The sequence below is a fragment of the Phormidesmis priestleyi BC1401 genome (assembly GCF_001650195.1).
GTDB classification, from domain to species: Bacteria; Cyanobacteriota; Cyanobacteriia; order Leptolyngbyales; family Leptolyngbyaceae; genus Phormidesmis_A; species Phormidesmis_A priestleyi_B.
Genome location: NZ_LXYR01000037.1, coordinates 1 through 51,716, shown reverse-complemented (window position 1 = coordinate 51,716; position 51,716 = coordinate 1). Strand labels below are relative to the sequence as shown.

The 51,716-nt window shown below is 50.4% G+C and carries 47 protein-coding genes and 2 pseudogenes; 20 read left to right on the top strand and 29 right to left on the bottom strand.

Annotated features, from left to right (window positions below):
- Positions 1-385 precede the first annotated feature (385 nt).
- Both A8707_RS30280 and A8707_RS30275 read right to left on the bottom strand, forming a co-directional pair.
- Positions 386-712: pseudogene (locus A8707_RS30280) on the bottom strand (ArsA-related P-loop ATPase); the annotation flags it as partial.
- A 41-nt stretch (positions 713-753) separates the two neighbouring features.
- Positions 754-1,008, bottom strand: coding sequence for an ArsA-related P-loop ATPase (locus tag A8707_RS30275; protein WP_269452740.1), 255 nt, complete (start codon positions 1,006-1,008; stop codon positions 754-756).
- A 291-nt stretch (positions 1,009-1,299) separates the two neighbouring features.
- Here A8707_RS30275 and A8707_RS17900 point away from each other — a divergent pair, with 291 nt between their 5' ends.
- Positions 1,300-1,962 (top strand): DUF2301 domain-containing membrane protein, encoded by a 663-nt coding sequence (locus tag A8707_RS17900; protein ID WP_068818567.1) that lies wholly within the window; start codon positions 1,300-1,302, stop codon positions 1,960-1,962.
- A 160-nt stretch (positions 1,963-2,122) separates the two neighbouring features.
- On the opposite strand, the gene A8707_RS17895 is transcribed toward A8707_RS17900, so the two are convergent.
- The 7 genes from A8707_RS17895 to A8707_RS17865 all read right to left on the bottom strand — a co-directional run bounded on the left by A8707_RS17895 (position 2,123) and on the right by A8707_RS17865 (position 9,282).
- On the bottom strand, positions 2,123-2,599 hold the full coding sequence (locus tag A8707_RS17895) for an ATP-binding protein (protein WP_068818566.1): 477 nt from the start codon (positions 2,597-2,599) through the stop codon (positions 2,123-2,125).
- Positions 2,600-2,601: 2 nt separating this feature from the next.
- On the bottom strand, positions 2,602-4,308 hold the full coding sequence (locus A8707_RS17890) for a SpoIIE family protein phosphatase (protein ID WP_068818565.1): 1,707 nt from the start codon (positions 4,306-4,308) through the stop codon (positions 2,602-2,604).
- 164 nt (positions 4,309-4,472) lie between these two features.
- Positions 4,473-4,688: a hypothetical protein gene (locus tag A8707_RS17885; RefSeq protein WP_068818564.1), complete on the bottom strand. Its 216-nt coding sequence runs from the start codon at positions 4,686-4,688 to the stop codon at positions 4,473-4,475.
- Between the two features lie 73 nt (positions 4,689-4,761).
- Positions 4,762-5,559 carry a PIN domain-containing protein gene (locus A8707_RS17880; RefSeq protein ID WP_068818563.1) on the bottom strand — a complete coding sequence of 266 codons (798 nt, stop codon included), beginning with the start codon at positions 5,557-5,559 and terminating at the stop codon, positions 4,762-4,764.
- Between the two features lie 139 nt (positions 5,560-5,698).
- Positions 5,699-7,189, bottom strand: coding sequence for a site-2 protease family protein (locus A8707_RS17875; RefSeq protein WP_068818562.1), 1,491 nt, complete (start codon positions 7,187-7,189; stop codon positions 5,699-5,701).
- A 270-nt stretch (positions 7,190-7,459) separates the two neighbouring features.
- Positions 7,460-8,920 (bottom strand): tetratricopeptide repeat protein, encoded by a 1,461-nt coding sequence (locus A8707_RS17870; RefSeq protein ID WP_068818561.1) that lies wholly within the window; start codon positions 8,918-8,920, stop codon positions 7,460-7,462.
- A gap of 113 nt (positions 8,921-9,033) precedes the next feature.
- The gene (locus A8707_RS17865) at positions 9,034-9,282 is read right to left on the bottom strand and encodes a Ycf34 family protein (protein WP_068818560.1); all 249 of its coding nucleotides are present in this window, start codon (positions 9,280-9,282) and stop codon (positions 9,034-9,036) included.
- Between the two features lie 133 nt (positions 9,283-9,415).
- Between A8707_RS17865 and A8707_RS17860 the strand changes: the two genes are divergently transcribed.
- The 3 genes from A8707_RS17860 (at position 9,416) to A8707_RS17850 (ending at position 11,287) form a co-directional block, all read left to right on the top strand.
- Positions 9,416-9,616, top strand: a complete 201-nt coding sequence (locus tag A8707_RS17860; RefSeq protein ID WP_068818559.1) for a hypothetical protein — start codon at positions 9,416-9,418, stop codon at positions 9,614-9,616.
- On the top strand, positions 9,613-10,938 hold the full coding sequence (locus A8707_RS17855; RefSeq protein WP_068818558.1) for a tRNA nucleotidyltransferase/poly(A) polymerase family protein: 1,326 nt from the start codon (positions 9,613-9,615) through the stop codon (positions 10,936-10,938). Before A8707_RS17860 ends, A8707_RS17855 begins: the two co-directional genes overlap by 4 nt.
- Before the next feature lie 157 nt (positions 10,939-11,095).
- Entirely contained in the window at positions 11,096-11,287 is a 192-nt protein-coding gene (locus A8707_RS17850) for a hypothetical protein (RefSeq protein ID WP_068818557.1), read from the top strand.
- Positions 11,288-11,420: 133 nt separating this feature from the next.
- On the opposite strand, the gene A8707_RS17845 is transcribed toward A8707_RS17850, so the two are convergent.
- Positions 11,421-12,491, bottom strand: a complete 1,071-nt coding sequence (locus tag A8707_RS17845) for an NAD(P)/FAD-dependent oxidoreductase (protein ID WP_068818556.1) — start codon at positions 12,489-12,491, stop codon at positions 11,421-11,423.
- A gap of 107 nt (positions 12,492-12,598) precedes the next feature.
- Here A8707_RS17845 and A8707_RS17840 point away from each other — a divergent pair, with 107 nt between their 5' ends.
- Entirely contained in the window at positions 12,599-13,441 is an 843-nt protein-coding gene (locus tag A8707_RS17840) for a YaaW family protein (protein ID WP_068818555.1), read from the top strand.
- On the top strand, positions 13,438-14,745 hold the full coding sequence (locus A8707_RS17835) for an O-antigen ligase family protein (protein ID WP_068818554.1): 1,308 nt from the start codon (positions 13,438-13,440) through the stop codon (positions 14,743-14,745). The genes A8707_RS17840 and A8707_RS17835 overlap by 4 nt, the downstream gene beginning before the upstream one ends.
- Here A8707_RS17835 and A8707_RS17830 read toward each other — a convergent pair.
- The 4 genes from A8707_RS17830 to A8707_RS29810 all read right to left on the bottom strand — a co-directional run bounded on the left by A8707_RS17830 (position 14,723) and on the right by A8707_RS29810 (position 18,051).
- Entirely contained in the window at positions 14,723-15,622 is a 900-nt protein-coding gene (locus tag A8707_RS17830) for a S66 peptidase family protein (protein ID WP_068818553.1), read from the bottom strand. The genes A8707_RS17835 and A8707_RS17830 overlap by 23 nt on opposite strands.
- Before the next feature lie 3 nt (positions 15,623-15,625).
- Positions 15,626-16,708 carry a glycosyltransferase family 4 protein gene (locus A8707_RS17825; protein ID WP_068818552.1) on the bottom strand — a complete coding sequence of 361 codons (1,083 nt, stop codon included), beginning with the start codon at positions 16,706-16,708 and terminating at the stop codon, positions 15,626-15,628.
- 166 nt (positions 16,709-16,874) lie between these two features.
- Positions 16,875-17,783 carry a HEAT repeat domain-containing protein gene (locus tag A8707_RS17820; protein WP_068818551.1) on the bottom strand — a complete coding sequence of 303 codons (909 nt, stop codon included), beginning with the start codon at positions 17,781-17,783 and terminating at the stop codon, positions 16,875-16,877.
- Between the two features lie 97 nt (positions 17,784-17,880).
- Positions 17,881-18,051 carry a hypothetical protein gene (locus tag A8707_RS29810; protein WP_231948131.1) on the bottom strand — a complete coding sequence of 57 codons (171 nt, stop codon included), beginning with the start codon at positions 18,049-18,051 and terminating at the stop codon, positions 17,881-17,883.
- Positions 18,052-18,613: 562 nt separating this feature from the next.
- Between A8707_RS29810 and A8707_RS17810 the strand changes: the two genes are divergently transcribed.
- The 4 genes from A8707_RS17810 to A8707_RS17800 all read left to right on the top strand — a co-directional run bounded on the left by A8707_RS17810 (position 18,614) and on the right by A8707_RS17800 (position 24,434).
- On the top strand, positions 18,614-18,919 hold the full coding sequence (locus A8707_RS17810) for a PIN domain-containing protein (RefSeq protein WP_082906416.1): 306 nt from the start codon (positions 18,614-18,616) through the stop codon (positions 18,917-18,919).
- A 104-nt stretch (positions 18,920-19,023) separates the two neighbouring features.
- Entirely contained in the window at positions 19,024-19,203 is a 180-nt protein-coding gene (locus A8707_RS17805; RefSeq protein WP_231948130.1) for a type II toxin-antitoxin system HicB family antitoxin, read from the top strand.
- Positions 19,196-19,357, top strand: a complete 162-nt coding sequence (locus tag A8707_RS26980) for a type II toxin-antitoxin system HicA family toxin (protein ID WP_074382524.1) — start codon at positions 19,196-19,198, stop codon at positions 19,355-19,357. Before A8707_RS17805 ends, A8707_RS26980 begins: the two co-directional genes overlap by 8 nt.
- Positions 19,358-19,430: 73 nt before the next feature.
- Complete coding sequence (locus A8707_RS17800) at positions 19,431-24,434, top strand: translocation/assembly module TamB domain-containing protein (protein ID WP_068818549.1); 5,004 nt, start codon at positions 19,431-19,433, stop codon at positions 24,432-24,434.
- A gap of 9 nt (positions 24,435-24,443) precedes the next feature.
- On the opposite strand, the gene trxA is transcribed toward A8707_RS17800, so the two are convergent.
- On the bottom strand, positions 24,444-24,761 hold the full coding sequence (gene trxA / locus A8707_RS17795; protein ID WP_068818548.1) for a thioredoxin: 318 nt from the start codon (positions 24,759-24,761) through the stop codon (positions 24,444-24,446).
- A 153-nt stretch (positions 24,762-24,914) separates the two neighbouring features.
- Here trxA and A8707_RS30270 point away from each other — a divergent pair, with 153 nt between their 5' ends.
- Positions 24,915-25,040 carry a hypothetical protein gene (locus A8707_RS30270; protein WP_269452739.1) on the top strand — a complete coding sequence of 42 codons (126 nt, stop codon included), beginning with the start codon at positions 24,915-24,917 and terminating at the stop codon, positions 25,038-25,040.
- Here the strand turns inward: A8707_RS30270 and hslO are convergent.
- On the bottom strand, positions 25,009-25,908 hold the full coding sequence (hslO, locus tag A8707_RS17790; protein ID WP_068818547.1) for an Hsp33 family molecular chaperone HslO: 900 nt from the start codon (positions 25,906-25,908) through the stop codon (positions 25,009-25,011). The two genes, A8707_RS30270 and hslO, sit on opposite strands and share 32 nt — an antisense overlap.
- Positions 25,909-26,055: 147 nt before the next feature.
- On the opposite strand from hslO, the gene secD reads away from it, so the two are divergent.
- The 3 genes from secD to A8707_RS17775 are packed head-to-tail and all read left to right on the top strand — an operon-like array spanning position 26,056 to position 28,815.
- Positions 26,056-27,462: a protein translocase subunit SecD gene (gene secD / locus A8707_RS17785; RefSeq protein WP_068818546.1), complete on the top strand. Its 1,407-nt coding sequence runs from the start codon at positions 26,056-26,058 to the stop codon at positions 27,460-27,462.
- Positions 27,459-28,412 carry a protein translocase subunit SecF gene (gene secF / locus A8707_RS17780; protein ID WP_068818545.1) on the top strand — a complete coding sequence of 318 codons (954 nt, stop codon included), beginning with the start codon at positions 27,459-27,461 and terminating at the stop codon, positions 28,410-28,412. The genes secD and secF overlap by 4 nt, the downstream gene beginning before the upstream one ends.
- Before the next feature lie 4 nt (positions 28,413-28,416).
- On the top strand, positions 28,417-28,815 hold the full coding sequence (locus A8707_RS17775) for a hypothetical protein (RefSeq protein WP_068818544.1): 399 nt from the start codon (positions 28,417-28,419) through the stop codon (positions 28,813-28,815).
- A 163-nt stretch (positions 28,816-28,978) separates the two neighbouring features.
- Here A8707_RS17775 and crtD read toward each other — a convergent pair whose 3' ends face one another.
- Entirely contained in the window at positions 28,979-30,523 is a 1,545-nt protein-coding gene (gene crtD, locus A8707_RS17770) for a C-3',4' desaturase CrtD (RefSeq protein WP_068818543.1), read from the bottom strand.
- A gap of 91 nt (positions 30,524-30,614) precedes the next feature.
- Here crtD and A8707_RS17765 point away from each other — a divergent pair, with 91 nt between their 5' ends.
- Positions 30,615-31,940 (top strand): M16 family metallopeptidase, encoded by a 1,326-nt coding sequence (locus A8707_RS17765; protein WP_331711728.1) that lies wholly within the window; start codon positions 30,615-30,617, stop codon positions 31,938-31,940.
- Positions 31,941-32,016: 76 nt separating this feature from the next.
- Here A8707_RS17765 and A8707_RS29190 read toward each other — a convergent pair.
- A pseudogene (locus tag A8707_RS29190) lies at positions 32,017-32,418 on the bottom strand (nuclease-related domain-containing protein); the annotation flags it as partial.
- 39 nt (positions 32,419-32,457) lie between these two features.
- Entirely contained in the window at positions 32,458-32,766 is a 309-nt protein-coding gene (locus tag A8707_RS29185; protein ID WP_197484854.1) for a hypothetical protein, read from the bottom strand.
- Positions 32,767-32,946: 180 nt separating this feature from the next.
- Here A8707_RS29185 and A8707_RS29805 point away from each other — a divergent pair, with 180 nt between their 5' ends.
- Entirely contained in the window at positions 32,947-33,855 is a 909-nt protein-coding gene (locus A8707_RS29805; RefSeq protein ID WP_068818542.1) for a DUF4351 domain-containing protein, read from the top strand.
- 7 nt (positions 33,856-33,862) lie between these two features.
- A complete protein-coding gene (locus A8707_RS17750) occupies positions 33,863-34,726 on the top strand; it encodes a fructosamine kinase family protein (protein WP_068818541.1) in 864 nt (287 codons plus the stop codon).
- Between the two features lie 56 nt (positions 34,727-34,782).
- Here A8707_RS17750 and A8707_RS17745 read toward each other — a convergent pair whose 3' ends face one another.
- Complete coding sequence (locus A8707_RS17745) at positions 34,783-35,607, bottom strand: hypothetical protein (protein ID WP_068818540.1); 825 nt, start codon at positions 35,605-35,607, stop codon at positions 34,783-34,785.
- A 445-nt stretch (positions 35,608-36,052) separates the two neighbouring features.
- On the opposite strand from A8707_RS17745, the gene ctpB reads away from it, so the two are divergent.
- Positions 36,053-37,375 carry a carboxyl-terminal processing protease CtpB gene (gene ctpB, locus A8707_RS17740; protein ID WP_068818539.1) on the top strand — a complete coding sequence of 441 codons (1,323 nt, stop codon included), beginning with the start codon at positions 36,053-36,055 and terminating at the stop codon, positions 37,373-37,375.
- Between the two features lie 64 nt (positions 37,376-37,439).
- Here ctpB and A8707_RS17735 read toward each other — a convergent pair whose 3' ends face one another.
- Positions 37,440-38,117, bottom strand: a complete 678-nt coding sequence (locus A8707_RS17735) for a class I SAM-dependent methyltransferase (RefSeq protein WP_231948129.1) — start codon at positions 38,115-38,117, stop codon at positions 37,440-37,442.
- Between the two features lie 5 nt (positions 38,118-38,122).
- Positions 38,123-38,299, bottom strand: a complete 177-nt coding sequence (locus A8707_RS29175; protein ID WP_197484852.1) for a hypothetical protein — start codon at positions 38,297-38,299, stop codon at positions 38,123-38,125.
- 315 nt (positions 38,300-38,614) lie between these two features.
- Between A8707_RS29175 and A8707_RS17730 the strand changes: the two genes are divergently transcribed.
- On the top strand, positions 38,615-41,155 hold the full coding sequence (locus A8707_RS17730; protein ID WP_068818537.1) for a mannose-1-phosphate guanyltransferase: 2,541 nt from the start codon (positions 38,615-38,617) through the stop codon (positions 41,153-41,155).
- Between the two features lie 45 nt (positions 41,156-41,200).
- Here the strand turns inward: A8707_RS17730 and A8707_RS17725 are convergent, their stop codons facing one another.
- Positions 41,201-42,445, bottom strand: coding sequence for a vanadium-dependent haloperoxidase (locus A8707_RS17725; RefSeq protein WP_068818571.1), 1,245 nt, complete (start codon positions 42,443-42,445; stop codon positions 41,201-41,203).
- A 389-nt stretch (positions 42,446-42,834) separates the two neighbouring features.
- Here A8707_RS17725 and A8707_RS17720 point away from each other — a divergent pair, with 389 nt between their 5' ends.
- Positions 42,835-43,317: a single-stranded DNA-binding protein gene (locus A8707_RS17720; protein WP_068818536.1), complete on the top strand. Its 483-nt coding sequence runs from the start codon at positions 42,835-42,837 to the stop codon at positions 43,315-43,317.
- 123 nt (positions 43,318-43,440) lie between these two features.
- On the opposite strand, the gene htpG is transcribed toward A8707_RS17720, so the two are convergent.
- From htpG to A8707_RS17690, 6 genes are all read right to left on the bottom strand, one after another.
- Positions 43,441-45,453, bottom strand: a complete 2,013-nt coding sequence (htpG, locus tag A8707_RS17715) for a molecular chaperone HtpG (RefSeq protein WP_197484850.1) — start codon at positions 45,451-45,453, stop codon at positions 43,441-43,443.
- Positions 45,454-45,596: 143 nt separating this feature from the next.
- A complete protein-coding gene (locus A8707_RS17710; RefSeq protein WP_068818535.1) occupies positions 45,597-47,411 on the bottom strand; it encodes a M3 family oligoendopeptidase in 1,815 nt (604 codons plus the stop codon).
- 23 nt (positions 47,412-47,434) lie between these two features.
- Positions 47,435-47,980: an NADPH-dependent FMN reductase gene (locus tag A8707_RS17705; RefSeq protein ID WP_068818534.1), complete on the bottom strand. Its 546-nt coding sequence runs from the start codon at positions 47,978-47,980 to the stop codon at positions 47,435-47,437.
- 251 nt (positions 47,981-48,231) lie between these two features.
- Complete coding sequence (locus tag A8707_RS17700) at positions 48,232-48,633, bottom strand: acyl-CoA thioesterase (protein WP_068818533.1); 402 nt, start codon at positions 48,631-48,633, stop codon at positions 48,232-48,234.
- Positions 48,630-49,922: an ATP-binding protein gene (locus tag A8707_RS17695; RefSeq protein WP_068818532.1), complete on the bottom strand. Its 1,293-nt coding sequence runs from the start codon at positions 49,920-49,922 to the stop codon at positions 48,630-48,632. The genes A8707_RS17700 and A8707_RS17695 overlap by 4 nt, the downstream gene beginning before the upstream one ends.
- Entirely contained in the window at positions 49,923-51,392 is a 1,470-nt protein-coding gene (locus tag A8707_RS17690; protein WP_068818531.1) for a site-2 protease family protein, read from the bottom strand.
- Positions 51,393-51,716 lie beyond the last annotated feature (324 nt).

The following is a 51,716-nucleotide window of genomic DNA, read 5'->3' as shown; positions in this document are numbered from 1 at the left end:
GGTGGTCATAAAGTTATAATGGCTTGAAATAGATAGGATACAGGGCGGTTTTCCGTCCCATGTCTAAACATTAGCAGAAAACTTAAGTTTTGTAAAGGATTCTCACAAGCTTTTTAGAAGAGTTTCCTTATGTTTCTTAAAACACGACGCGATCGCGACTCTTCACAGACGGCTATCTCCAGCAAACAGCAGACGAGCAGCACCTGCAATCTGCTCTGATAGGGGAGATGAGCGGGGCAATATAGGTAGGGAGACAATCGCTCGATCTGGGAAAAGACTTGCTGAAATTAAGCCCTCCGGTTCGCACCGACTGTTACGAGATAGCGCCGACGATTTCTAATGGGGTCAGAGAGTTATAAAGTCACTCAATCCGATCAAGATTGGCTCAGCGAGGTAAATCGGTTGAGGGGCTATTAAGGACGATTTGAGGTGAGGGGTCTGAGTCATTAAGCGATCGAGGGTTGCCTTTCCGACAGGCTCCGAGGGTTGCTGAAATGAGTGCTGGCTTCAACTCGACTAAATCAATAAATTTGGCAATGAGATGCTGTTCGGCGTATTGATTAAGATTGTTAGTCGTCGGCAAGACTTGATTGATAACCAATTCTCCAAAGGGAATTCGGAGCGTTTTTAGAGCATCTGTAAATCGTTTGGTTTCTAGAAGACTCATCCACTTAGCGATCGTGACCACTAAGCAAGCGGTTTGAGATTCATCTTGAAGTAGCTGCCGTCAGGCTGCGAGATCGAGTTTCATCTCTAGCAAAAAGCGATTAGCTTCATCTGGTATGGTGTCCTGTGAAATTCCGAGAAATTCCGACTAATAACCTGGTGCTTTTCTTGAAAGAGTTCCAGTGCTGCTAAGAATCGATCTAGAAAATCCATCAAGCCAAAAAGATTCAGCGTGTGACCACTCGGAGCCATATCTACGACGATGCGATCGACGACTTTTTCGCGCAGCAATCGCTGGATCTCTAAAACACCCATTAACTCATCAAGACCCAGCCATCTCAAATTCCAGATGTAGAGACAAATCGTCTTGAACGATTGAACTAAACCCTGTGATGCTCCGCCTATTATTTGCCCCCTTCACCGGACTTGCCTGGATCGCCGAACAAATTCAGGAATGAGCAGACATCGAACGCTTGCTGGCATTGCAGTTAACGTTCGATATGGGCAATGTTCCTGAAGAAGAATTTGAGATTTAGGAAGAGGAATGGTTGGTGGCGGTTCAGACTCTCGAAGACGAAGCGCAGCAAGCAGAAGAGCAGTAGGATAGAAGCAACTGTGAATCACTTCTGCCCCATGACTCAACTACAAATGCCCGATCGAGCGATTTATCAGGGACAGTTTGGAGAATTTACGATTGACTCGGACGATCGTCGAGGAGTTGTCGTCTATCGAGCTGGATTGCTGGTAGCCGCTTTGAGTTTTGCGATCGCAACTGGGCTGGTTCTCTGGCAGGGCAGCGACCCGATCGTTCTCAATGGGCTGACTCTGCTTTATCTGGTTTTTTGGGTAGGCTTGGGCGTGAGTTTGTTCACAATTCACATTTATTTGAAGCCATTGCATCAAGCGCTTCAGGCATTTTGGGCGATCGGCGGCATCATGTCGATCGTGTTTGCCCTCAAAAGTTCCGAGCCGCTCGCGGTCTACGTCTATAATCATCCGCTCACTATTTTGGGAGTCGGCTTTGGCTTTGCTGCTTTGACCGGAATCTTCTTTAAAGAGGCATTTTGCTTTAACCGTTTAGAAACAAAATTACTCACACCTCTCATTCCTGTTCTGCTTTTGGGACATTTAACAGGTCTGCTATCGGCTCAGTGGGAACAGGCTTTGCTAGGAATCTGGGCAGTTTTGTTTGTGGTATTTGCAGTCCGTAAAGTGATTCAACCAATCCCGCCCGATATTGGCGATAAGAGCGTGTTTGAATATCTCAAAAAAGAGCGGCAGGGTTCAGAGAATTAAGGATTGGATAATAACAATCACGGCTTTGAAGAGAACGATCGCTAATTATCACCGCCAACCAAAGCGGGAATTCTCGACGATTATCAATGACAAGGTAGGTTCCCGCAGTCTTCTCGTGGTCGTGCGGCGGTTAAGTTCCCGCGTTGGTGAGGCAGAACGGTCACACAGAGGGGCGGAGTTTACCATCTCCAGGGTTCCCTGGGCTTTCATGGAGGTTTAAAGCACGTCCTAAATTCGCTTCTAGCTTTAGACAATTACGACCATCGACTTGCAGGCGGTATTCCACTCTATCCATCAGCCGATTCAAAATCAGCCAGCCATAGCCGCTTTCCTGCTTGTCTTGTGGACAAGGAGCCAAGTAGGTCGAAAGGTCATAGCCCTCCCCATAGTCCCAGATTTCTAATACCAGATCCCGGTCTTTTACCTCTAAGCGAATCAGCACCGGGAGATTGGGACGATCGCGGTGAGCATGTCGCACGACGTTTGAGTATGCTTCTACTAACGACAAGCGCAGCCGAGCAGACTGCCGTGACCAGTCTACTTGGTCACCTAGCTCGATTGTTAAACTGCCGAGCAACCAGTTTTCGGCAATGCTCAAAAACTCTAACGTGCTGGGAATGTGAAGTTCAGTTCTCATATTTAAAGAACCTCCAGGGACAAAATCGTCTGGTCATCTTCCTGAACAGCATTGTGTGATTGAATCTTGGCTAAAAGGTGATTTAGATCTAAGCATTCTCGTTCTTGGAGAAGCAATTGCCAAAGTCCTGACTGTTGAAGCATTGAATTAACCTCTCCTGGGTTTGGTGTAGGGGTTTGACTCAAATCTTGAGAAGGAATCGTCGCTTCTGTGATGCCATCGCTGGTAAGCAGCAGCACTTCTCCCGAATGGAGGGTGAGGTCTCCGGCGATCGCGTTCCAGTTAGGCAAGATTCCTAAAGGTACGCCGCGCACCTTGAGATAGATTGGCTCCACCGCCGCTTGTTCTGCGGGAGTGGTTCCTATCTGTTTTGCCCAAACCAGCGGGTAAATGTGTCCTGCATTGGCATAAATCAATTGCTTAGTAAGCGGTGAATAGCGCGCCAAAATCATGGTGATAAAGCAGTTTGTGCTCACCAGATCTTGAGAGAGGATGCTGTTTAGGTTCTGCATCACCACGTTTGGCTCAGGAGGAGTTTCTTGAGAAAGCTCTCGCCGCAGCACTGAGATAGCACTTGCCATAAAGAGCGCTGCCGGAACGCCCTTTCCTGACACGTCGCCGACCGCTAGCCAGACATCGCCCTGAGGATGTTGATAGACTTCAAAAAAGTCTCCGCCGACCTCTCGTGCTGGGTGACAGCACGCCTGAACTTTAACGGTGTCAAGTTTAGGCAACGACTGCCGCAGTAAGTTGCTTTGAATCTGACGAGCAACCGCCAACTCAGCCCGAATTTGTTTGGCTTGTGTTTGAGTGCATTGATAAAGTTTTGCTTGAGAAATCGCCAGAGCCGCTTGTTCGGCAACCCCTTCTAGCAGTTGAATGTCTTCTTCTGACCAGGGGCTGCGAGACGAGTCAGCGCCCGTCTGCTGATCTCCGCCTCTATAAAATGAGAGAATCGCCAGCAACTCTTGCTGATAAGCCAACGGCACCACAAGTCGTATGGCAGCGTCTTTGCCTGATTGACTAACCTGCGTTTTGCGAGTGTGCAGCACTGCTTGCACGATTGGATCTTGACGATCGCGATCGCCATTCATCGCCACACAGTCGGGTGAACAGTAGAGCGAAGATTGCGCCACAATGCTGCCTCCCTCAACTGGGTGGAGCACACAGCAACTCGCATCAAAGGTTTGTCCGAGTGTTTCGACGATCGTCTGCAGCATACTGCGATAGTCAAGAGACTCGCGAATGGCGGTGGTGACCGCGTTAAACAGCGACTCTCGACGGAGAGCACGCTGCAAATCGGCAGTTCTTTGTTTTAGAATGGTATAGGTTTCTGCCGCTTGCTCAACAACGACTTGAAGCTGAGCAGGCTTCCACGGTTTAGTGATGTATTTGAACACCTTGCCATCGTTGATGGCATCGACGAGATCTTCGACATCGGTGTAGCCAGTCAACACAATCCGAATGGTATCGGGAAAGCGATCGACGGTTTTGCTCAAAAATTCGGTGCCCAGCATTTCGGGCATTCGCTGATCGGAGATGATGATTGCCATCTCGCCCTGCTGATCGAGAATTTTGAGAGCCGCGATCGCGCTCGTTGCTTGAACTACCTCAAAACCACGTCGAAACGTCCGATAGAGCAAATCTAAGTTATCTAGCTCATCGTCTACGACCATCAACTTGAGCTTAGGTTTTGTTTCTTGTCCCATGCAATCCTTCACTCCTTTGCAGAGTTCTCGGCACTTCACAACTAGCACAAGGTGCCCCTGACTGCCGTGAAACTAACGGATTTGAAGGGACTTGAAATCGATCGTGACTGCTGCTTGCACAGCTACTTTAGAACAGGGGGCTTAGGACGTGTTTCAAACCTCTCTCACTGCGATTCTGCCTCACTAGCAGGGTAGCTGAGACGATCGAAGGGTTTAACGTGAGTTCGCACCAATTTCTCAAACTGCCGCACTCGCTGGAAAGAAAGGCGATTAGCCGCGACTTCAGACTTAGTGCCTTCGATCGAAACTCTAGTGACCAACGATAAGGCACTGATTAGGACGATCGCGGCAAGTAGTTTAGCGGAACGATTGGGAGACATTGCAAATAAATCGTGATGACTGAAGTGGATGCAGTCTCAGACGGTTTAGATCAGAATGCAAGTTCCAGGATGGCTAATTTTGCGAAGGAATCTCAGGAAGAGACGGCAGATTTCTGGCTCGCAGAAACTGATTGAAGCTTCTGGGTTGGACGACATACCAGGCAATGCTGAGCGCGATTGTCAGCGCCACGAGAGCAGAGATCCCAGAGGTGATTTGATGCAATAGACTTGGGCGATCGTAGAGCGGCTGAACTGCCCGCAACCTTGGCTGAGGCTGTTTGACAGGTTGAGAAGGCGTTCGAGTAGGTGCGAGAGCATCGGTCTGAACTCGACGCGGAGTGATGACTCCGCTGACGGTGACGGTGGTTGACCGCATGGCTTGCAGGTGTTGGGCAACGATCGGAGGTCTCCGACCGCTCCGACTCCAGATCAACACCGCTGATACAGGCACTCCAGATAGATTTGCTACCCCCAAACTCTGAATTCGATTTAGCAAGGATTGGTCGTTAGAAATCAACACAACGAGCCGTCCTGGGCTATTGCGGGCAAACCCATAAGCGCATTCTGCGACCGCTTGCATAAGTCGAGCGCGTTTGCTGATGTTCTGCCCGTCACTGGGCTGAAGTAAGGGATGCACGGCTCCCGCCCCGGTGAGTTGCCAATCACTATCAGCAAAAAAGCGGCAAAACTCTTTCGCCGTTTGCTCATGACTGCGCTCAACTCCAACGTTCCTTAACGCCTGAATTTCTTCATAAACCGACTGGGGGACATAACCTTTGCCCAGACGGGTAAACTCTTGCCACTCGCGGGGCTTACCCACCAGCAGCGCACTCAGGTCCAGGAGAAGCAGAATCGGGGGGAGGTCTGACATAGTTTCAGGAAGATGAAAGGGAAGACAAGAGAGAACTCCCTTGACAATTATGATTCTGAATCCTTTATTTCTGACTAACCTTCGCAAATGGTTAACAAAATCCAGCAAAAATACGATAGACCTTATGTGGGTGGTATGCCTATCCACCAATCCCTAACCGCCCCGCCAGACTGGGAGTTAGCGGCAGCAAGATCGTTACCATTAGAAATAGAGCAAGCAATCCTAAAGCGGCTCGTGTGTCATCGGGTTCTGACAACTCGTTAAGGCTGGGTCGCTCTAAGTTGCGCTGCAAGACTAAAATCACGATCGCCCAATAGAGAGCCAGCGGGTTAACTAGAGACGCGATCGCTAAGACCACGATCGTGGCAGCAGTCGTTCGTCCAGCCGTTTTGCGTCCATAGATCGCCTGCACGATTCTGCCTCCGTCGAGTTGCCCCGCAGGCATAAGATTGATGGCGGTGAGAACCAGCCCAACCCAGCCCAAGATGGTGAGGGGGTGAATGTCTACGATCGCTTGCTGAAGAGACGTTCCTAAAATCACTCGCGCCACGGTTCCGACGAGAATTGACCCCTCAAAAAATTGAGTTGGCAGCTTAAATAAGCTGCCTTCGTGGGAGAGCAGCAACCCTGTAATCAGCATGGCTAACGACACGATGCCACCCGCCGCCGGACCTGCAAATGCAATATCAAACAGCGCCGATCGACTGGGCAACAGTGAATCAAAGCGAGTGATGGCACCAAACGAGCCAATCTGCCAGGTTGGAATGAAGTAAGGAAAGCTTAACCGGACGTTGTGACGACGCGCCAGCAGCCAGTGACCCAGTTCATGAACGCCTAAAATCGTGAGAATTCCTAGCCCGATCGGAAGCACTTCTCGATAGCGTTCTGGTGAGTTATAAAAGTCAAATTCTAATAAAAGTCCGGCAGTCTCTAGGCAAGTGGCGATCGTCGCAATCAACAATACTCCTGCCAAAAGTTTCTGTGTCAGCGTCGCAGGCTTGGGATCGTTAGTGCTCGGCAAAACCACCACTACGGGTCTGTTTTCCTGACTTTCGACTAAGAAGAGGCGATAGCGATCGTCGAGCCGTTCTTTTAAGCTGACAGATAACCGCTCAAAGGTTGGCTCTACCTCGCCGCGTAGGTTGCCTTTAAAAATTGCGCCTTCCTGATAGGGAATGGTTTCGGTGGCGAAAAATGTGTCAATGCCAAAAATTCCCTGAATTGCCTTGAGATCTTCAGCGGGAATCGGGAGAACGTCAGGCTTTGCGGCGGGGTCTAAGACGGGAGACAATTCCGCCGCCTCTGAACCTGATGACTCAAGTTTAGAAAATAAGTCATCTCCACTGGCAACTGCCGACACTCGTTTAGCAAGCTCTTCTTGACCTGCTGCCCGAAGTCTGCGCCCAATGAGAATGTAGAGTCCGGTAGAAGCAACAAACAGCAGCAAAACGCCCACCAGGTTGAGATAGATACCCAGCGTGGTCAACCCAAAGAAAAATAGCCAGGGAGCCATCAACACAACCGATTGCCACCAGGCAAGAATGCCCAGTTTGCCAAACGGTTTGGCGCGATAATAGCCCCAGCCGAGAATGCCCAGCGCAACCAGCACCGTTATTGCAGTAATAATCATCTCCCACCCCTGTAAGACAGTGCTTATCTCGATCGAACTACAAACGCCCTGTTAGTAAAGTTTTAAGGTCTTCACAAACAGGACGTAGTTAGATCTACTCTATCGAAGATAGGGATCTCTGGGATAGTGAACGGGCGATTCTAAGTAGACAGACGCAATGAAAGTCAACTCGTGTGAATGGGTTTCGGCTCCGCTCAACCCGTTGGGAGTTCTGGCTTTGAGCGTTGAGCAGAGCCGAAACGCGTCTTACCGTTGATTCTGTCCGCCTACTTAGAGGTTCTTTAACTGACTGATTTGGTCGATCGTGTTGCGATAGCCATCTGCTTGACCCTGTTGAAGATAAAGCTCCCCTGCTTGGCGCAAATCAGCGATCGCGTCGGGTCGGTTGCCCAACTTGGCGAGCAAGACTCCGCGATTGTAGTAAGCATCTGCCACACTCGCATCAATGCGCAGCGTTTGAGAAAAGTCTGCGATCGCGCCTCTCTCGTCGCCCATCTCCATTCTGGCTTTGCCCCGCTTCTCAAAAGCTGTGGCATCGTTGGCGTTGAGGCTGACGGCTTGACTGTAGTCTGAGATTGCGCCCTGACGATCGCCGAGCTGCGATCGAGTTTCAGCGCGGCTTGTATAAGCAGACGCAAAGGTAGACCGCACCTGCACGGCTTGGTCATAGTCTTTGAGTGCGCCTTGTTTGTCTCCGGTTGCGGTGAGCAAGTCACCCCGACTTTTGAGCGCTTCGGCGTAGTCGGGCTTGAGTTTGAGCGCTTGGTTATAGTCTGCGATCGCACTTTGAGGATCTTCGAGAGCCGCGTAGACCATGCCCCGTTGCAGAAAGACTTCTGGCTTATCAGGCGTGAGTTGCACCACTTTTGTAAAGTCTGCTTGGGCGGCTTCGAGATTGCCAAGCTTAGAGTGGGCTAATCCCCGATCGTAGTAAGCAGATCCATTGGTGGGATTGAGGCGAATAGCTTGACTGAAATCTTTAACGGCTGCATCATCTTCGCCTATCTCATAATTGAGGGTGCCTCGACTAATATAAGCCTCAGCGTAATTGGGCTGAAGTTTGATCGCTTGGTTAAAGTCACTGATGGCGGCTTGACGATCGCCCTTGGTGAAATAGGCAAACCCGCGATTCAGTAAGGCAGGCGCATAGCTGGGCTGAATTCGCAGCGCTTGATCAAAATCAGCGATCGCGCTATCTGCATCGTTAGCCTGCGATCGCACATAGCCCCGATTCACGTAAGCTGCTGCTAAATTGGGATCTAACTCTAGGGCTTTGTCTAAGTCTGCTAGCGCTCCTTCAGGGTTGCCCAACTTGACGCGGGTGGTTCCTCTCTGAGCATAGGCGGTCGCGTCGGCAGGGTTAAGTCTAATCGCCTGATCGAAATCTTCGAGGGCACCAGACTGATCGCCGATATTCGATCGCGCCACTCCTCGCGCCACATAACCCTGACTAAAATCAGGATTAAGTCGAAGCGCCTGGTTATAGTCTTCTAATGCGCCGCGATAATCTGCGGCTCTGGCTTTGCCTTCTCCTTGACTATAGAATTTCTGAGCTTCTTGCTGAGTTTTAGCCGCTTCAAGGGGCTGAGGCGCTAGTGGAAGAGGAGCCGTGATCGACGCGGGAGCTTCAGTTTGAGCAACTGCGGATGAGATGCCGACGAGAGACGATGCAAAACCAACAGTCAGCGCGATCGCAAAGACCGCTGAACGATTGGCAGAAGGAAGGCTCATAAATCTAAGCTGAGTTTAGTAGAGGACAGGTATTGATTTTCGCCCTACTGTTCCCAACCTTTGAGATCTAATTACTTTTATGAGTTAAAGATTTGTGTCATTCCTCCAGATTGTCAAGTGGGGACGAGTTCTCCAGGGCGCAGTTTTGCCCACTTGCCTTGCTCTTTTTGAAAGCTCAGGCAGCCTACCACATCCCACTCCATCTCAATGTAGTCAGTGCGATCGCGAATGTTGACGTTGATGGTTGGCTCAGATGCCTCAAAATCTGGAGTTTCGGTTAGGTGAGCCTGCTCGTGCTGATCTTCGACCGCGTGGTAGGTGGTGCAACGGTCTACATAGTGGCAGTTTACGCAAATACACATGGGGGTCAATCTCTTTGTGATCACTAAAAATTAGAGTGGCGTTCTGACTCTTAGAGACGAATCGGGAATCGAGATGCTTTTCTGTTACTCTAACTCAGGCGAACGAATTGATCATGGGCTTTCAGGTTGATTTATGTCGCTCATTTGGGAGACGGTGCTCAATCAGTTTGTCTGCGCGATCGAGTCCGAGATTAGTGGATTTCTGCCAGACGCTCACCCTTCTTCAATCTTGAATCGTCATACTAAAGATCTGCCGGATAAAAGCGTGTTGCAGTCTGATTCTGTTTCACAAAGTTGTTTCGCAAGCATTGTGTTTGGGATGAGTTTGCATTGAATCACCGTTTAGATTGTTGGCAAGACGTTTTGGTTGCCTCTTCTGCCCTATCTCCTGAAACCTGGCCCTTTAGCCTCAACTGGCTGCCACCCTCTGCCTGTCTAGTCGGAGGAACCGTTCGCGATGCGTTGCTCGATCGCCCTTCTGACTATCTCGATTTAGATTTTGTGCTGCCGACGGGTGCAGTTGAAACCGCTCAGGCGATCGCGCGTCACTATCGAGCCGGGTTTGTCTTGCTAGATGCCGATCGCCAAATTGCACGAGTGGTCTTTGAGCAAGGAACGGCAGATTTTGCCCAGCAGGTCGGCGCTAGTTTGGATGCCGATCTGCGGCGACGAGACTTCACGGTGAACGCGATCGCTTACAACCCCCACACGGCTCAACTGCTCGACCCGCTTCAAGGTCACATCGACCTCAAACGCGGGCTGCTTCGCATGGTGTGTGCAGAAAATCTGGCAGAAGACCCGTTAAGGTTACTACGGGCGTATCGTCAGGCTGCCCAGCTAGGATTTTCGTTAGAGCCAGAAACTCAGCGGGTGATTCGGCAACTGGCTCCTAAACTGCGGCAGATTGCGGCAGAGCGAGTGCAGTCTGAGTTGAACTATTTGTTGAGCAGCGATCGCGGCACGCCTTGGCTAAACGCAGCTTGGCAAGATGGGCTGCTGCACGATTGGTTTCCGAGTGCCGATGCCCAAAGTTTGGCGCGACTGCTTGGGATCGATCAGACTACGGTAATTTTCCAAGAAACCTGGGCTGAATTTGCCACCGAACTAGCTCGGAGCATTCGGGGCGGGTCACCGTCAAATGCGGGTCAGTCTGAACCGAAAGCGTCTGGGTCGGCTCGGACTTGGCTGACGATCGCTAAGTTAGCCAGCCTGTTAGCGTCTGACCCCCAGCAGGCGGAGGCGCAGCTATGGCGATTAAAATACAGTCGGGCTGAGATTCAGTCGGTGAGCGTTGCACTGAAGGAGTTGCCTCGATTTGATGCTGGCAGTCCGATCGAGGAATGGACATTGGCAGACCAGTATTTTTTCTTTAAGGAAGTGGGGGCGACGTTTCCCGCGTTGGCGATTTTAGCGATCGCCGCCGGAACTCCTTTAGAAGCGATTTCAATGCTGATTCGACGGTTCTTAAACGCAGACGATCCGGTTGCTCATCCGACTCCTTTGTTGACCGGACAGGATTTGATGAGTGCCCTAAACCTGGTAGCAGGACCTCGCATCGGGCAGCTATTGGCGGCTTTGCAACTGGCACGGGCAGAAGGCAAGATTACAACCCGTGAAGATGCACTAGCCCTCGCAGCAGACTTGATCAGGCTGTGAGAAAAATCCACGATTTCGCGATACCCTGTAGTCTGAATGACCATCGAGATTATGTTAGAGTGATTCTCTAACTCTTTTTCTGAGAGCTAAACCGAGTTCTCAAAAACTACGATCGTCATTTACACCATTCGCTAATAGATGTCTCAAAGGGGTAAACATGGCTAAGCGCCGCAACCAAAAAAAAGAAAAAGCTCTCCGCAACCAGGCTTATGCTCGTAAGTTTCGTAAGCGCACCAACACGGGTCGGATGACCAGAGGAAGACGCTACGACAGCAACCGTATGGATGATGCTGAAGGCGATCAAGAAGGTGCAGGCGGCAGAGGCAATGAAGGCGCTGCTGATGTCTAGAGATTTGAAGTTCAAATCGCTAAATCTTTAGACGGGCTGAGAGTTCAACCAGGTTGTGCCCCTCTCCTCGAATGTGCAGATCAGTGAATCTCACCCCATCCCCAAGCCGCACTGGTTTGGGGAATTTTAATGGTTAGTAGATCGTCTCCCAAAAGCGATCGGGCAGCGATCGGGTGTGCAGTTGGCTGTTGATTTGCTTCGCGGTTGACGATCCTGCTAAGAAAGCGCTTTCGACTCGATTTCCGCCACACCAATCGCCTGTGAATAGTAATGGTGAGGTCGTGTTGGCGCTCAAAAACGGCTCGGTCAAAGGATTGATCGGAAACGCATAGCGCCAGCGATGAACTTGCAGAACTTCGGGAGTCGCTAACCAGGGTTCTAGAAATTGAGCGGCTCTGTTTAAGAGTGCTTGTCCGATCGGATGCAGGTCAGTGGTTTCTAAATGACGATTTGCAAACGCAGCCGTGCTTTGAACAACGACGACAGGCTGGGACGGTGAATTTTGCTTGCTGCTATCTAACCCGACCCATCCGATTTCTGGATCGTGGATGCTGGTCACCCCTTTCCAGGGAATGGCTGACAGGTCTTGTGGGGAGTAGACGGCGATCGCGCTAATGCAAGCCGAAAATTGAATCGATCGCAGCCGAGTCAAGACTTCTGCACTTTCTGGAATACGTTCTAATAACGTCACCGCTTGGGTCGCCGGAATTGCGCTGATGATCGCGGTTGCTGTGATCCCCGATCGAGTTCCATCGGGTTCAACCTGCAATTCCCAAGTCTGATTAACTGGACGAATAGCTTCGACTCGCTGATTGAGATGGATGGTTAGTCCAGTGCCGAGAAACTTGGCGATCGTCGAGATTCCAGTCGGCGAGGCATAGCGCGAATCGCGATCAGCTTCGGGAGGCGCGATTAGTTGACCTTCAGCATTGAGTTCGTAGATAGTGTCAGTCCAAGGTTGCAGAATCGAGCGATTGAGCAGCGTTGTAATTAGGGCTTTGAAGCGATCGTCTTTGGGCTTTAAGTAACACACCCCATGATCGGCATGAGTGCCCTGCAACCGTCGAGTTGCCAAGCGCCCTCCCATTCCACGAGATTTCTCAATCACCACGACGCGATAGCCTGCCTGGTGGAGTTGCTGAGCACAGGTTAGACCCGCTACCCCTGCGCCAATTACAGCAATATCAAAGTGAGAATCGGTCATGATAAAAGAGTTTTGAGTTTCCTATAATCGAAAGAATCAATAACTCTCCCCTGCCTTTATGTAGAATGTGGGAGGTTGCCATCACCCTGCACTAGAGGAGCCTACGAGTGGACGAACTGAGAACCGCGTTAGAGTTAGCGACGGAAGACGAGTTGCGGGACTTGACAGAAATTTTGTTCCGTCCCAAGTTTAACCCGTTAGATTACGTCAGAACGCCCAACCCGATCGAGGTGCAGAGTCAAGATCGCGAAGATTGGCTCGATGCGATCGACGATCGCTTTCGCTATTTGGGAGCTGATGGCGTGACGGTGCTGCGTCGCCAAACGGGTCAGGTGAGCTATCGCCAGATTTTGATCCAAGTCTGTCGCTATTTGAAGCTGCCCTACGCTGGCTCAATGTCCACCACTGATTTAGAAGCCGAAATCTTTCTCAGCTTGCTCAACCGCGCCTGGAAGCAGCTTCCCGCGTCAGAAAAGAGTGTTTTGACGCGACGGGTGCAGCGATCGGTCTCGCAGTCGAGTCTTGCCAGTCAACTGCCGCTCCCGGTGCAGAATGATCCCTTAAATCTAGTCTTAAAGGGCGGCGGCGCGATCGCGATTAGTTCGCTGGTGCGACCCATGCTGTTGCAGCACGTGGCTCGTCAGTTTGCGCTGCATTTTGCCAGTTATCAAATCGCCAAAGAAACCCTGGCTCAAGGAGGCGTTGTAGCGGCAACTCAGTTTCAAAACTATGTGTCGATGCGAATGGCGCGGCATGGAATGGCGGTGAGCGCAGCCCGATATGGAGCGGCTCGGACGGTGTTTGCGGTGGCTGGCTCGGCAATGTGGGCGTGGTTTTTAGCTGATTTGGGGTGGCGATCGATTTCTACGAATTACGGTCGAGTGATTCCGACAGTGTTTGCATTGGCACAGATTCGCTTAACTCGCTCTGAGTGTTTTGAGGCGATTTGAGAACGATTTTGGGCGTTCGACTTCAAGATCACCCCGATCGTGCGCTTCAAAGACACTGGAACGTCGTTCAAATCGGGTTGTTTCTGTTGCCTTTCAGCGCTTTTTTGGGCGGCGTTGCGCTGCTGGTCACGTCGTTGGATATTTGGAGACGGCAGGGTAAATTCCTAATTCGTCAGCCGCTTAATCTCGGATTCGCAGCGCTGGGTGTGTGGTTGCTGTTTACCGCTTGCGTTGCGTTCGACCGCGAGAATGCGTTTCTGGGGCTGTTTAACTTTTTGCCCTTTTTCATCGTGTTTCCGGCTCTGGGGGGCTTGATTCAGACTTCTGATCAACTGCGGCGCATCGCCTGGACTCTGGTTTTGACTTCGATTCCGGTGACGCTGATTGGCTTTGGGCAACTCTATTTAAGCTGGGGCGGACATCCTTCTCTGCTGTGGGGCTTGATTGAATGGACGATCGCACCCACGGGTAACCCTCCCGGACGCATGGCTTCTGTGTTTACCTATGCCAATGTGTTGGCTAGCTATTTTGTGATGGTGTTTGTGTTGGGGTTGGGGCTGTGGGTTGAAGCTAAACGCCAAACTCGGCTCTGGTATTTCTTGGGAAGTGTGATGGCGATCGACGCGATCGCGCTGATTCTCACCAACTCTCGCAATGCTTGGGCGATCGCGCTGCTGGCTTGTCTCGCCTTTGCCCTCTATCAAGGCTGGCGTTGGATTGTTGGAATCGTTGCAGCCGTTGCCGGAGTGATGCTAGGAGCCGCGTTTGCGCCGCTTCCGTTTCAGACTTGGTTTCGGGTCGTTGTGCCAGCGTTTTTTTGGGCGAGATTGAATGACCAGATGTATCAAGATCGCCCCGTTGCCCAACTGCGATCGACGCAGTGGAAGTTTGCCTGGTCACTCACGCAACAGCGTCCTTTAACCGGATGGGGGCTGCGAAACTTTACGCAACTCTATGATGCTCAGATGCACTATTGGCTGGGGCATCCGCACAATCTGTTGCTGATGATGTCGGCTGAAGCGGGAATCCCGGCGGCGCTATTGCTGTATGGCTTGGTGGGTTGGGTGATGGCTCAGGGAGTGTTAGCGCTGCGAACTCTGAACGGCGATCGACTGATTTATTTCACGTTTTTGATGGCATTCGCTGCCTGTACGCTGTTTAGTTTTTTGGATATCACGCTGTTTGATGCGCGGATTAATACATTGGGCTGGGTTTTGCTTGCAGGAATTTGGGGAGTTGCAAATCAATCTATTCGGGATGTAAACAAGCGAATCGTTAACGCTAACGCAACGGATCAAAACTGAGAATCCCGCGATCGCCATCTAACAAAACCGGAACTCCAACGGGTAAAGCAGCATTTTCGCCATCGTGACCAAAAGGCAGATCAGAGACGATCGGGATTCCTAAGTCACTGAGACGATCGTGTAATACTTCATTCGTGGTAAAGCTGGGAATGTTGCTCGGTGGATTGCATTGACTAAAACGCCCCAACGCGATCGCGCAGACTTTTTGGAATGCACCCGATAATCGCCACTGAGTCAACATTCGATCGATGCGATAAGGGGCTTCACTCACATCCTCTAACGCTAGAACGATGCCCGACAGATCAGGTTGTAAGGGCGTATTGAGAATATGAGTAGCAACGGTTAGATTGGCTGGAAGTAACAATCCAGTTGCCTGTCCGCCACCCCAACCGGAGCCTGTGAGCGATCGTAACGGACGACCTTCGACCCAATCAAACAATCGTTCTTTTGACCAATCTGGCTCGGCGGAGATCGTTGTCAACAATGGCGCATGAACTCCAGAAATTCCCTGAAGGCTAAAGCTCCACAGCAGGCTGGTGATGTCAGAAAATCCGATTAGCCACTTAGGATCTGTTGAGGGAAACGTCCAATCTTCGAGCAGTCTGGCTCCTCCATATCCGCCTCTGGCACAGAGGATGCCTTTACACTCTGGATCGTTGAGGGCAATCTCTAGCTGTGTGCGGCGGTTTACGTCAGTTCCGGCGAGATAGCCGTGGCGATCGTCAAATCCGGGGGTTGATTCGACTCGATAGCCTCGCTTGCGCCACACCTCTACGCCTAGCTCAAGGGCACTCATTTCTCTCAAAGTGCCGCTCGGCGAAATGACTCGCAGCAGATCACCGGGCTTGAGCGGGGCAGGAGGTTGACAGCGTTTCATGTCTCAAACCCTTTTTAGAATTGCTTCAAACCACGCTTCGAGTCGATCGCCCATCGCGTCTAACGAATATTCGGCTTCGGCTTGGCGACGACACGCTGGACGATCGAGCCGATCTAACTTCGAGATTGCGCTCACTAATTCATCGACACGATCGGGTTCTACCAGCCAGCCAGTCTCACCATCGCGGACGATTTCTGTAGGACCGCCGCGACGATAGGCAATCACGGGCACTCCACAGGCGAGGGCTTCGATCGCCACGTTTCCAAAGGCTTCGATCCAGCGAGGGGTCATCAATAGCGCCTGTGATTGTCCTAACCTGTGCTGCAATTCTGAAGTGGGCAGAAATCCGCAATAGTCGATCGGCGCATCGGGATAATCTGCACAAATCTGATTCCAGTAAGCGGTGTCTTGAATCACGCCCCAAATTTTCAGCGGAGTGCCGACGATTTGAGCCGCCGCTACGGCATCTTCTAAACCTTTTTCTGGCGCGATTCGCCCAACCCAGGCAAGTTGATGTTTGGGTCGAGCACAAAACTTATAGAGCGACAAGTCAAAGCCGTTTTGCACGTTGCGACACTGATCTGCAAACTCAAAGGTTTTTGCCTGGGCGTGACTGTGAACGGCGATCGTGCCCGGAAACTCAAGGGCGACTTGTTCGATAACTTGATCCATTGCGTCGGTGAGCGAACCCATGCTGACGAGATGAGCGATCGGGCGGTCAAAAAACGGGGTCACATAGAACGGCAACCAATCGTAGGCAAAGTTAATCAGCAGATCATAGTCGGGTTGGTGCTGACGTGCATACGCCCACATATTTGCCAGCACTGAGTCGTTAGGAAGCGTGATGGGGGCATCGCGTCCTTGAGTTTGGGCGGTGGTTTGGAGTTCTCCGGCGATCGTCACCAGAAATACGCCTTCGAGAACCGAGTTGGAGGGAGCGACGATCGTAATCTGATGTCCTCGCTGCTGTAAGGCGTGAGCAATGTTTTTGAGCGTCAATTCAACGCCGCCGCCAAGCCCCGAACCCAATGCCCCTACTGATGTAGAAAGCAACAATAATTTGAGCGGATGTCTAGATTGCGGCATAAACGTCAGGATGAAGGATGAGGCATTGCTGAATCGATCTATGAAGCACAGATTTTACCCTCACCCTAGCCCTCTCCCAAAAGGAGAGGGGACAAGAGCTTTGCCCCACTTCGTGAGGAGGACATTTCATATCTGCATTCAGCAATGCCAAGGATGAAACCCTCTTCTATGGTAAGTTCTCTGGGGGACTCACCGAGTTCTTGAGGGCAGGTAGATCACCGTTGGAGGGAACCGATCGAATGCGATTGAGTTGCCCTAATGCCCAAACTGCGGTTTCTTGCACGTCTCGATCGGGGTCATCAGTGGCGCTGTGCAATAAATGACTGATCTGAGAGACTAAATCATACACGCGGGTCAAATCTCGAATCGCATTCTTACGCACATCAGGGCTTTCGTCTTGAAGAGAAATGGCTAGAGCGCGACTGAGTGGTTTGAGCGTCCGGGTGCCAATCTCAGACAGCGCAGACAAGATTAAACTGCGCTGTTTTGAGTCAGAGTCAAGCATCAAATCAACCATTGGCTGAACGGCGCGAGTGTCTCCCCGTTGCCCCAACTCCCAAATGACTTTTTGCCGCACGATCGGGTCAGGGCTGCAAAGCTCACGCACCAACTCATCCACAATATTGACTTTTGCAAGTCGAGTCGTTTCTGAAACTTTGGGAGACTCCATCTGACTAGATTCGGTCGGTGTGTGTTTAGAGGCTTCTGAAGCGGAAATCGCTTTGAGATGATGACCGTTAATTAAGGGTGTCTCCTCACTGTCATCTAAACCGGGCTGTGGCAAAGACTTCTCTGCTGCGATCTGAGGTGCGGGCAAGTCTGGCTGCGATCGTCGTCTCAACCCCAAAAAGGTCACACCTGCTGCTGCGGTTACGCCCAAAAGTCCTAGAAGCAAGTCCTTTTGAGAGGGTCTGTTGCTCTTGATTAGCGGATCGGGTTTGGCAACCGTAGCTTGGGCTAGTTGGTTAGAAGGCACGATCGCAGCCGATGCCAAAAGCTGAGAGGTGGGTTGAGAAACCAGACTAAAACAAGCAACGCTCGCGATGAATAAGCAACCAGAGTAACGAGAGATCATAGGCAGACTGAGGGGAGATACTGATAGCGGTATCTTTTCTTGCTAGCTCAATGCTAACCGCCATCTTTCAATTGTCCGCAAAAAAGTTTGATGGATGCTAGAGAAAATATCTTGGGCAGACAAGGGGCTTAAGCCCTTTGTTTAAGAGGATTTTTACCTGCAAGATGTTCAACTTACTTTTACTACGAATGCGATCGCTTTTGCGAGTTCCACCCGCCATCTCATATTCGCGGCTGTCGTTGCCATATTTTGCACTCACGCCATTCATCTTGAATGCGTAAATCGCGCAAAACCGTATGTTGCTTTGAAGAAATTTTTGAGGGCGACTCGTGATTTTCCGAGCCTAAGTTAGGTCGATAAGTATTTTTACTGAAAAAATTAACCCATTCGTTAGCACAAGGAACCCATTCGTAACTAACGGATTCTCTGTCGTGGTCAACGCTGCGGTTTTCACAAGGAACGGTAACCCATTCGTTAGCACAAGCAACCCATTCGTCAGCACAAGTAACCCATTCGTTAGCACAGGGTTAGCGGAGACGACGATCGGGCTAGTTGTGACTAAAACCATGACGAGCCTTGTAATCTTTGGGAATCTGAACAAAAGTGCGGGAGAATTAGCCAAGCTATCTCTTAGGACTATGCCTGCTTCCTCAACTGCGCCGCCGATCGAAGGTTCCTTCAGTGAGTCGGCAAACCCACCGTGTAGCGGGGCTTGCACGATTAGCGCATTCGCGCAACTCCGAAGGAACCGCTTCATCCACAAATTGCAAGACCACTTTGCTGAGATGAGAGATGAGTAAAATAGAGCTATTCACCGTGAAGGATTGATCATGGCTATCGTTAGCACCCAAGTAATTAACGAAGTCTGCTCTGTCTTGATGAGAAAAGCATCGTTCAACGAAAGACAAATCGAACTCGCGATCGATTCGTTCTACTGTCGTTGCACACTCGTAGAACTAGATCGTGACACTATAATGAATGCGTCTAGCTTACGAGTGCAATATGGTTTTTCGTTCTGGGATAGCTTGATTGTTATGAGTGCTTTGTCTACCGATGCCATCGTTCCTTACTCAGAAGATATGCATGATGGTTTATTTGTTGCTGACCAACTTACGATCGTCAATCCTTTCAAATAAACTTTATTTGTTATGGTTGACCTAATCCCATGCTCAGCATTAGCCATGAACTCCTCACCGTTCAAATAACCCTTCACCGCCATCATTGAGCGCGAAGGCAACGGATGTGTGTCACACTCTGTCCTGAACTCGATATTGCCAGTCAAGGTGACACCGTAGAAGCAGCCAAGCAGAATCTGACTGAAGCAGTCGAACTCTTCTTTGAGGTCGCCGAACCCTCAGAAATGAAAAGACGCTTACGCACCGAAATCTTCATTACTCGCCTAGAGGTTGCCATTGGGTAAGCTCCGCGTCTTGTCAGGGCAGCAGGTGTATCGCATTCTGACAGAAAACGGCTTCGTCGAAGTTCGTCAACGCGGTAGCCATATCATCATGCAACTAGAAACCGAGGAAACAACCGTAACGGTTCCTGTTCCAAACCACTCAGAACTGCTTTGAAATTGTTAAGACAAATAATTGCCTGTGTGGTAACTATATAGAGGTTTAAGTAGACGACCTCACCTTCTCTTACATGACGAATTCTCCTGAGCAAAGCAGCCCGCCCCCAAGCCCTCGCAGACAACGATCGCTAGTCTCCCGTGTTGCCATCCCGCTAGGAATTGCGTCAGTGGTGGGCGTTGGGGCAGGAGTTTGGTTTGCCAATCGTTTTGTCGAGCAGCAGTTAGCGCCTTTGGTGCAAACCAATCTGACGCAGTTGCTCGATCGTCCGGTTGAGTTGGGCAAGGTTGAGGGCTATTCAATCAATAGTCTGCGGTTTGGCAAAAGTGGTATTCCGGCAACGGCAACTGATCCCGATCGGGCTTCGGTCGAGGCAGTCGAGGTCAAGTTCAATCCGATTCAACTGTTGCTCAGTCGCACTTTAAAGTTAGATGTGACGCTGATTAAGCCGACGGCTTATATCGAGCAAGATAAAAATGGGGTCTGGGTTTCTACCACCATTAAAGATCAACCAGACACGGGGTTCATTAAAACTCAGCTTGATGTTTTGCGGACGCGCGATGCCAACGTCGAGTTGTCTCCGGCTCCCAAACGAGGCAATAACCGAACGCTAGTCACGCTCAAAGACGTAGCAGGAGAAGTTAGACCCACGGATCAGAATCGTCGCTTTGCCTACGATGCGAGTGGAGCTTCTGTCAACGGCGGCAATTTTAATCTCAAAGGTGAAACGCTTCGAGAAGAAAAACTGCAATCGAATTTGCAGATTCAAGGACGGGATTTTCTCGTATCGGAAATCGATCGCTTAGTTAAACTTCCGATCGATCTTGAGAAAGGTCGCGTCAATGGCAACGTCAACGTCAAACTGAGCGGTGACGATCGTCCGTTAGTAACGGGAACGGCAGACTTTAAAGACGTAACGATGAAAGTGCCGCAACTGCCGCAGGTTTTCACCAACGCGGCGGGAAACTTACAGCTAGACGGGACGCAAATCACCCTAGAGAAAGTCACAGCGTCTCTCGGTAAAATTCCGCTGTTGGCAAACGGGACGGTTGACACCGAAAAAGGCTTCAATGTAGCGGCACAGGTTAAAGCCGTTAAGGTTGAAGATTTCCTCAAAACGTTTGCAATTCAACTTCCGTTTTCTGCGTCGGGTGAAGTTCGAGCTAACACTAAACTGACGGGGACGATCGACAAGCCAATCTTGACCGGAACCGTAACCAATACGAAAGTTGCCAAGCTCGATCGAGTCAATCTCAGCAAAGCCAGCGCAAATTTTAGACTTGATGCCAGTGCGCTTAAGTTGGCGATCACAAATATCCAAGCAACGCCTACAGTCGGGGGGCAGATCGTCGGTCAAGGACAAATTGATCTGAATGAACCCCGATCGCTCGATCTCAGGTTTCGGGCAACCAACGTACCGGGAGACACGATCGCTCGACTCTACAACAACGGCACTGCTCCGCCTATCACCGTCGGACGATTCAACGCTCAAGCGCGGATTTCTGGCACGATCGAGAACGTTCAGACCGTTGCCCAGTTTCAGGCACCCGACGCGACCTATCCCACGATCGGAGAAGTGGCACTCATCGGCAGCAATGGCTTTTTAAGAAATGTGGTGGCTCAAGTCGCTGGAGGCACCGTCATTGCAAATGCTCGCAGCGTCGGCGATCGCTGGCAAGGAACCGTTCGGGCTGTCGGAGTGCAAGCCAGTCGATTTGCGCCACAGGTGCAAGGATTAGTGAGCGGTAACTTTAATCTATCGGGCACAACGAGTTCGTTTCAGTTAGCGGATATTCAAGCAAGTGGACGGGCGCAACTCACCCAAGGCAATGGCATCGTCAACGCTCAAATCGCTTCAAATGCAGGACTTTGGACAGCCCAAGTGCGGGGAGATGGCGTTCAACTCAACCGCTTCTCGCCCGATCTGCGCGGCTTATTGAGCGGTGATATTGCCCTCGCTGGCAGTGTGAATGCCTTAACACCCGCTGCGATTCGAGCCGATGGACAGGTGCGATTGTCAGAAGGCATCTCGCTGATTGAGCAGCCGATCGTCGCTCAGATTCAATGGGACGGGCGTAAAGTCAACGTTCAACGCGCCACGGCTCCCGGCTTTAGCGCCAATGGCTCCATTTTTGCAAACCTGGATGGAACACCCACCATCACAGCCCTCGATCTCAACATCAAAACCACCGATTACGCTCTCGCCTCCCTGCCGCTTCCTCGTCCTCCAGTGACTGACTTAACGGGACGCGTCGATCTAACGGGCAGACTCACGGGCACTCCCGCATCGCCGAGTGTAGTCGGAACTGTGGCAGTGCGAGGACTCTCGCTCAACGGCATCACGTTTGATCCGGTTCTCAACGGCAACTTGCGGCTAGCCCCCAGTCAGGGATTTAGCCTCAACGTAACCGGACAGCGCGATCGTATCGCCCTCGCTCTCAATCCCAACTACAAGCCCATCTCCCTCAACGTGAGGCGAGGAGACGCAACGCTGATCGGCAGCGCACAGGGCAATATTTTCCGCCTTGTGGCAAAGCAGTTGCCGCTCGATGGGTTGACGATTCCCGGTGTGCCACTGGCGCGGATCGGCACGCTGGGCGGTCAACTTTCTGGCACCCTCAACATCGACACCGATCGCCTTCAGGTGATTGATGGAGCGTTAGCCGTTGATAATCCGCGCATCGGGGCATTTCAGGGAGAGCGGATTAGTACCCAACTGGTGAACAATGGCAATGTGATTCGCTTTGCAGAGACGAGTTTGCAGAAAGGCAACAGTCGCTACACGCTAGCGGGTAACTTAGATCTGCGTGCCAGCCCTCGCTTTGAAGGAAAGGTGGCGATCGTGCAAGGCAAACTTGAAGATGTGCTGCAAACCCTGCAAGTGTTTCGTTTGGACGATTTTTCACGGGGGATTGAGGCACCTACCTACGGAAAAGCGGCAGACGTAGCCCCGATCGCCGTGGGGTTGCCTCAATCCCCGCTTCTGGATCAACTGCGGCGGTTTTCTGAAATCAACGCCCTACTGCGTCAGGTGGGGAATCAACGCCAAAACCTGACGATTCCAGAATTAGCAGACGTGCGCGGCATCTTTAGCGGCACCATCAGCTTTGCGGCATCTCTAAAAACCGGAGTCAGCGCCGAGTTTGACTTGCAGGGGCAAAACGTCGAGTGGCGACCCTATCCTGCTTTTGCAGAGGTGTCACAAAATCAGGTGATACAAAACCCTAACCGAGTTTTGCGCGCCGAGCAGGTGATCGCCAGAGGCAGCTTTGCAGATGGAGTCGTCAATCTGCTGCCTTTGCGCCTCCAGTCAGGGCAGTCGTTTATCAGTTTCTCTGGCAATGTGGGCGGCGCAAACCAATCAGGGCAGCTTCAAGTCGCCAACGTGCCGATCGAAGAAATCAATAATCTCTATCCGCTCCCGCTCGGTGTGAGCGGCAAACTCAACGCCACCGCTACGCTGTCGGGCACTCGCGATAACCCGTTTGCGATCGGAGAAATTACGCTTGCAGATGGCGATCTCAACGGCACTCCGATTCAGTCGGCAACGGGCAGTTTTAACTATGCCAACGCTCGGCTAAACTTTGGCAGCGACATTACTGTCTCAGGACCCGAACCGATTCGCATCGCTGGAGACATTCCCCTCAAACTGCCTTTTTCCTCGGTCTTTCCTAACAGCAATCAGATTAGTTTGACGCTAGATGTCAAAAATGAAGGACTGGCGCTGCTCAATCTGCTGACTCCCCAAGTCGCGTGGCAAGGCGGAACTGGGCAGGTCAATCTACAAGTCAGCGGCACCTTATTGCAGCCTAATGTGACTGGCTCTGCGGTGATTTCTAACGCCAAGATCGCTGCCCAGGCACTTCCCGAACCGTTGACTGGCGTGAATGGTACGATTCGATTTTTGCGCGATCGCATCAATGTTGAATCGCTGCAAGGTCAATTCAGCAAGGGTCAGGTGGCGGCTCAAGGCGTGTTGCCAATTTTCTCGACGCTAGAAGCCACCGATCCTGATTTCAACAAACCGCTAGCGGTCTCGCTCAATCAGATTGCTCTTAACCTCAAAGGCATCTATCAGGGCGGCGTAAACGGCAACGTTGCAGTGACTGGAACTGCTCTTAGTCCTCAAATTGGCGGCGAGATTCGCTTAGCGGATGGACAGGTGCTGCTCTCAGATGAAACAACGGCAGCAAGCGGCGCAGCACCAGCACCGAGCGGCGGTCAAGCCGGAAATGAGCCAGCGATCGAGTTTAGAAATCTGAAGTTAGAACTGGGCGATCGAGTTCGGGTGACGCGTGCCCCGATCATCAACTTCCTCGCCAAAGGCAGCTTAAACGTCAACGGAACGCTCAACAATCTCGAACCCGAAGGCATCATTAGTCTGACTTCAGGGCAGGTCAATCTCTTCACCACTCAGTTTGTCTTAGCACGAGGCTATCGTCAGACTGCACGATTTACACCAAGTCAGGGACTCGATCCCACGCTTAATATTCGTCTCATTGCCTCGGTGCCCGAAGTCACCCGCAACCGCATCTCAACTGGAAGCGAATCGGGCGAGGTTCGCGATGATTCTCTGCTGGCAACGAGCTTGGGTTCCCTGCAAACAGTTCGCGTTCAGGCAAGGGTGGCGGGACCTGCCAGCCAGTTGTTTGATAATTTAGAACTGACCAGCAGCCCTAGTCGCAGTCAAAATGAGATTATCGGGCTAATCGGCGGCGGTTTTGTCAACACCCTCGGTCGCGGTGGCAGCACTCTCGGCATCGCTAATCTAGCAGGATCTGCCCTGCTGACTAATGTTCAAGGGTTTATCGGCAATGCTTTAGGATTTGGTGAGTTTCGTCTCTTCCCCAGCGTGTTGAACAACGAGCGGAGAGGCAACTCTACTTTGGGTCTCGCCGCCGAGCTAGGAGTAGACATCACTCCTCGTCTGTCTACTTCTATTCTGCGAGTGTTAACGTCAGAGCAGCCCACCCAAGTCAGCATCCTGTACCGGATCAACAGTCAGCTAATTCTGCGCGGTGCGACTGATTTCTCTGGAGACAGCCGCGCAGTGTTTGAATATGAGGCGAGGTTTTAGCAAAAGGGATTAGACGATCGCCTGCAATTGTTGAACGAGTTGTTGCGATTTCACAACGCCCTCAATCTTCTGCACAGGTTGTCCTTGCTTGAAAACCACAAGGGTTGGCAAGGAATGAATCTGATATTGAGTCGCTAAATCAGGATAGTTATCGACGTTGATTTTGACGATTTTGATCTGCTGCTTCATCTCGTCGTTGACCTGCTCTAAAATCGATGCCATCAGTTGACAAGGACCACACCAAGGCGCATAGAAATCAACTACTAGCGGCACTTCAGACGTGGAGAGTAATTCTTGAAAACTGCCAAATTCCTGTTTAGCTGCCATTTTGATACCTTATGTTGCAAGGATTCCTTAAGCCTAGCGCTTTGATAAAGTTTCGGAGTCAACTGTTAGAAAGCTTTGGGTTTTGAGATCCATTTTTTGAGAGCACGTTTCCAAGGGAATGGCGCGATCGAACCATCCTAAATTTGTTTTTGTATGGGACAGATTAGTCGCGACAAAATCGGCGGAGACGTTCCACCGGAACGTCTCTACAGCTTTGGGGAATTCATCGTCGATCGCAGTGTGTTAATTAACCTTCCACGTCCCGCAGCTCACCAATGAGTTGGGTCAATTGGTTACTGTCTGCTTTATAGACTTCGCCGCAGAAATGACAAATCGCTTCTGCACCTTCGTCTTTCTCGATCATGTCTTGCAGTTCTGCCTCGCCCAACAGTTTTAAGGCTCCTAGCACCCGATCGAACGAGCATCCACAGTAAAACCGCACCATCTGCGTTTCTGGCAAAATCTCTAACCCTAAGTCGCCTAATAAATCTTCAAATATCATCGGCAGAGTTTTACCCGCTTGCAGCAGAGGCGTAAACCCTTGCAGTGATTCAATTCGAGATTCGAGGAGGGCGACTAGCTCGTCATCAGTCGCCGCTTTTGGCATCACCTGAATCAAAATGCCCCCCGCAGCCGTTACGCCATCTGCCCCGACAAACACGCCCAACACCAGCGCGGAAGGCGTTTGCTCAGAGCTTGCTAAATAATTTGTCAGGTCGTCGCCAATCTCACCCGATACGAGTTCGACGGTGCTGGAATAGGGATAGCCATAGCCCACATCTCGAACGACATAGACATAGCCATCTTGCCCGATCGCGCCGCCGACATCGAGTTTACCCTTAGCGTTGGGCGGCAACTCCACTTCTGGGTGATCGACATAGCCGCGCACGGTGCCGTCTAATCCCGCGTCTGCTAAAACGCCCCCTAATGGACCGTCGCCCCGGACTCGAATATTCACCCGTGACTCTGCTCGCTTCATGCTCGACGCTAACAGCAGCCCACCCGCCATCGTCCGCCCCAGAGCCGCTGTCGCCACATAAGAGAGCTTGTGTCGCTGACGCGCTTCTTCAGTGAGTCGAGTCGTAATCACGCCCACAGCCCGGATGCCCCCGTCAGCCGCAGTTGCCCGTATTAACTGATCAGCCATGAAAAAACCTTACATTTCTTAACGAGTTCTGTCTCTATTCTAGAATGTTCCTCTTGCCATCGCAGGGTCGGGAGGGACGATCGACCCCCATCTACACGGAGGCGGTAACAAAGCGCTATCATAACGTTTGTCACAACAGGTTTCAGTATGGCAAGGCAACGTTCATTACTACTGTTCATCCTGGCTTTGGTTGCCGTCGCGATCTTCGTCATCGTCAAGGTTCCCGTGCGGCTAGGATTGGACTTGCAAGGGGGTTCACAGTTAACGATTCAGGTGAAGCCCACGGCAGAAATTAAAAAAATTACCTCGCGTGAACTCGAAGCCGTTCAGCGCGTGATTGAAGGACGAATTAATGGCTTAGGCGTGTCTGAGCCTGTTGTGCAAACCGTCGGAGATGACCAAATTTTGGTGCAGCTACCAGGGGTCAGCGATCCGCAACAAGCCGAGCGGGTGCTTGGAGGCACTGCCCAGCTTGAATTTAAAGCGCAAAAGGCAGGAACCGAAGCAGGATTACAAATCGAGCAGCAATATCGTCAAGAATTAGTTGCCAAACAACCTGAACTGAGAAAAGCGGGGGATCAGGCGGCGATCGACGATAACCAGTCCAAACTAAAAGCAACCGATCAAAAGATCAGCGCCCTCTTTGAATCGGCTGGCATCACCGGGAAAAACCTTAAAGATGCCTTCCCAGAAACGTCACCTAACTCAAATGGTTGGAGTGTGGCGATTCGGTTTGATCAAGAGGGCGGCGAGAAATTTGCGACTCTGACCAAAAATCTAGCAGGCACCGGACGCAGCTTAGGCATTTTTCTCGATAATGGGCTGATCAGCGCTCCCAATGTGGGCGTGGAGTTTGCTCAAGCGGGCATCACAGGCGGCGGCGCAACTATCACAGGGCGATTCACCGCAGAGCAAGCCAATGACCTCGCCGTGCAGCTTCGAGGAGGTGCATTACCGATTCCGGTCGAGATCGTTGAGAACCGCACCATTGGAGCAACCTTGGGACGAGACAGCATCCAGCGCAGCATTTATGCAGGCATTGGCGGTTTGACATTAGTGCTGTTGTTCATGGTGCTTTATTATCGATTGCCCGGAGTGATCGCCTCGATCGCCCTAATCATTTACTCACTTCTCACCTTCGCGGCGTTTGATTTGTTGGGTGTGACGCTGACTTTGCCAGGAATTGCCGGATTCATTCTCAGCATTGGCATGGCAGTCGATGCGAACGTGCTGATCTTTGAACGCACTCGTGAAGAACTACGCGCTGGAAAGACGCTGTATCGATCGGTCGAAGCGGGCTTTTTCCGCGCTTTCTCTAGCATTCTCGATAGCAACGTCACGACTTTAATCGCGTGTGGGGCGCTGTTTTGGCTCGGTGCCGGATTGGTGAGAGGATTTGCTCTGACGCTGGCGCTGGGAGTCGTGGTAAGTATGTTTACCGCCCTCACCTGTAGCCGCACCCTTCTGTTAGCCGTTTTGGGAGTTCAAGGACTTCGCAAACCAGAATTATTTTGCCCCAATTTACCCACAAAAACTTCTGAGGTCGCGTCATGAAACTGCAAGTGATTCGCCAACGGGCAATTTGGTGGACGATTTCTTCGGCAATTATTATTGCGGGCATCATTTCGATGCTGATCTCATGGAAGCAAATCGGTGCGCCGCTGCGTCCGAGTTTAGATTTCGTGGGAGGCACTCGCCTGCAAATCGAACTCGATTGCACTCAGCCTAACAATTGCGACAAGCCCATCAATTTAGATGCGGTGCGATCAGTGCTTGACGCTCAAGGTTTAGGCAGCAGCAGCGTTCAAGTTGTGGGATCAGAACAGCGTGCCGTTTCAATTCGCACAGTGACTTTGAATGTGGATCAGCGATCGAAGCTTCAAGCCGATCTAGCAGAAAAAGTAGGCAAATTTAATCCCAAAACCACTCAAATCGATACCGTCGGTCCAACGTTAGGGAAGCAGCTTTTCTCGTCGGGTCTGCTGGCGCTAATTGTCTCATTTGCGGGCATTGCGATCTATCTCAGCTTTCGATTCCAGCTTGACTATGCGGTGTTTGCGATCGTCGCTCTGTTTCACGACATTCTGATCACGGTCGGCATCTTCTCCATTTTTGGGCTAGTGCTGAATATGGAAGTAGATAGTTTGTTTATCGTGGCACTGCTGACGATCGTCGGATTCTCGGTCAACGACACAGTGGTGATTTATGATCGAGTGCGCGAAACGATCGTCCTGAATCCTGGTCGCCACATTGATGATGTCGTAGACGATGCGGTGAATCAGACGTTGACGCGATCGATCAATACGACGCTGACGGTGTTGCTAACGCTATTCGCCCTTTTCTTTTTTGGCGGAGAGACCCTGAAAAACTTTGCGCTGGCACTGATTATCGGTTTCACAATGGGGGCTTACTCTAGCATCTTTATTGCAAGTACGCTGCTGGCGCTGTGGCGAGAACGCAGCGGAAACGCGGTAGTGGGATCACCAGAGCAGGCGAATAGCTAAACCTATGAGCGATCGACCTTCGGAGGTGCCTGAAAAAGATCCGACGTTTCAGGCGGCAGTGCAAAGACTCCATGAGCTAACAGTTTATGGCAGATGGCTGACGGTGCTGGGTCTGTGGCTGACGATCGGAAGCTTGAGCTTGTGGAGTTTGCGCTATCCGATTTCGCTGCTTCAAGACTATTTCACTTGGGCGGCGGTGCGCTGGGGAATTGTTTTTCAGCCTTTGCCTGCGATGGGTTTGGGGCTTTGTGTATCGATGACGATCGCGGTTCTCGTTTGGCAGAGCCGCAATATCTTGGTGGGGTTGCCTAAATCAGAACGTCAGCGATTAGAGAAACAGGTGCTCAAGATTCGTGAGCAAGGGTCGAGCCATCCCTTGTGGAGATGGGTTTATCCAAAGTGATTAAACTTCTTGCAGAAGTCCGAAGATGCCCTCCTCACGAAGTGGGGCAAGCCCTCGCCAACCCTTCTCCCTGGGGAGAAGGGAGCCAGAACTCTTGTCCCCTCTCCTTTTGGGAGAGGGCTAGGGTGAGGGTAAAATCTGTGCTTCATCTGATTGATTCAGATCAAAATCGCTTTAAAAACGCCGATCGAGAGACTTCAAACTGTTCAATCTGTCTCACCACTGTTAGCGCCGAATAACTGACTCCCGCCGTTCCTTCACCAGGATGAGTCGAGTCACCCACAAGCCACAAATCTTGAATTGGAGTGCGATTGGCAAACCCAAACGGACCAAACGTCGGCACTCGCTGACCAATGCCGCCGACTGCTCCCTGATCGCGCGCCGTAAAGTGTTGAAACGTGCGAGGTGTTGCCGCTTCCTGATAAATCAGCGTCTCGTTATTCAGAGTGAAAAATTGCCCTAAACGAGCGATCGCTTCCTCGGTATATTTCTGCTTTAGCGCTTCGTAATCGTCACATTGCCACCACATCGCAGAATCGGTGAACGATGACGCAATAATCGTGGCTTTGCCCTTTGGAGCGCGACCGTCTCCCGGATGGCTGACCGAGACAAACAGAGAATTGTTTTCCCCGATCGCCCCATCATAGTCATACAAAAATTGCAGATGCGGCGGACAGTTGGCAGGAATCGCCGATTGATCAACGCCTAAATAAACGACAAACGCCCCAGAAGACAGAGGCAGCTTATCGACGCGTCGCTGATAGTTTTTCGGTGCATCTTCGTCTAAGAGTTGCATCAGATTTTGGACGGTGACATTGGCAACGACTCGATCGGTCGGCTCAATCCAACTCTCGTCTGTCTTTTGGTTGCGAATCGTTACCCCTGTAGGTTTCCCCGCTGCGAGGTGAATCTTTTCGACCGTGTGGCGCATTAAGAGCTTGCCGCGATCGCGCTCTAAGGCAGAGACGAGCCGATCGCTCAACACCTGCATACTGCCCTGAAGGTGAAACAATCCGTGTGGCTCTTGCGAAACGCCTAAAGCGGTTGCGGCATAGAGCAAAGCGGTTTCTTCAGCGGTGACTTGCGAATAGAGTTTAAGCTGCAAATCTAAGAAGGTTCGTAAGCGCTGATTGTTGCCCAAACCGTAGCCTCGCAGCGCATCTCCGACCGTCGAGAAGGTGTGAGGCAGCGTCATCAACGTGTCGGGACGAACAGCTTTTGTGAGCTGCCACAAATCCCAGACGCTTCGAGGCGGCAAAACTGGGTCGCGCATCTGAAACGCCCAACTGTACTTAAATAAATCTGCGAGAAGCTGCCAAAACGGAGCACTTCCCGGAAACTGTCGCTCTCGTTCGGCTTGCCATTTTTGAGGGTCGCGCCAAACGCTAATCGGTTCAGTTTCTCCTGGCAAATAAACCGCACAGGCGGGATCACAAGGAGTCGCGTCGGGCAGATCGATTTCTAGTTCAGAGAAAATGCGGTGATGGATGCCGCCCGGTTCTAACCCTGCAACCTGAGTCGCACCCACGTCAAAGGTAAAGCCCTGTCGCTTAAAAGTCGAAGCACATCCACCAGGCACTAACGCCTGATCTAAGACCAACACCTGATAGCCGCGATGGGCTAATAAAGCTGCCGCCGTTAAGCCTCCGATTCCTGCCCCAATCACGACTACGCGAGAAGACTTTTCATCAGCAACCTGTCTAGGCATGACGTTACGTTTCTTAATGCTTATCCTCATATTCTAGCGTCCGCCTGTTCTTTGGTAGAAATTTTCCCCTTAAGAGTTCGCGACCATTAAGATGAATGAAGCAGTCGCCAACACTGGGCAAACCATGACCTCAATTCTCGTCAAGTCTTCTTCGATCGCCAAACTCAACGCTCCGACGATTTACCGCTTACCCAATGGGTTGACCATTATTGCCGAGCAGATTCCGATCGAGGCGGTCAATCTAAACGTGTGGCTGAATGTCGGGTCTGCGATCGAGTCAGACGAGATTAACGGCATGGCGCACTTTCTAGAACACATGGTGTTTAAAGGAACGGCTCGACTCAAAAGCGGTGACTTTGAAAAACAGATTGAAGAACGCGGTGCAGTCACCAACGCAGCGACTAGCCAAGATTACACGCACTATTACATCACCACGGCTCCCAAAGATTTTGCAGACTTGGCACCGCTGCAAATGGATGTCGTGCTGAATGCCAGCATTCCTGACGATGGGTTCGATCGAGAGCGATCTGTGGTGTTGGAAGAGATTCGGCGATCGGAAGACAATCCCCGTCGCCGCAACTATCAGCGCATGACCGATTTGGCGTTTGATAAACTCCCTTATCGCAGACAAGTGCTCGGACCTGCCACCGTGATCGAAAACCTGGCGGCTCAACAGATGCGAGACTTTCATCACCAGTGGTATCAGCCCTCTTCGATGACAGCAGTGGCGATTGGAAACCTTCCAGTTGAGACGTTAATCAGCGTCGTTAAAGATAGTTTCAATCACTTGGAGTCAAAAACTAGAGGTCAAGAGCCGACTAGAAGCCAACATACATCTGAGAAGCCGTTTAATGAAATTGTGCGTCAGGAGTATGTCGATACGAGTCTTCAACAAGCGCGATTAACCATGCTCTGGCGCGTACCGGGACTTGATGACCTATCGAAAACTTACGCATTAGATGTGTTGGCAAATGTTTTAGGACATGGACGCACCGCCCGACTCGTGCAAGATTTGCGCGAAGGACGTGGGCTAGTGACTAGCATTTCTGCCAGCAACATGACCTATCGCCATCAAGGGTTGTTTTGCGTGTCGGCTCATTTGCCTGTCGAAAATCTAGAGGTTGTAGAGGCGGCGATCGTTCAACATATTCAAAAACTACAGGCTGAATTTGTCACCGATTTTGAACTGTCACGGGTGCGAACTCAAGTCGCCAATCACTTTATTTTTAGAAACGAGACTCCTAGCGATCGGTCGGGTCTATACGGTTATTATCAATCGCAAATCGGTAGTTTAGAGCCAGCCTTTAACTACCCAACTCACATTCAATCTCTGACGACTGCTGAGTTGCAAGCGGCGGCTCAAACCTATCTCCCAACCTCAGCTTATGGAATCGTGACTATCAAACCGGGAGAATAAAGCTTTGTTAGAGAAACTCTAGCAACCGTTAGCCCTGCATGGAATGAATTAACAAACTTTGACTGACACATGACTTCTAACCGAGAGATTTTAGAAGCAATACCAACCTTGATTTCTCAACTACATATACTTTACTTGACTTGCCAGTCGGCACTAAAACTCTGGCATTAGAAAAAGCCACGATCGGAGTCACAAAGTTCAAGTCCTTTTGTTTTTTCACTTGTAACGCTTGTTTCATCGCTTGATCAAAGAAGTTCTTTTTAAACGGGTAAGTTGTCTTTCCCATACGCTTACATAACTGGTTTCCATCGGTTGTTATTTCACCTCTATGGGATTTAACATCAATCACATAAGCTTTATTTTGAGGAGAGATACAAATAATGTCAGCGTCTCCCAATCGATTACCTAAACGCATACCATACTCAACTTGCCAGCCCTCTTGCTCTAGATGACCTATTTCCTGAGCCGTGTCTTCCTCTCCCTTAGCCCCTTGAGCGGCATTATTGGCTCGTTTCCACTAGAAAACACCATTTGCTACCAATCCCAAAGGAAGGATCACAACTATTGCATAGAAAGTGGGTGGCAAATTTAACGAGGATTGCGGATGAGAGGGATTTAGAGAGGATAGCGGCTTCAAAGCCTTCTCAACTTCGTTGACTAAAAAGAGTGGGAAGAAGAAGACGCACCCGGCTGAGACAAAAGAAGCGATCGCTTTTAGTCTTCTCTTAATCGCCAGTTCACGAATGTTTTGTCCCGCTCGACGGTTTACTTTTGTCATAAATACTCGCTTTAGGCTGTCAAGGAAACTTCCATTAACAATACCCAAAACTACTTTGCAGGCTAACAATCAGTAACACGCTTGCTGCTGTTGGGAGGGATAATGCTCAAGTACTCAGTCAACTCCTGAGACATCCACTTTATTTTCCTCGATCGCTAATGATTGCCATTCTTTGAATCAACTCAGTCAACTTCAGACTTAAAATAATGTGATACAGATTTCAATTGCATGGCTCAAAATTCTTTCGACCAACTTTCTAAACAATATCTAGAAGAATTTCTCGCCCCGATCGGCACCGTGCAGCGACAATACGAAATTCCAGGTGAGGCGAAATTCGTCGATGTTTGGTTTGTGCCCAATCCAGAAGTCATTCAAACAGAAGACTTGGGACTGTTAGGACGAATCGTGCAAACGCCTTGCCTGCTCGAACCTTATCGCAATCTTCCCACCCGAACCGAAGTCAGAGTTGCTGTGATGAAGCTGATTTGGATTCAAGAAGATGAACGGCGCAAGGCACAGCAAGATACCTTATCTGAAACTGCACTGCCTCAACTCTGGATTCTGGCTGCCACGACCTCCAAGCCACTGCTAGAAGAGTCGGGTGGAGTCATCAAATTTGACTGGATGCCAGGAGTCTATTTCATCCCAGACATTTTCAAGACGGCGATCGTTGCCATTGATCAACTCCCCGAAACTGAGGAGACTCTATGGCTCAGAATCTTGGGACGCGATGCGACTCAAGAACGCGCCATTCGGGAAGTGTTATCACTACCGTCTTCACATCCACGACGCAACGGCATCTTAAGACTTCTAGCAAGTTGGAAAGTTAGAATTGACTTAGGTGGAATTGAGGACTTTAGTGGACGGGAGGCAATCATGGCATTATCAGAAGCATTCTTAGAGTGGGAGCAAGCAACTCAGCAGAGGGCTGAAGCTCAGGGGCTTGAACAGGGGCTTGAACAGGGGCAGCGATCGCTGATCCTTCGTCAGTTGGAGCAAAGAATCGGATTGCTTTCTCAACAGAAGCGCGATCGCATCTCGACGCTCGATCGTGAACATCTTGAGGCGATAGCGATTGCATTACTGGATTTTAGAGAAATCAACGATTTAGACGCTTGGCTCAACGCAGATAGATAGAGTCAACATGTGGACACAGATTGCTGAACATATCACTCAATCAACAGGGCAGAGGTTTGAGAGTCTCGATCGTCGCTCTGTTAGCGGAGGTTGCATCAATCAAGGCTATCAAGTCACCGACGGCACACAGACTTATTTTGTCAAGCTCAATCAAGCCAGCCAAGTTGCCATGTTTGCAGCCGAAGCGCTAGGACTTCAGCAGATGAATGAGACCGGGACGATTTTGGTGCCAAATCCAATCTGTTGGGGAACTGTAGAAGGCTCTGCGTATCTCGTGTTGGAGTGGCTAGACCTAGAGCGAGGAACGAGTCAGACCTGGGAAGAAATGGGGAGACAACTGGCGAGACTTCACCAAGTCAAAAAAGTGACGGCTTTTGGCTGGGAGCGAGACAATACGATCGGAGCGACTCCTCAAATCAACTCGTGGACATCGGACTGGAGTGACTTTTTTACCCACCATCGAATTGGCTATCAGATTCAGCTTGCGAGACAAAAAGGCGGGCACTTTCCCCAGAGCGATCGCTTACTCGCTGCCATTCCTGAATTGCTGAAAAACCATCACCCTCAGCCTTCCCTCGTCCACGGTGATTTGTGGTCTGGCAACGCTGCCGCGACCCGATCGGGCGAACCTGTGATCTTTGATCCGGCAATCTATTGGGGCGATCGTGAAGTTGACTTAGCTATGACAGAATTATTTGGCGGATTTCCGGCTGAATTCTACCGAGGTTATAACCAGATTTCTCCGTTAGAACCCGGCTACAAACACCGTAAAACTCTCTACAACCTCTATCACATTCTCAATCACTTCAACTTGTTTGGCGGCAGCTATGAATCTCAGTCAAACCGAATGATTCAGCAGCTTTTAAGTTAAAAGAATTTAGGTTGTCGATCAGCGATCGCAGAATTTTTTGATTCGCCTTTTTCCGCCTATTTTGACGGAATTGATGGAGTTAACGGCGGTTTTTTAGGTTGAGAAAAAGCAAAGAAATGTCTTCCCTGAGCATCTACTTTTTCTACACCGCCCAGGTTTAAAATCTCTTGCTTGGCACGAGTTTGAGTCTGACGATCGTTCATCGCTTCTGCCTGTTGATAAACCGATCCCCACGCCTGAAATCGCACGAGACGACTATCAGGATCGGTCTTCAAAAAGTTAGCTGTTTCCTGAAAAATAGAGCCAGCTTCCCGATAGTCTGGCACTTCATTTGCCCATTTTGATGCCATCTCTAACGAATGGATTGCGCTTGGAGTGTCTCCTAGCAGCAGCAGTTGATCGAGAGCGGCATACCGCCATACTGTAAAGGCTCTAGGGTGGTTTTGCGGCGAGAGCGCATCCGTTCCTCGCTTGAGATATTCAAGCGATCGGGTTGGCTCACCTAGCTGATAGGATAACGTGCCTGACAGAAACAAATAACTATCGACAAATCGAGGATCGTGCTGCGTAATTAAATCAAAATATTGAGGACTTAACGAATAGCCTGTCTGCTTCCGCGCTTCATCATCTCCGTAATATTGCAAGAAGTTGAGAAATGCCCAGTTGGCGATCATATTGTCGAAGCCAAAGGTGGGCGTTTTCTGCAACAGATCCAACCGTAGGGTTTCTTGCTGTTCGGCTTGCTGGGGGTTTTCAATCCAGAGCGAACGTTTGTTGAGTTGAAGGCGCTGCATCGCGATGATGCCTGCGATCGCCGACCCCGCGATCGCAAAATGCAGCACCCACGATCGCCAACGGTGTTGATTGATACTGACTGCCATCGTAAACGACCTCTTAAATTGAACTCTCTTTGAGGCGATGTTTCATCCAAAACAAGCGATGAATTGAGTTTCAAGGAAATTAATAAAACTCTTCACTCACCTCTAGAATATTCCATCAAATTCAGTTAGATTGACATAGAGCTGCCATCTAAAAATTCAAACACCTGTCAGTGCATTACCACCGCACCCTCAAAGAGACACTTCGTAAACTGTCATAGATTCAGTGCGGCTCTCAGTGAGGGCGTGTGTACTCTAAAGCTAAATTAGCTCCGTGCTTGATTTTGGAGATGACTTCACGATCGACGCGCTCTGTCCAGTCTATTTAAAAGAGAAAACGCTACGATATTGGCAATCGCTTTGGGAGCCGTGAATGGATCTCTACAAAGCCTGCCTACGGATGCAGCCTCGCTGCGACAGCTATCCACTTTACTCCTAAAACAACTCGATGAATCGACCTACCAGGCGCTTCCCGCTTCTCCAAGTTGCCCTTTGCAGTGGCGTAGTGGCTGCTACGGCTACCCTCACGTTATTTGGTTCCGATCGCGCTGTAAAGGCGGCTCTGCAAGACAGCCCCAAAACAGTCGTTGATGAAGCATGGCAAATCGTCAACCGTGAATATGTAGATGGCACCTTCAACCGAACCGACTGGAGAGCCGTTCGTCAAGGCTTGTTGGCTAAGAGTTATACCTCGCGGACGCAGGCATATGACGCTCTGCGCGATGCCCTCAAGAAGCTAGATGATCCCTACACTCGCTTCATGGACCCCAAACAATATGAGGCTCTCAGCAGTCAAACCTCTGGTGAGCTTTCTGGAGTCGGCATCCGGTTAGAACTCGACGAGAAAACAAAAGTTTTAACCGTCGTTGAGCCACTTGAAAATTCTCCCGCGATTAGGGCGGGTGTCAAAGCGGGCGATCGCATCACGGCGATCAACGGCAAACTAACCAAAGGCATGAGCGTTGAAGATGCCTCTAACCAGATTCGCGGCGAGGTTGGCTCAAAAGTGTCGCTGAGAATTGGACGAGACGGCACCAGCGAGTTCGATCTGCCTCTGACACGAGCCAGAATTGAGCTTCAAACCGTTCGCTACAGCCTCAGACAAGAAGGCAAGAATCGGGTCGGCTACATTCGTCTAAATGAATTCAGCAGCCACGCGTCTGAACAGATGCAGCGGGCAATTCAAGACCTAGCCGCTCAAAAGGTCAACGCCTACGTGCTAGATCTGCGGGGCAATCCAGGTGGGTTGCTGCAATCCAGCATTGAGATTAGCCGCATGTTGATCGACAAAGGCGCGATCGTTCGCACGGTCGATCGCAAGGGCGGCAAAGAAGAGTTTGTGGCAAACAACAACGCTCTGACCAAGCTGCCTTTAGCTGTGCTGGTTGATGGCAATTCAGCAAGCTCAAGCGAAATCTTGACCGGAGCGCTGAAAGACAACAAGCGCGCCACTGTGATCGGCAGTCAGACCTTTGGCAAAGCATTGGTGCAGTCGGTTCACTCGCTGTCGGATGGGTCGGGGCTGGCAGTGACGATCGCTCACTACTACACGCCTGCTGGGACTGATATTAGTCACAAAGGCATTACGCCAGACATCAAGATCGATCTGACCGATGCTCAACGGAAGTTTTTGGCAACCAATCCCAAACTGATCGGCACCCAGCAAGATCCTCAATATGCGCGGGCACTTGCGGTTCTTGAGCAAACGGCGTTTGCACCGTCCAATCAAGTCAAGCCTTTGCAGCAGAGTTTGGTGAATTCTGTAAAGTAGGCTGATTGAATTCTAATGAGTGGGGGCGTTTCTAACCGGAACGTCCCCTATTTTTTGGCAGAAATTAAAATGTCACCTTATATAGCTGAAACAATTCGCCAGGTAGCGTCTTGACGATTTTCGCTCCTTCGGATTTGATAGCTTTTTCCCAGTCGGATAAGGGGTTTAGTAAGACTTCTGCTCCCATATAGGTTTCTAAAATCGCCCAATTTTCGGCTAACGGCGATTCAGGTAGCACATCAAAGACAAAGATTCCTCCTGGTTTAAGGACTCGCTTGACCTCAGAGAGAACGGTCAGCCAGTAATCGATCGTGTAATAACAGCTAAAGCCCGTGGCGATCGCCAGATCAAACTGGTTAGCCTCATGGTGCAACTCGTGAGCCGCACCTAAATTTACGCCTTTAAACAATTTCGAGTTGAGCTGTGGAGCACGGGCATTCAGTAAATCTCGCGCTACGGTGCTGATTTCTTGCCCATAAAAGAGCGCCTCCCAGTCTCGCCAGGGATAGATCAGAAAGCTGACTCCACAGCCGATATCTAGACAGCGCTGATTTTTTTGCGGTTGGGCAAGTTGCCAAAACGGAGAGGTCAGTTTGGCTTGCAAAATGCCAGAGGCACGCTCCCGAAAGATCGGCATCTCCTGCACTTCTTCCGGGAGGTCAAATGGCTCTCCTCGATATTCTTGGTTAAACCGCTGGGCGACGGCATTAATCTGAGATTGCCAATCTAGGGATTCATTCAAGACGCTTATCCCTTCAGTGCTTTGGTGAAATTTTGGCGGTAGGACTTACTAAATAGCAAGACGGGCCACAGCAACGCGAGATGAAGCCGTCCTTGACTGAAATTGGTGCGACGAAAGCCCGTCCAAAATTTCCAAACTCCACCGACGTAAGCAACAAATGCTAAAAAGCCAAGTATTCCCATCTCATGATCCCCCAATCGACGATAAAAACAAAGAGAATAGAACTACTAGCGATTCTAGCAAGCCCTGATCAACTACTAGGAGTCAGTGTGTCTCTAAAACGCTGAGATTAGGCGATCGTCCACAATATTTCTTGAAGATTGCAGTCTTGACGACCCAAAATCTTGAGATCAAAACGATTTGCTAACAATTGTTAGGTTTGATGGCACAAAAATCGATAGCACTGTCCAATAAAGTAAACACCCACCATTGACTTAACTTCCACGATCGAGCGTCGTCGAGTCACACCATTACGCGCAAACCAGCAAGGAGACCGTATGCGAGCAGTGCTAATGGCAGGCGGATCGGGAACGCGACTGCGCCCCCTTACCTGCGATCTGCCTAAACCGATGGTGCCGATTCTCAATCGTCCGATCGCCGAGCACATTATCAATTTACTCAAGCGTCACCACATTCGAGAAGTGATTGCTACGCTGCACTATTTGCCGGATGTCATGCGGGACTATTTTCAGGATGGCAGTGAGTTTGGGGTGCAGATGACTTATGCCGTGGAGGAAGATCAGCCGCTCGGCACGGCGGGTTGTGTCAAAAATATTGTTGAATTGCTAGACGGCACCTTTTTGGTGATTAGTGGAGACAGCATTACTGATTTTGATCTGACGGCGGCGATTCAGTTTCACAAGCGCAAACAGTCTAAGGCGACCCTGATTTTGACGCGAGTGCCGAACCCGATCGAGTTTGGCGTAGTAATCACGGATGAAAATTATCGAATTCGCCGCTTTCTAGAAAAGCCTTCGATGAGCGAAATCTTCTCAGATACGGTCAACACGGGCATCTATATTCTGGAGCCAGAAGTGCTGGAGTATCTGCCGTTTGGCGAAGAAGCCGACTTTTCTAAAGATCTCTTTCCTCTATTGCTAGAGAAAGATGAGCCGATGTATGGATATGTTGCGGATGGCTATTGGTGTGACGTGGGGCATCTAGACGCTTACCGGGAAGCTCAATATGATGGGCTGCTGCGAAAAGTGAAGCTAACGTTTCCTTACGCCGAGCGATCGCCGGGGCTTTGGGTGGGCGAAAACACCTATATCGATCCATCTGCTCACATTGAGGCTCCTGCGATCATTGGCAATAATTGCCGCATTGGTGCCAGAGTGCAAATTGAGGGCGGAACCGCGATCGGAGATAACGTCACGATCGGCACCGATGCCGATCTCAAACGTCCGATTGTCTGGAATGGCGTGATGATTGGCGACGAAGTGCATCTCCGGGCGTGTGTGATTGCGCGAGGGTCGAGAGTCGATCGTCGGGCACAGGTGTTAGAAGGGGCGGTGGTGGGTCCGCTGTCGAGTATTGGTGAAGAGGCGAAAGTCAGCCCCAATGTGCGGGTGTGGCCTAGCAAAAGCGTCGAGGCAGGAGCGACGCTTAACACCAATCTGATTTGGGGATATGCCGCTCACCGCAATCTCTTTGGGCAGCGCGGCGTGTCAGGACTTGCGAATGTCGATATTATTCCAGAGTTTGCCGTTAAGTTGGGGGCGGCTTATGGTTCGACGCTGAAATCGGGTTCTCACGTCACGGTGTCGCGCGATCAGCGCCCGATCGCCCGCATGGTGTCGCGATCGCTGATTGCTGGACTAATGTCAGTCGGGATAAATGTCCAGAATTTAGAAGCCACTTCGATTCCAGTCGCTCGATCGGTGGTGCCGACGATGAACGTCGTAGGGGGCATTCATGTGCGCGTTCACCCGGAGCGATCAGATCACATTCTGATTGAATTTTTTGACCACAAAGGCATCAATATCTCCAAAGGAGTCGAGAAGAAAATTGAGGGAGCCTTCTTTAAAGAAGATTTTAGGCGGGCACAAATTCAAGAGATTGGCAATGTGGTGATCGTCAATCACGCGATTGATATCTACAGTCGCGGATTTGAGAAACACCTGAACCTACACGCCGTTCATCACAGTAGCTCTAAAGTGGTGATTGATTACGCCTATGCGGTTTCGGGGGCAGTCTTGCCTCAACTGCTGGCAAAGTTTGGCTGCGATGCGGTCGTGCTAAATGCCAGTTTGACTCAAACGGCTCCAACGATCGCCGATCGAGAAGGCTTGCTCAATCAACTCGGTCATGTGGTCGAAGCGCTGAAAGCGACCTTTGGAGTGCAGGTTTCTGCCAACGGGGAACAGCTTGTTCTCGTCGATGAAACGGGTAGCCCGATTCGAGGCGAGATGCTGACGGCGTTGATGGTAGACATGATTTTGACCTCAAACCCTAGAGGGACGATCGTGGTTCCGGTTCAGGCTTCTAGCGCGGTTGAGTTGATTGCTCGTCGTCACGATGGCAAAGTCATTCGCACCAAAGCAAACCCAACGGCGTTAATGGAAGCCTGTCACACCAATCACAGCACCGTGTTGGGCGGCAGTGGCGAGATGGGCTTTATTTTTCCGCAACTGCATCCTGGATTTGATGCGATGTTTTGCATTGCCAAACTGATCGAGATGCTAACTTTGCAAGAGAGAACGCTGGCGCAGATTCGGGCAGACTGTCCTCGAATTTCTCACAAAACCTACTCCGTGCGCTGCCCCTGGACGGTTAAGGGAGCTTTGATGCGTCACTTAGTCGAAAGCCATCCTGTAGAGACCTTAGAGCTGATCGACGGGGTGAAAATCTTTAATCATCAGCGCGATAGCTGGGTGTTGATTTTGCCCGATGCTGGAGAGCCATTGGTGCATATTTACGCTAATAGTCACGATCGGGGCTGGGTCGATGAAACACTGCGGGAATATCGGCTGCGAGTGCAGGAGTTTGTCTATCAAGAACAGGGAGTCGAAGAAATCAAAATAGAAAGTGTGTACTGAGAATAGTGCATCGGGACGTTTTATACGCCCCGATCGCGTTCATCTCTACAGCGCTTGCAGATAGTTGGCAGATACATAATCGGCAAGCTGAGTGCCAGAAATGTAGCTAGCATCTGCGTCCCACTGATAATTCACACCGAGATAAACCCGGCTTCTGCCATTCTCTAACGCAGCCGACGAGAAGCTATTAAAGGCTCGCTTCACGTTGACAGCACTGGGGTCTTCGGTATCGAGCTTAAACGTGACGTTATCGGTTCCAAAGAAATTCCGCAGAATGCCTGCGTGGGTTGCGCCAAAGGTCGCGTGACCCGAAACGTAAGCAGGAAATGCGGGGCTAAAGTGCTTGCCGTTGCGATCGACCGAGAGCGGTTCCCACGCAGCATCTTGATCGGTGGCAGGATTTCCATCCATATCAGCTAGGTGAACGGCGGTTTCGGGTCGCCACAGATCCAGATCGGTAGAGTATTTTGCATCCCAGGCGACGATCCCGGCATCTCCGAGAGCCAACCCAACCAGCGCAAACAGACGGGCAGTTTCGACGATCGAGAGGCTGCGCTGTTCGGCAACAATTTGTGTGAATCGGAATAGCTGACCCGGTGGTTTATAGGTTCCATCCAAATCGTTTGCCCAGAAAAAAGCAATCTCGGTTTCTTCGGCGGTGCGGCTGCTCGACGTGGCTGACCCTAGCCGCTTCACTTCGTTGAACTGTGCGGCATATTCAGGGCTACTCAACAGGTCGCGCTTGGTGGCATAGCCTGCAGGTCGTGAGGGACGGAATTGATTGCCTGTCTGCATCGCAAACGGACGCACTTTGTCCCAGTTAGGAGTGACGGCGTTCCCCGATCCGGTGGGTCGCCAGTCTCCGGCGTTGGTGCCTGGAGTGTAAGGATCGGTGTTTTCGGCTCCATCATTGGTGCGGTGAGCAATCATGGCATAGGCGGCGGCAGTGCCGATAACTCGTCCGCTTTCGACGTTTTGAACACTGTCAGCCGCCGAGATGCGATCGAGCGAGTCTTGCAGGCTCAAATCAAAGCTGTCTGTCTGTTCGGGGTAAACGCGGGTGAGAACTTGATAAGCGGCTTGGGCGGCAGCAGCGTCGATCGAAGCTCCGTCCGCAGCCGGAATGCTAATTAGGTAGGGTTGATGAGTCTTGACGATCGAGTTGACAGCATCATAAATCGCGCCGTGCACCATTGCGCCTTTTCTAGCGATCCCGCCAGGTGAGTCTTTTTCCTTGTTGCGAATGGCATTGAGATAAACGCAGTTCCATTCGATTACGATATTTGGCATCGTTAAGTCTCCTAGTTGAGTATTAAGTTCTGAGTCAGTTCTGTAATGTCCAAATGCCTTAGTGAGCAGAGCTTGTAGGCAAGTTTTGGGATTGATCATTGGAAGATCGGGGTGAGTGAGAATCGAAGCATTGCGCCCTGAAATTGGCTTCAATTGAGAAACCAAATGCTTTAGTGATTTACTCTTCTGTAGTAGAATTCACTGCACCTAAGCTAACCAGCCAGCGATCGCTCAGGCAGTACCCACCTGGGTAATCTCCTCAGTCATGGTTAAAAGTGCAGGGTTGATCAGCCAACGGTTAAAATTGAGAAGCGACGGTGAGGACAGACAACTTCGCTTGCAGGACTCGCTCAATTACAGCAACCACCGAGAGACAAAGGACGACACCCATGAATAACTGCATCCTGATGGCAGAGGTCATTCAAGATCCTCAACTCCGCTTTACGCCCGATAATCAAACGCCGATCGCTGAGATGCGCGTCCAATTTGCCGGGTTGCGCCCCGAAGAGCCTCCGGTGACGCTGAAGGTCGTGGGATGGGGCAACATCGCGCAAGACATTCAGGCAAACTATCATGTGGGCGATCGGGTGATCATCGACGGTCGCTTAACGATGAACACGATCGAGCGTCCCGAAGGCTTTAAAGAAAAGACCGCAGAAATGACGGTGCAGAAGATCTACACCTTGGATGGGGGCGATATTCGCACAACGGCGAGTGCGCCTACGGGAGCGGTGTCTCAGCCAGCGGCTCAACCTGCGGCCACTCAATCTGCGAAACCTGCGGCAACTCCACGAGCAAAGACCACGACGGCTAAAGCTCCAGCGGCACCTGCCCCGATCGACCAGCCTGAACTGGATGATATTCCGTTTTAGTTGAGGGATAGGGGTAAAAAAATTGCCGCGATTCCTGAATGGAGTCGGGCACTAACGTTGAAGTAATTGATTTTCTACAAGTCCGTAATGACAATGACATCACTACGGACTATGGATCAGAGATTAGTGAGTTGCCCGATCGGTGAGTTTAGTTAGCACCTGGTTCGATCGCTCTACAAATGCTTTCATGCCATCGGCATCAAACCCTTTTTGTGCCATCAACGCCAGATCATAAACATGATGACAAATCATGTTGGCGAGTTCTGCTGACGGAGATTGACCCTCGGTGACGATCGCGCCTTGACTCAGGTTAATCAAGTTTTGAATCATCGGATGAGTCGTATTGACTAACAAAATGTGTTCTTCAGGGAACTGAATATTTTGCTGCTGCATCAGCGCATTCATTTCCTGCATCCGGCGCAGTTGCTCAGGTAAAAGAACCATCGCGGGGGGCGTGCTGGCGGGGTCGTCTCCTTTAAGTGCCTCAGTGCGAATGATTAGCTTCGGCTTGTTGAGCGCTTTCTTGAACAGTTCTTTGACTTGTTCGCTGCGAGTCTGATTGGTTTTAGGGTCGACAATTTCAGACTGCTCTTTGTCGATTAGCGTGTCATCTAGTTCGGCATCCACTCGTGCAAACTGCACCTGCGAATATTCTCGCTCTAGGAAGCTGACAAAGTGACTGTCGATGAACGAGTCCATAAACAGAACTTCTAAGCCCTGACTGGTGTGAAGCTGCACATAGGTTGCCTGAGTGACCTCATCGGTGCAGTAAAAAACGCGATTCTCGTGGCGTTCTTTGTTGCGTTCTAGATATTCTTTGAGCGTCGTGTACGATCTGCCGTCTACAGTGTTGTTGACTGCGTTAGAAGTATCTTGCCAAGCATCTCCATCTGGCGTTTGCACTTCTATTTTAGGAGCGTCATCGACCAGATTCGCTGTAGTGCGATAGATCAGAATATCTTCGACTTGCTTTTTGAATTTGTCATCGTTAATTGAGCCAAATTTAACAAAGGTGCCTAAGTCTTGCCACGATCGGATATATTGCTCTCGATCGTCGCGATACAGTTCCTTTAAGCGATCGCCAACTTTCTTGGCAATGTAGTCTGCGATGCGGCGCACGGTGCGATCGTTCTGCAAAAAGCTCCGCGACACGTTGAGCGGAATGTCGGCGCTATCGACAACCCCTCGCAGCGGCAGCAGAAACTTGGGAATCACTTCCTCACAGTTTTCGCTGACAAACACCTGATTGCAAAACAGTTTGATCTGTCCTTTAGACACATCAACATCGGGCTTGAGCTTCGGGAAGTAAAGAATGCCGTTGACGATGAACGGAAAGTCGGTGTTGAGATGCACCCACAGCAGCGGCTCTTCTTGAAACGGATAGAGGTAGCGATAAAACTCTAAATAGTCTTCAGTCGTGAGATTTTTGGGCGACTCTTTCCAGGGGGCTTTTTGGCGGTTGATCTGCTCGATCGCTTTGGGTTCTTCCCCTTCTTTGAGTGGCTCGATCACCTCTAACTTGATCGAGACGGGCAGAAAGTCACAGTAGGTTTTGATCAGTTGCCGAATTCGATAGGGTTCTGCATACTCGTGTTCTTCGTCTTGCAGTGCCAGGGTAACGGTCGTGCCGCGAGTGGGACAATCGCCTTCTGACAACTTAAACTCAGTCGAGCCATCACAAGACCAGTTGACCGCCTGCGAGTCGGCTTTGTAGGATAGCGTGTCGATCGTGACAACTTTCGCCACCATGAACGATGAGTAGAAACCCAATCCGAAGTGCCCAATGATCTGCTGATCGCCAACGGCTTTATATTTCTCGACGAACTCTTCGGCGCTAGAGAAGGCGACTTGGTTGATATATTTCTTCACCTCGTCGGCGGTCATGCCGATGCCGTTATCGGAGACTGCCAGGGTTTTGTTTTCGGAGTCGATCGTGATCACAATCTCCGGTTCGCCCAGCTCGCCCAAAAACTCATCCGAGGTTGACACCATCTTGAGTTTTTGAATGGCATCGACCGCGTTAGACACCAGCTCTCTCAAGAAAATCTCGTGGTCGGAGTAGAGCCACTTCTTGATAATCGGAAAAATATTCTCAGTATGAATACTGATATTCCCCTGTTCCAAAATCGTTGTCATAGTCTAGTCCTGGTTACTCAAAAGACCTCAGCCCTATTTTGGACGAGGATGACCCAATCGCCTTCATTGTAATCAGTAGGGTTTGCCGATCGCTAAGATCGGATTTCCCTACTCAAGGCGAGCGTAGAAGTGGATATTGTTCGTTAAAGAGTTGACTGAAGCTGATCTAACAGCGTTTCAACATAAGTCAGCGCTCCGCGAATTGTCTCAGGATCTTCGAGGTCAACCCCCACAAATTGACGCAGGGCTGCTACTTGATCCAAACTACCGCCAGCCGCTAATAGCTCCAGATAGCCAGGAATGAACTCTTTGCCGACTTCAAGATATTTTTTGTAACATGCCAAACTGACGATATTCGACGCAGTGTATTGATAGCAATAAAACGGCTTGAAGTAAATGTGACCAATCCGCGCCCAATCATATTGATGCTCTGGCAAGACTTCCACTGCATCGCCACAGAGTTCTTGATAGAGTTTTGTCCACTCTTCATTGACAAACTCGTGATTAAAACTGCCCTGAGTCGCCCGATCGTGCACCGCTAACTCCAATCGGCTAATCGTGCTTTGTCTAAACAGCAGATTTAACTGATCTTCTAATTGGCGAGTAATCAGAGATTTGGTCAGCGCTTTGTCGTCTTTTGCCTGTTTGAGCAAATAATCTAGCAACAGCAACTCGTTGAATGTGGACGCGATTTCTGCCAACACCATCGGCGGATTGCTGTTGAAATAGGTTTGACGATCGTCGATCCAGGCAAAGTGCAGCCCGTGACCCATCTCGTGTGCGAGTGTAAACAGCGAATTGTAATCGTCGGTGTAAGAGAGCAATAAATAGCTGTGTCTGCCGTAAGTGTAGGCGCAAAAGGCTCCGCCCCGCTTGCCCTGCCGGACTTTGGCATCGACCCAGTTGTTCAAAAAGAATTCTTCGGCGCGACGGGCGTAGTTGACATCAAACTGCTCTAACGCAGCGATCAGTGTCTCGACTCCCGCTTTATAAGGAATGGGCGCGATTTGCTCGTCACCTGTTGTCCACGGCGCATACACGTCACAGGTGCGAATTTTTTGCCCGATCGCTGCTCCCTTGAGTCGATAATAGCGCTGGAATAAGTCAAAGCGGCTGCGAGTTCCTTCCATAATGGCGCGAAACACTGGCTCCGAGACTTCATCGGCGATCAGTTGCTTGTGCAGCGTCGAGTCATAGCGTCGCATCTGATTTTCGATCTTGTGATCTTGTGCGACGGTATTCAAAATGAAACCATAGAGCGAGTTGTGCTGATTCATCACCTTGCGAACCGACTGATAGGCGGCATAGCGAGTTTCGGCATCTGGATGAAAAAGCAGCGCCCCTAAATCAGCTTCTGTGGTGGCAGTTTTGCCGTCTGGAGTCGTGACCGATTCATACTGCTGTTCGCCGAGATGCACCGATCTCAGTTGAATAAATGCCTGCCTTCCGGTCAAACTATCTTGGTTGCGAGTCTGCTCAACGTCTTCTGACAGCGTGTGCGGACGATATTTGGCGATTTGGCTCAAATAGTGGCGATAGGGTGCTAACGGGGCTGAATTTTGGAATGCGTCAAACTGCCCAGCTTCTAAAGTTTGCAACTCTAAGTCAAAGAATAAAAGCTGATTCTCGACTCCCGTTAGGGCTTCCATCACTTTGTCTAAAAACTGTTTTGCCTCAGCGCTGCGAGTGTCAGCAGAAAAGATCAGCGACGGAAACGCGTAGAGAACGCCCGATTTTTCAGCGATCGCTTCCAAAGTCTTAAGACACGTCGCCAACTGCTCTGGCATTAGCCCCGTCACCTTGCCGCGAAACTGGCTGCGAAAGTCTGCGGCTTCTTGTTGCAGACTCTCTAAATCTTGCTCTAATTTAGGATCATCAAATCCTTGATAGAGGTCAGACAAGTCCCACTCTTGAGGGCTATCGATTGGATTTTGGGAAGTCACGATCGCTGATGTCATCTTAAAAACTCCTGAGTTTATTTCTAATTTACGCCACGAATCTTGCGCGTGTTGTCCACGAGGCTTTGAGCGAAGCGATCGAACCGTTCAGCAAGTTTTTCATCTAGCAGTTTGCCATCGTCACCAAAGGCTTTCCACGCCTGCGCGATGCCGATTTGTTCAGGAATCACCCACGCATTGACCCACCGCATAATGACGCGCAAATCATTTAGGGCGTTGCTGTTTGCCTGTCCGCCTAAGACGCTGATTAGCCCAGTGATTTTGCCTGCCATTTCTTCAAAGCCCATCAAGTCAAGAGCGTTTTTCAACACTCCACTAACGCTGCCGTGATATTCGGGACTGACTAACACGATCGCGTCTGCTTCTTTAACAACATCTTGCAGCCGCTTGACATCGGGATATCCCGCATAGTCATCTCCGCCATCGCAAAATGGCAGATTCATTGTTCGCAAATCAAGCAGTGTGACCTCGGCACCCAAAGCCGTGAGACGATCGACGGCTTGCTGAAGAGCTAAATAAGTAGAGGAACCCGATCGTAAGCTCCCTCCAATTGCAGCAATCTTAACCATGGTTACTGTTCCTGTCTGTGAATAAAAAACGTTTGTGACGAGAGTGCTTCACCCCTTAGTTTGCAGAAGTTAAAGCAACCTTGCCTATGTCAAGAGAGATGAGACGTGGAACAACCCCTAGAATGAAGTCGTTATGACTACGCATAGTTTAGCAGATGAAAGAAAAACGTGCCAGGTTATTCTATGAGTAGGCAAAAATCTAAACAGATGTTGTGTAGAGACATTTCCGATCGCGTTCCTGCACAACCGAGTCAGTGTTGTACCCACTGCCGTAATTTAGGAGGCAACTCTTTTCGCGATCGACCTACTGGATCAATGCACACATGACGAGTCAGCGCTCGACTAGCAGGACGATCGAACCCCACTAAACTAATCTCATAAATAATTTCAAACTCGCTGTCGTTAATGGGATGGGGACTGATTTGTACCGATAAGCGATCGCCACAGTGCAACGGTCGAAAAAAATCAACATCGGCATGAATAATGGGAACTGCAACATCAGAATCTCGAAAAAATGATTTGAGATCAAATCCTGCTGTGATTAAAATTTCTTCATAGGCTTCGTGGCAGATCTTTAAGACATTGGCAAAATAAACAACGCCAGCCGCATCAGTATCTTCAAAGCGCACCGTTCGCTGATAGATTTGGGTCATGAATGAAATGGCTCAAATAGAGCTAAATCGGCAGTGAGAAAATCGATAAACTGTCGGGCAGTTCTGCCCGATCGTCCGTTGTGTCGGGTCGCCCACTGCAACGCGCGATAGTCTAAATCTTCTGACTCTAATGTGATCCCCGCTTGCTGTGCGAGGTGATGAATCATTTTTAGGTAAGTCGCCTGATCCGCAGGTTCAAAGGTGAGCGTTAAGCCGAAGCGATCGCTGAACGATAATTTTTCCTGCACTGTGTCCCAGTGGTGAACTTCGTCAGCATCTTTGGGGCGAGGACGATCGTCAAAAAACTCGCGCACTAAATGCCGTCGGTTTGAGGTCGCATACACGACAACATTTTGAGGACGCGCGGTGAGATTGCCTTCCAATACAACTTTCAGCGCTTTATAGGCATCGTCATCTTCTTCAAACGAGAGGTCGTCTACAAAAATGATGAATTTTTGAGGTAGATTTCGCAACGGCTCGACGATCGCGGGCAAGTCTTTGAGTTCAGATTTGCCGACTTCGATTAGACGCAACTGACGATCGCCATACTGCCGCAGCAGCGACTTGACGAGCGAAGATTTCCCCGATCCCCGGCTGCCGTAGAGCAAGATGTGCAAAGCCGACTTCCCCGACAGCAAGAACTCTGTGTTTTTGAGCAGCATCTCGCGCTGAGTCTCATAGCCAATCAGATCCGATGCCTGCTGCAAATCGGGGTGCGCGATCGCCGCCAGTTGCCCACGTTGCCACCGAAACGCTTGATACTTCGCGAAGATTCCCGTCCCAAATTCACGATAGTAAACAGATAATTCGTCTACCGCGTCTGCCCAATCCTGCATCGTTTTCAGCTTAGCTTTGAGCGGCGCAGCAGTTTTTTCTTGGAGCAACTCATCTGACCATGCCGTCAAATTTTCAGCAGAAGTCTGTTGACTAACCCATTCACAAACCTGCTCACTTCGACACTTGTAGAGACTCTGCAAGATTTGTAAGTCTCGTTTCACAGCGTCGATCAAAGCAGACGGTAAATCGTCAGATTTCTGTTGTGAAAAAGAATTCTCTGCGGTTAAAAGTCGATCGAGCAAATAGTCTCGCCATCCCTGACCGCGTTCAGCCAATGCCGAAAACCACGACCCATAAGCCTGTAGCGCGATCGCACTGTCTGCCCGGATCAGCGACTGCAACAACTCTAAAAAGGCTTGCCCGACCCGATCTCCTAAAACCTCCCGATACACCAGCAGTGAAAGAAGATTCTGATGAAGCGCCTGAATCGAGGTGACTTGAGTATTCATCATCTAAAGGCTCAACCACGCCAACACAACTTTGGGCGCAGGTAAAATGACCAGCAGCACCAGAGCTAGAGCCAAAAGCCCGACCACATCGCGAGAATTATCTAACTCAGTGATATCGTTAAGCGCAGGCTCATCTGTAGCGGGAAGCAGCAGCAGCAAGATTGCCCACAGCAGCAGATGTTGTTGAGCAAACGAGAGAATCAGCAGCAACAGTCGAGAAACTTGCCCGATCGCCGCCCCCGTGCGCTGCCCAAACATGGCGTGAACCATCCGTCCGCCATCTAACTGTCCGACGGGCATCAGATTAAATGCGCTAAACAGCACTCCAATCCAGCCCGCGACCGCGATCGGATGGAGATTGATTGCTTTCGCCGCTACTAGCTGGTTTCCCAGCGCCAACTTTCCTAACCCTGCCAGCACTAGAGAATATTTGGGATTCAGTGCCTCAAAGCTGAGTAACCCAGCTCCTGGCTTTGGCGGGAGAGCGACTACAGACGAATGATCTAAGCCCCAATATAAGAGAGGGATCGCGATCGCGAATCCTGCTAGTGCGCCAACTACGCCTACATCAAACAGCGCCTTGCGATGAGGAATCGGCGATCGAATCTGAATAAATGATCCCACCGTTCCCAAGGGCAGCAGAGGCAAGGGAATCACTGGAATAAAGTAGGGCAGCGTTGCAGCGATATGATAGCGGCGAGTCGTCCAATAACAGCCCAGCGATCGCACAGCAAAAAATCCCACAATCGCCAGTGCATAGGGCAATCCCTGCACCAATACTGAAGGGTCTAACGTGACCTGTTTTTTCGCAATCTCAAGCCCTGCTAGCAAAGTGGTCAGCAACGTCATTGCTGCTAGCCCCAGCGCAATGCCCGGACGGGTCAGTCGTCTATCTTGTCTCGCCTCTATGCTGGCTTGAGAGTTAGGCACCAGCGCAAAGAACGGTTTTTTGTCTACTCCTTCTTGAAACACGACATAGAAGCGATCGCCAAACTTTCCCTCAACGTTTTCTTGAATCGTTTTATAAGCCACTTCTGGCGTGGTGCGTAGCTGTCCTCGGCAAATTACGGCTTGTGGACGATAGTCAATATTCTGCAAATAATAGACTGACCACGGAAAACAACCTTGTAAACTCGTCTCCTCTGCCTTGTTGATCGGGCGCGAAGTCGATTGACCAGACTTTTCAGGAGTCGAAGATGGCACTTGAGGGGTAGTGGAGTCGATCGCCGAAGTCGGAGCAATTCGCCCCTTTTGGATCAGGTAAAGATAAAGCGCTAAACAGCCCACAAACAGCAAAATAACTAGCTCTAGCGGCATTCGTCGCTGAGTCCCAAACGCCAGTGCCCAAGCAGTGATCGAAAACGCAGGCATCATAGCAACCAGCCATAATGCCCAAACCGGAGTGCGAGTGATCCCGGTCACTCTCTGCACGATAAAGTAGGTAATCAGTCCTAGTACGAATAACCAGATCATGCGCTGAATTTTACAGATTTAAGATGCAGTGGACTCAGGAGCGCCGCCGCACAGCCTTGTTGGGCAGTTGATAAATAACTAAGCACGGGTTTTAACCATAGCACTCAACCTGTTAGCATCGTCTGTCTAGGTGGGTGAGTCAATCGATCAACCCATAACCTTTGCGAAAGCCAATATTTTTGCATTCTTTGCAGCATCTTCAACAATCTGGGAAGATCGACGAGAGCTAAGAGAGTGTTTGTAAACAACTATTACAAACTTAGTACCTGTTCAGTAGTGAAGTGATATCAGGGAATAGGTTTGGCATGAGATGAACTATGGGTG

Bases quoted from the DNA above. Each gene is read 5' to 3' on its own strand.
- A8707_RS17830 (WP_068818553.1), bottom strand. From the start codon at position 15,622: ATGAAACGCTGTCAACCTCCTGCCCCGCTCAAGCCCGGTGATCTGCTG.
- A8707_RS29175 (WP_197484852.1), bottom strand. From the start codon at position 38,299: ATGGGAATACTTGGCTTTTTAGCATTTGTTGCTTACGTCGGTGGAGTT.
- A8707_RS17895 (WP_068818566.1), bottom strand. From the start codon at position 2,599: ATGAGAACTGAACTTCACATTCCCAGCACGTTAGAGTTTTTGAGCATT.
- A8707_RS29805 (WP_068818542.1), top strand. From the start codon at position 32,947: ATGGCTCAAAATTCTTTCGACCAACTTTCTAAACAATATCTAGAAGAA.
- secF (WP_068818545.1), top strand. From the start codon at position 27,459: ATGAAACTGCAAGTGATTCGCCAACGGGCAATTTGGTGGACGATTTCT.
- htpG (WP_197484850.1), bottom strand. From the start codon at position 45,453: ATGACAACGATTTTGGAACAGGGGAATATCAGTATTCATACTGAGAAT.
- A8707_RS17875 (WP_068818562.1), bottom strand. From the start codon at position 7,189: ATGATTATTACTGCAATAACGGTGCTGGTTGCGCTGGGCATTCTCGGC.
- A8707_RS17750 (WP_068818541.1), top strand. From the start codon at position 33,863: ATGTGGACACAGATTGCTGAACATATCACTCAATCAACAGGGCAGAGG.
- A8707_RS17765 (WP_331711728.1), top strand. From the start codon at position 30,615: ATGAATGAAGCAGTCGCCAACACTGGGCAAACCATGACCTCAATTCTC.
- A8707_RS17870 (WP_068818561.1), bottom strand. From the start codon at position 8,920: ATGAGCCTTCCTTCTGCCAATCGTTCAGCGGTCTTTGCGATCGCGCTG.
- A8707_RS17745 (WP_068818540.1), bottom strand. From the start codon at position 35,607: ATGGCAGTCAGTATCAATCAACACCGTTGGCGATCGTGGGTGCTGCAT.
- A8707_RS17885 (WP_068818564.1), bottom strand. From the start codon at position 4,688: ATGTCTCCCAATCGTTCCGCTAAACTACTTGCCGCGATCGTCCTAATC.
- A8707_RS17690 (WP_068818531.1), bottom strand. From the start codon at position 51,392: ATGATCTGGTTATTCGTACTAGGACTGATTACCTACTTTATCGTGCAG.
- A8707_RS17730 (WP_068818537.1), top strand. From the start codon at position 38,615: ATGCGAGCAGTGCTAATGGCAGGCGGATCGGGAACGCGACTGCGCCCC.
- A8707_RS17820 (WP_068818551.1), bottom strand. From the start codon at position 17,783: ATGATCTCTCGTTACTCTGGTTGCTTATTCATCGCGAGCGTTGCTTGT.
- secD (WP_068818546.1), top strand. From the start codon at position 26,056: ATGGCAAGGCAACGTTCATTACTACTGTTCATCCTGGCTTTGGTTGCC.
- A8707_RS17695 (WP_068818532.1), bottom strand. From the start codon at position 49,922: ATGATGAATACTCAAGTCACCTCGATTCAGGCGCTTCATCAGAATCTT.
- A8707_RS17825 (WP_068818552.1), bottom strand. From the start codon at position 16,708: ATGCCGCAATCTAGACATCCGCTCAAATTATTGTTGCTTTCTACATCA.
- A8707_RS17710 (WP_068818535.1), bottom strand. From the start codon at position 47,411: ATGACATCAGCGATCGTGACTTCCCAAAATCCAATCGATAGCCCTCAA.
- A8707_RS17805 (WP_231948130.1), top strand. From the start codon at position 19,024: ATGTGTGTCACACTCTGTCCTGAACTCGATATTGCCAGTCAAGGTGAC.
- A8707_RS17800 (WP_068818549.1), top strand. From the start codon at position 19,431: ATGACGAATTCTCCTGAGCAAAGCAGCCCGCCCCCAAGCCCTCGCAGA.
- ctpB (WP_068818539.1), top strand. From the start codon at position 36,053: ATGAATCGACCTACCAGGCGCTTCCCGCTTCTCCAAGTTGCCCTTTGC.
- A8707_RS17880 (WP_068818563.1), bottom strand. From the start codon at position 5,559: ATGTCAGACCTCCCCCCGATTCTGCTTCTCCTGGACCTGAGTGCGCTG.
- A8707_RS17700 (WP_068818533.1), bottom strand. From the start codon at position 48,633: ATGACCCAAATCTATCAGCGAACGGTGCGCTTTGAAGATACTGATGCG.
- A8707_RS17705 (WP_068818534.1), bottom strand. From the start codon at position 47,980: ATGGTTAAGATTGCTGCAATTGGAGGGAGCTTACGATCGGGTTCCTCT.
- A8707_RS17865 (WP_068818560.1), bottom strand. From the start codon at position 9,282: ATGTGTATTTGCGTAAACTGCCACTATGTAGACCGTTGCACCACCTAC.
- A8707_RS17845 (WP_068818556.1), bottom strand. From the start codon at position 12,491: ATGACCGATTCTCACTTTGATATTGCTGTAATTGGCGCAGGGGTAGCG.
- A8707_RS30270 (WP_269452739.1), top strand. From the start codon at position 24,915: ATGGGACAGATTAGTCGCGACAAAATCGGCGGAGACGTTCCACCGGAA.
- A8707_RS17775 (WP_068818544.1), top strand. From the start codon at position 28,417: ATGAGCGATCGACCTTCGGAGGTGCCTGAAAAAGATCCGACGTTTCAG.
- A8707_RS17850 (WP_068818557.1), top strand. From the start codon at position 11,096: ATGGCTAAGCGCCGCAACCAAAAAAAAGAAAAAGCTCTCCGCAACCAG.
- trxA (WP_068818548.1), bottom strand. From the start codon at position 24,761: ATGGCAGCTAAACAGGAATTTGGCAGTTTTCAAGAATTACTCTCCACG.
- A8707_RS17890 (WP_068818565.1), bottom strand. From the start codon at position 4,308: ATGGGACAAGAAACAAAACCTAAGCTCAAGTTGATGGTCGTAGACGAT.
- crtD (WP_068818543.1), bottom strand. From the start codon at position 30,523: ATGCCTAGACAGGTTGCTGATGAAAAGTCTTCTCGCGTAGTCGTGATT.
- A8707_RS17720 (WP_068818536.1), top strand. From the start codon at position 42,835: ATGAATAACTGCATCCTGATGGCAGAGGTCATTCAAGATCCTCAACTC.
- A8707_RS29810 (WP_231948131.1), bottom strand. From the start codon at position 18,051: ATGAATGGCGTGAGTGCAAAATATGGCAACGACAGCCGCGAATATGAG.
- A8707_RS17900 (WP_068818567.1), top strand. From the start codon at position 1,300: ATGACTCAACTACAAATGCCCGATCGAGCGATTTATCAGGGACAGTTT.
- hslO (WP_068818547.1), bottom strand. From the start codon at position 25,908: ATGGCTGATCAGTTAATACGGGCAACTGCGGCTGACGGGGGCATCCGG.
- A8707_RS17860 (WP_068818559.1), top strand. From the start codon at position 9,416: ATGTCGCTCATTTGGGAGACGGTGCTCAATCAGTTTGTCTGCGCGATC.
- A8707_RS17725 (WP_068818571.1), bottom strand. From the start codon at position 42,445: ATGCCAAATATCGTAATCGAATGGAACTGCGTTTATCTCAATGCCATT.
- A8707_RS17810 (WP_082906416.1), top strand. From the start codon at position 18,614: ATGGCTATCGTTAGCACCCAAGTAATTAACGAAGTCTGCTCTGTCTTG.